Annotated in this window: 53 protein-coding genes and 4 pseudogenes (1 of these 57 running past the window's edge); 42 read left to right on the top strand and 15 right to left on the bottom strand. The window is 34.1% G+C overall.

The genetic code is table 11. The annotated features are described in order from the left end of the window. The first annotated feature begins 113 nt into the window (after positions 1–113). From I4N53_RS02650 to I4N53_RS02660, 3 genes and pseudogenes are all read left to right on the top strand, one after another. A complete protein-coding gene (locus tag I4N53_RS02650) occupies positions 114–713 on the top strand; it encodes an HD-GYP domain-containing protein (RefSeq protein ID WP_003867539.1) in 600 nt (199 codons plus the stop codon). Positions 714–727: 14 nt separating this feature from the next. Beyond that, positions 728–925: pseudogene (locus I4N53_RS02655) on the top strand (chemotaxis protein); the annotation flags it as partial. A gap of 101 nt (positions 926–1,026) precedes the next feature. Next, positions 1,027–1,164 (top strand): annotated as a pseudogene (locus I4N53_RS02660) (ISLre2 family transposase); the annotation flags it as partial. Positions 1,165–1,608: 444 nt separating this feature from the next. Here the strand turns inward: I4N53_RS02660 and I4N53_RS12290 are convergent. After that, a complete protein-coding gene (locus tag I4N53_RS12290) occupies positions 1,609–1,755 on the bottom strand; it encodes an ISNCY family transposase (protein WP_012268597.1) in 147 nt (48 codons plus the stop codon). 344 nt (positions 1,756–2,099) lie between these two features. Between I4N53_RS12290 and I4N53_RS02670 the strand changes: the two genes are divergently transcribed. From I4N53_RS02670 to I4N53_RS02690, 5 genes are all read left to right on the top strand, one after another. After that, entirely contained in the window at positions 2,100–3,863 is a 1,764-nt protein-coding gene (locus I4N53_RS02670) for a methyl-accepting chemotaxis protein (protein WP_009051789.1), read from the top strand. A gap of 181 nt (positions 3,864–4,044) precedes the next feature. Next, positions 4,045–4,941 carry a glutamate formimidoyltransferase gene (gene ftcD / locus I4N53_RS02675; protein ID WP_003867534.1) on the top strand — a complete coding sequence of 299 codons (897 nt, stop codon included), beginning with the start codon at positions 4,045–4,047 and terminating at the stop codon, positions 4,939–4,941. Positions 4,942–4,950: 9 nt separating this feature from the next. Continuing rightward, on the top strand, positions 4,951–5,412 hold the full coding sequence (locus I4N53_RS02680) for a hypothetical protein (protein ID WP_003867533.1): 462 nt from the start codon (positions 4,951–4,953) through the stop codon (positions 5,410–5,412). A gap of 33 nt (positions 5,413–5,445) precedes the next feature. Further along, positions 5,446–5,877 (top strand): nucleotidyltransferase domain-containing protein, encoded by a 432-nt coding sequence (locus I4N53_RS02685; RefSeq protein WP_003867532.1) that lies wholly within the window; start codon positions 5,446–5,448, stop codon positions 5,875–5,877. A gap of 17 nt (positions 5,878–5,894) precedes the next feature. Next, a complete protein-coding gene (locus I4N53_RS02690; RefSeq protein ID WP_003867531.1) occupies positions 5,895–6,323 on the top strand; it encodes a DUF86 domain-containing protein in 429 nt (142 codons plus the stop codon). 67 nt (positions 6,324–6,390) lie between these two features. Here the strand turns inward: I4N53_RS02690 and aglA are convergent, their stop codons facing one another. From aglA to I4N53_RS02710, 4 genes are all read right to left on the bottom strand, one after another. Further along, positions 6,391–7,833: an alpha-glucosidase AglA gene (gene aglA / locus I4N53_RS02695; RefSeq protein WP_003867530.1), complete on the bottom strand. Its 1,443-nt coding sequence runs from the start codon at positions 7,831–7,833 to the stop codon at positions 6,391–6,393. Between the two features lie 25 nt (positions 7,834–7,858). Further along, positions 7,859–8,692: a carbohydrate ABC transporter permease gene (locus tag I4N53_RS02700; protein ID WP_003867529.1), complete on the bottom strand. Its 834-nt coding sequence runs from the start codon at positions 8,690–8,692 to the stop codon at positions 7,859–7,861. Between the two features lie 12 nt (positions 8,693–8,704). After that, a complete protein-coding gene (locus I4N53_RS02705) occupies positions 8,705–9,628 on the bottom strand; it encodes an ABC transporter permease subunit (protein ID WP_214495509.1) in 924 nt (307 codons plus the stop codon). Positions 9,629–9,703: 75 nt separating this feature from the next. Further along, on the bottom strand, positions 9,704–10,990 hold the full coding sequence (locus tag I4N53_RS02710) for an ABC transporter substrate-binding protein (protein ID WP_214495510.1): 1,287 nt from the start codon (positions 10,988–10,990) through the stop codon (positions 9,704–9,706). Positions 10,991–11,163: 173 nt separating this feature from the next. Between I4N53_RS02710 and I4N53_RS02715 the strand changes: the two genes are divergently transcribed. The 13 genes from I4N53_RS02715 to I4N53_RS02775 all read left to right on the top strand — a co-directional run bounded on the left by I4N53_RS02715 (position 11,164) and on the right by I4N53_RS02775 (position 26,125). Then, positions 11,164–12,867: a sensor histidine kinase gene (locus I4N53_RS02715; RefSeq protein ID WP_214495511.1), complete on the top strand. Its 1,704-nt coding sequence runs from the start codon at positions 11,164–11,166 to the stop codon at positions 12,865–12,867. Between the two features lie 10 nt (positions 12,868–12,877). Beyond that, on the top strand, positions 12,878–13,975 hold the full coding sequence (locus tag I4N53_RS02720; protein WP_013149856.1) for a response regulator: 1,098 nt from the start codon (positions 12,878–12,880) through the stop codon (positions 13,973–13,975). An 89-nt stretch (positions 13,976–14,064) separates the two neighbouring features. Then, positions 14,065–14,703: a cyclodeaminase/cyclohydrolase family protein gene (locus I4N53_RS02725; RefSeq protein ID WP_009051782.1), complete on the top strand. Its 639-nt coding sequence runs from the start codon at positions 14,065–14,067 to the stop codon at positions 14,701–14,703. Between the two features lie 287 nt (positions 14,704–14,990). Continuing rightward, on the top strand, positions 14,991–16,046 hold the full coding sequence (locus tag I4N53_RS02730; RefSeq protein ID WP_003867522.1) for a BMP family protein: 1,056 nt from the start codon (positions 14,991–14,993) through the stop codon (positions 16,044–16,046). Between the two features lie 59 nt (positions 16,047–16,105). Continuing rightward, entirely contained in the window at positions 16,106–17,635 is a 1,530-nt protein-coding gene (locus tag I4N53_RS02735) for an ABC transporter ATP-binding protein (RefSeq protein WP_214495512.1), read from the top strand. After that, positions 17,635–18,693, top strand: a complete 1,059-nt coding sequence (locus tag I4N53_RS02740; RefSeq protein WP_214495513.1) for an ABC transporter permease — start codon at positions 17,635–17,637, stop codon at positions 18,691–18,693. The genes I4N53_RS02735 and I4N53_RS02740 overlap by 1 nt, the downstream gene beginning before the upstream one ends. Beyond that, positions 18,693–19,613: an ABC transporter permease gene (locus I4N53_RS02745; RefSeq protein ID WP_214495514.1), complete on the top strand. Its 921-nt coding sequence runs from the start codon at positions 18,693–18,695 to the stop codon at positions 19,611–19,613. The genes I4N53_RS02740 and I4N53_RS02745 overlap by 1 nt, the downstream gene beginning before the upstream one ends. 15 nt (positions 19,614–19,628) lie before the next feature. Beyond that, the gene (locus I4N53_RS02750) at positions 19,629–20,354 is read left to right on the top strand and encodes a GntR family transcriptional regulator (RefSeq protein WP_028991846.1); all 726 of its coding nucleotides are present in this window, start codon (positions 19,629–19,631) and stop codon (positions 20,352–20,354) included. Positions 20,355–20,369: 15 nt separating this feature from the next. Further along, a complete protein-coding gene (locus I4N53_RS02755) occupies positions 20,370–20,777 on the top strand; it encodes a cytidine deaminase (RefSeq protein ID WP_012994565.1) in 408 nt (135 codons plus the stop codon). 32 nt (positions 20,778–20,809) lie between these two features. Then, a complete protein-coding gene (locus I4N53_RS02760) occupies positions 20,810–21,979 on the top strand; it encodes a phosphopentomutase (RefSeq protein ID WP_214495515.1) in 1,170 nt (389 codons plus the stop codon). Positions 21,980–21,994: 15 nt separating this feature from the next. Continuing rightward, positions 21,995–23,290, top strand: a complete 1,296-nt coding sequence (locus I4N53_RS02765) for a pyrimidine-nucleoside phosphorylase (RefSeq protein WP_214495516.1) — start codon at positions 21,995–21,997, stop codon at positions 23,288–23,290. A 118-nt stretch (positions 23,291–23,408) separates the two neighbouring features. Further along, positions 23,409–25,055: a methyl-accepting chemotaxis protein gene (locus tag I4N53_RS02770; RefSeq protein ID WP_214495517.1), complete on the top strand. Its 1,647-nt coding sequence runs from the start codon at positions 23,409–23,411 to the stop codon at positions 25,053–25,055. A gap of 122 nt (positions 25,056–25,177) precedes the next feature. After that, positions 25,178–26,125 carry a hypothetical protein gene (locus tag I4N53_RS02775; protein ID WP_214495518.1) on the top strand — a complete coding sequence of 316 codons (948 nt, stop codon included), beginning with the start codon at positions 25,178–25,180 and terminating at the stop codon, positions 26,123–26,125. A 33-nt stretch (positions 26,126–26,158) separates the two neighbouring features. Here the strand turns inward: I4N53_RS02775 and I4N53_RS02780 are convergent, their stop codons facing one another. Next, complete coding sequence (locus tag I4N53_RS02780; protein ID WP_004402528.1) at positions 26,159–26,746, bottom strand: Uma2 family endonuclease; 588 nt, start codon at positions 26,744–26,746, stop codon at positions 26,159–26,161. Between the two features lie 285 nt (positions 26,747–27,031). Between I4N53_RS02780 and nagE the strand changes: the two genes are divergently transcribed. The 15 genes and pseudogenes from nagE (at position 27,032) to I4N53_RS02850 (ending at position 43,099) form a co-directional block, all read left to right on the top strand. After that, positions 27,032–28,432 carry an N-acetylglucosamine-specific PTS transporter subunit IIBC gene (gene nagE, locus I4N53_RS02785; protein ID WP_214495519.1) on the top strand — a complete coding sequence of 467 codons (1,401 nt, stop codon included), beginning with the start codon at positions 27,032–27,034 and terminating at the stop codon, positions 28,430–28,432. A gap of 113 nt (positions 28,433–28,545) precedes the next feature. Then, positions 28,546–29,031, top strand: a complete 486-nt coding sequence (locus tag I4N53_RS02790) for a PTS glucose transporter subunit IIA (protein WP_003869252.1) — start codon at positions 28,546–28,548, stop codon at positions 29,029–29,031. A gap of 17 nt (positions 29,032–29,048) precedes the next feature. Then, positions 29,049–29,876 (top strand): glucose PTS transporter transcription antiterminator GlcT, encoded by an 828-nt coding sequence (gene glcT, locus I4N53_RS02795; RefSeq protein ID WP_004402524.1) that lies wholly within the window; start codon positions 29,049–29,051, stop codon positions 29,874–29,876. A 131-nt stretch (positions 29,877–30,007) separates the two neighbouring features. Further along, positions 30,008–31,159, top strand: a complete 1,152-nt coding sequence (gene nifV / locus I4N53_RS02800; protein WP_214495520.1) for a homocitrate synthase — start codon at positions 30,008–30,010, stop codon at positions 31,157–31,159. A gap of 24 nt (positions 31,160–31,183) precedes the next feature. Further along, positions 31,184–33,115, top strand: a complete 1,932-nt coding sequence (locus tag I4N53_RS02805) for an aconitate hydratase (RefSeq protein WP_214495521.1) — start codon at positions 31,184–31,186, stop codon at positions 33,113–33,115. 96 nt (positions 33,116–33,211) lie between these two features. Further along, positions 33,212–33,340 carry a hypothetical protein gene (locus I4N53_RS12295; protein ID WP_255549664.1) on the top strand — a complete coding sequence of 43 codons (129 nt, stop codon included), beginning with the start codon at positions 33,212–33,214 and terminating at the stop codon, positions 33,338–33,340. Beyond that, positions 33,330–33,569: pseudogene (locus I4N53_RS02810) on the top strand (IS21 family transposase); the annotation flags it as partial. The gene I4N53_RS12295 and the pseudogene I4N53_RS02810, both read left to right, overlap by 11 nt. A gap of 12 nt (positions 33,570–33,581) precedes the next feature. Next, a pseudogene (locus I4N53_RS02815) lies at positions 33,582–33,891 on the top strand (ATP-binding protein); the annotation flags it as partial. A 227-nt stretch (positions 33,892–34,118) separates the two neighbouring features. After that, entirely contained in the window at positions 34,119–35,234 is a 1,116-nt protein-coding gene (locus I4N53_RS02820; protein ID WP_214495522.1) for a winged helix-turn-helix domain-containing protein, read from the top strand. A gap of 224 nt (positions 35,235–35,458) precedes the next feature. Further along, positions 35,459–36,754, top strand: coding sequence for a transporter (locus I4N53_RS02825; protein ID WP_009051770.1), 1,296 nt, complete (start codon positions 35,459–35,461; stop codon positions 36,752–36,754). Positions 36,755–36,833: 79 nt separating this feature from the next. Then, a complete protein-coding gene (locus tag I4N53_RS02830) occupies positions 36,834–38,339 on the top strand; it encodes a DUF4127 family protein (RefSeq protein ID WP_214495523.1) in 1,506 nt (501 codons plus the stop codon). Between the two features lie 25 nt (positions 38,340–38,364). Next, entirely contained in the window at positions 38,365–39,045 is a 681-nt protein-coding gene (locus tag I4N53_RS02835; RefSeq protein WP_214495524.1) for a hypothetical protein, read from the top strand. Between the two features lie 27 nt (positions 39,046–39,072). Then, the gene (locus tag I4N53_RS02840; protein ID WP_214495525.1) at positions 39,073–41,217 is read left to right on the top strand and encodes a hydantoinase/oxoprolinase family protein; all 2,145 of its coding nucleotides are present in this window, start codon (positions 39,073–39,075) and stop codon (positions 41,215–41,217) included. 4 nt (positions 41,218–41,221) lie between these two features. Continuing rightward, the gene (locus tag I4N53_RS02845) at positions 41,222–41,752 is read left to right on the top strand and encodes a hypothetical protein (RefSeq protein ID WP_214495526.1); all 531 of its coding nucleotides are present in this window, start codon (positions 41,222–41,224) and stop codon (positions 41,750–41,752) included. A gap of 9 nt (positions 41,753–41,761) precedes the next feature. Then, complete coding sequence (locus I4N53_RS02850) at positions 41,762–43,099, top strand: FAD-dependent oxidoreductase (protein ID WP_214495527.1); 1,338 nt, start codon at positions 41,762–41,764, stop codon at positions 43,097–43,099. A gap of 43 nt (positions 43,100–43,142) precedes the next feature. Here the strand turns inward: I4N53_RS02850 and panD are convergent, their stop codons facing one another. The 7 genes from panD to I4N53_RS02885 form a co-directional block, all read right to left on the bottom strand. Beyond that, positions 43,143–43,496 (bottom strand): aspartate 1-decarboxylase, encoded by a 354-nt coding sequence (panD, locus tag I4N53_RS02855; RefSeq protein ID WP_214495528.1) that lies wholly within the window; start codon positions 43,494–43,496, stop codon positions 43,143–43,145. After that, positions 43,496–44,347, bottom strand: a complete 852-nt coding sequence (panC, locus tag I4N53_RS02860) for a pantoate--beta-alanine ligase (protein WP_012269599.1) — start codon at positions 44,345–44,347, stop codon at positions 43,496–43,498. The genes panD and panC overlap by 1 nt, the downstream gene beginning before the upstream one ends. Then, positions 44,344–45,168: a 3-methyl-2-oxobutanoate hydroxymethyltransferase gene (gene panB / locus I4N53_RS02865; RefSeq protein ID WP_214495529.1), complete on the bottom strand. Its 825-nt coding sequence runs from the start codon at positions 45,166–45,168 to the stop codon at positions 44,344–44,346. The genes panC and panB overlap by 4 nt, the downstream gene beginning before the upstream one ends. Continuing rightward, positions 45,128–46,018 carry a Rossmann-like and DUF2520 domain-containing protein gene (locus I4N53_RS02870; protein WP_214495530.1) on the bottom strand — a complete coding sequence of 297 codons (891 nt, stop codon included), beginning with the start codon at positions 46,016–46,018 and terminating at the stop codon, positions 45,128–45,130. The genes panB and I4N53_RS02870 overlap by 41 nt, the downstream gene beginning before the upstream one ends. A 202-nt stretch (positions 46,019–46,220) precedes the next feature. Next, entirely contained in the window at positions 46,221–46,985 is a 765-nt protein-coding gene (locus I4N53_RS02875; RefSeq protein WP_013149883.1) for a tRNA (adenine-N1)-methyltransferase, read from the bottom strand. A 75-nt stretch (positions 46,986–47,060) separates the two neighbouring features. Continuing rightward, entirely contained in the window at positions 47,061–47,444 is a 384-nt protein-coding gene (locus I4N53_RS02880; protein ID WP_214495531.1) for a DUF4363 family protein, read from the bottom strand. Between the two features lie 2 nt (positions 47,445–47,446). Beyond that, entirely contained in the window at positions 47,447–48,121 is a 675-nt protein-coding gene (locus I4N53_RS02885; RefSeq protein WP_214495532.1) for a DUF421 domain-containing protein, read from the bottom strand. Positions 48,122–48,342: 221 nt separating this feature from the next. Between I4N53_RS02885 and I4N53_RS02890 the strand changes: the two genes are divergently transcribed. The 5 genes from I4N53_RS02890 to I4N53_RS02910 all read left to right on the top strand — a co-directional run bounded on the left by I4N53_RS02890 (position 48,343) and on the right by I4N53_RS02910 (position 54,163). Continuing rightward, a complete protein-coding gene (locus tag I4N53_RS02890; protein WP_003866902.1) occupies positions 48,343–49,164 on the top strand; it encodes a Cof-type HAD-IIB family hydrolase in 822 nt (273 codons plus the stop codon). 317 nt (positions 49,165–49,481) lie between these two features. Next, positions 49,482–50,498 (top strand): LacI family DNA-binding transcriptional regulator, encoded by a 1,017-nt coding sequence (locus tag I4N53_RS02895; RefSeq protein ID WP_003866900.1) that lies wholly within the window; start codon positions 49,482–49,484, stop codon positions 50,496–50,498. Between the two features lie 54 nt (positions 50,499–50,552). Continuing rightward, complete coding sequence (locus tag I4N53_RS02900; RefSeq protein WP_214495533.1) at positions 50,553–51,206, top strand: response regulator transcription factor; 654 nt, start codon at positions 50,553–50,555, stop codon at positions 51,204–51,206. Between the two features lie 34 nt (positions 51,207–51,240). Continuing rightward, positions 51,241–52,641, top strand: a complete 1,401-nt coding sequence (locus I4N53_RS02905) for a cell wall metabolism sensor histidine kinase WalK (RefSeq protein WP_003866898.1) — start codon at positions 51,241–51,243, stop codon at positions 52,639–52,641. A gap of 82 nt (positions 52,642–52,723) precedes the next feature. Beyond that, a complete protein-coding gene (locus tag I4N53_RS02910; protein WP_028991831.1) occupies positions 52,724–54,163 on the top strand; it encodes a Gmad2 immunoglobulin-like domain-containing protein in 1,440 nt (479 codons plus the stop codon). 2 nt (positions 54,164–54,165) lie between these two features. On the opposite strand, the gene yyaC is transcribed toward I4N53_RS02910, so the two are convergent. Next, positions 54,166–54,675 carry a spore protease YyaC gene (gene yyaC, locus I4N53_RS02915; RefSeq protein WP_214495534.1) on the bottom strand — a complete coding sequence of 170 codons (510 nt, stop codon included), beginning with the start codon at positions 54,673–54,675 and terminating at the stop codon, positions 54,166–54,168. A 92-nt stretch (positions 54,676–54,767) separates the two neighbouring features. On the opposite strand from yyaC, the gene I4N53_RS02920 reads away from it, so the two are divergent. Then, positions 54,768–55,319, top strand: coding sequence for a hypothetical protein (locus I4N53_RS02920; RefSeq protein ID WP_214495535.1), 552 nt, complete (start codon positions 54,768–54,770; stop codon positions 55,317–55,319). A gap of 43 nt (positions 55,320–55,362) precedes the next feature. Here I4N53_RS02920 and I4N53_RS02925 read toward each other — a convergent pair whose 3' ends face one another. Beyond that, on the bottom strand, positions 55,363–57,671 hold the 3' portion of the coding sequence (locus I4N53_RS02925) for a phosphodiester glycosidase family protein (RefSeq protein ID WP_214495536.1). 55 nt of this gene lie beyond the right edge of the window; the window shows 2,309 of its 2,364 coding nt (coding positions 56–2,364); its start codon lies off the right edge, out of view; it ends in the stop codon at positions 55,363–55,365.

The raw sequence follows: 57,671 nt of genomic DNA on the forward strand, positions 1-57,671 counted from the left end.
TTTTTTTTTTTTTTTTTTTTTTTTTTTTTTTTTGAAACTTTTTTAAAATTGACATTTCAAGAAACAAATGGTATAATTTCTTTGTCAAATTATGTCGAAAAGAAGGGAAAACGGTGGAAGTATACAATTACAGCGAGTATTATCTTATAAAGCATTTAATGACGAGTTTGAAACATTATCACTATACGACTTACTTACACAGTATAAGAGTTGCAAAACTTACTTATTTAGTTTCTAAAAAATTAGGATTACCTAAAGAGGAGCAAATTTATAACTGTAAGGGGGGATTATTACACGATATTGGCAAGGTATTGGTACCTGTCTCCATTCTTGACAAGCCAGGTCCGCTTACAGAGTTAGAATACGAGTTTGTGAAGATACATCCGAGTTATGGCTCGGAAATGTTAAAAATTTTTCCTTCATTGAAGGATTTGGTTCCAGGGGTACTTTACCATCATGAAAGGCTAGATGGTTCTGGCTATCCTTTTGGTGTCAGTATTATCCCTTTAAGTGCTCAAATAATAGGAATTTGTGATTCTTTTGATGCAATGACTACAAAAAGGCCTTATAATGAAAAGAGGTTAAAAAGTATACACGAGGCAATATTTGAATTAAAAACCCAACTACAAAAATATAATTACAAAATCGTAGAAGCACTGGAAGAAGTCTTGCGGGAGAAAAAGGGGAATCAACAACACTTTATTTCTATATAATAGGAGGGTAACAAATGAAAAGTATTAAAACAAAACTTTTGGTGTTTATGCTCTTGCTTATTTTAATTCCCCTTGTCATAGCAGGATATTTTTCTACAAATATTGCAGAGAGTGTTCTTAAAACCAAGATAAACGATTCCAATCAAGCAGCTTTATCGGTTTTAAATAAGTACATAAATTCTTTTAAACAAAACACAGAAGATAGTGTAAAATTTCAGTAGGTGATTAAGCAGGAAAAAGAGGTGCAAATGTAGAAAAAAGACCTCACCGCGAAAAAAATCAAAACAACATCAAAAGGGAGGTGAGGTCTGATATGTTATTAGATGTTCGACACATAGTGGGTGCAATCCTGCTTTTTGTAGAAGGTTTAATAAAAATAATAAAAGAGAGTAAAGATTTTTATGAACTAGAAAAAGGGATACATGAACTTACTCAAAAAGTATCAAAACAGTTCAATAGCGATTAACAATCTTTACCATATAAAAGATGGTAAAGAAAGAGGAATTTTTTAGTTTTTGAAATCAATAATTTAACATAAATAGAAATATATATCATAAACACTAGAAGGAATAGTAATTAGCGGTGAGGTAATTTAGAGAATCAGCTAAAATATTTAGTTAAAAAATTTTACCTACAAAATCTTGACACGGACTTAAAATAGAAGCATGTTATGCCGACAAATAAAATGTAATATAAATAAGCAAAAAAAGATAAAGAAAAAATATTAGAATCTATTAGAAAAGGGAATATTGATACAGCCAATATAAGTTTTCCGAATTTAATAGATACCATAATACTAAAAATGAAACAGGAGGGAATACTGAAATTCCTGGAGAAGGTGTTTTTGGACAAGCATGCGGACAACATGAATATACCCTTATACCTGATATTAACACTAACTATTGCAACAGAATTGAGAAGCATTAGGAACTCTTGAGAAGCCACAAAGCTCTCTCAGTTCTTTAGATAGACCAAGGATATAAACGAGCAGTTGAATAGTAGGGATAGAGAGAATTTTTTGGATAATGAGAGCAGTAAGCATAGATTCAAGACTAATTCCCTATAGGTAGTGGAAATAATAATGGACGTAAAAAGAAGGCGGAATAAGTTCAGATAAATCAACAAAAGACTCAAAGAGTTTAATAATCTTAGGTTTATCTTCTTCAAAAAAAGATTGGACATTAGCGTAATTATCTGAGAGAGATAATTTTTAGCTTTGATTTTCATGGGATTTCCCCCCCATTTTGTTTTTGGATTTGGTCGTCTATATAAAATTTGACAAAAGTGGAGGAATTCCTTTAAAAATATATAGCAGAACCCCTTAATTTGTGAGGATTTTGGGGTTCTGCAAAGACCTATGGATACTAAACAAAGGAGGAACATTAAATGAAAAAACTGCAAAAAGTAGGTACAAAAAGTATTAAATCAACATTAGTTTTAATGTTCATTGCAGTAACTTTAATAAGTATGTCTGTTTTAGGTTTTGCTGCTTATAATGTATCTAAAAAGGCACTTTTAAATCTTGGAGAAACCGCACTAAAAAATAAAGTAAATATGGGAATTGCTTTCATGGAAGCATTAGAAGAACAAGTTCAAGCGGGTAAACTAACAAGAGAAGAAGCACAAGAAATTTTTAAATCTAAGATGTTAAATCCTAAAAAGGAAGATGGAAAAACCAGAGGTCAAAATGATAAACTAGAACTAAATATAGGAGCTTATATGTATGCTATAAATAGTCAAGGAATAGAAATGATGCATCCATATAAAGAAGGAGAAGATATATCCGAAGTAGTAGACCCTAAAGGTAATAATATAGTAAAGCTTATTATTGAAGAAGGTAGGAATCCTAAAAATAATGGTATTATACATTTTTATTGGCAGAATCCTGGCGAGAAAAAAATGCGTCCTAAAACTAATGCAGTTGGGTATTTTGCGCCCTGGGATTGGTTTGTAAATGTTGGTGCTTATGATGAAGACTTTTATAGACCAGTAAAAACAGTTCTTAATGTAATAATTATAATATCAATAATAAATTTAATTGTTGGTTCTATGCTTATTATTTGGTTCCTTAATAGAAAACTTAATCCTCTTAATGAACTATCAAAAACAATGGAAGAGGGAGCAAATGGTAATTTGAATGTAAATATTGATATTAAATCAAAAGATGAAGTTGGAATACTGGCAAACAGCTTCAACACAATGATAGAAGGAATAAAGAAACTTGTTTTTGACATAAAGAGCATATCAGAATCTGTAAATCATTCTGCAGAGAATTTAGCAGTAGCATCAGAGCAGGCAGCTCAAGCCACGCAGGATGTTGCAAAAGCCATTGAAGAAATCGCACAAGGAGCTTCTAGCCAAGCAAAAGAGGCAGAGGAGAGCGCTAATGCCACTGTATTACTTGGGCAATTGATAGACCAATCCCTTAAAAACGCTGATGAGATAAACCAAGAAGTAGCAAATGTCAGCATGGTATCCAACGAAGGGCTTGTGATTATAGATGACTTAATTAAAAAGACAGAACTGACAGTAGAAGCGAATAACAATGTAAAAGAATCCACAAATTATCTTTTAGAAAAATCTACGGAAATAAGCAAGATTGTAGAGACGATAACAGGTATAGCTGACCAGACAAATCTTTTATCACTAAACGCAGCGATAGAGGCAGCGAGAGCAGGAGAAGCAGGAAGGGGCTTTGCAGTTGTAGCGGATGAAGTGAGGAAATTGGCAGAGCAGTCTTCACAGGCAGCGAGAAACATAGCAAACTTAATATCTGAAATACAAAACACTATTAACGATACCTACAAAACAGTAGAAGATTCAACAAAATCGATAGAAGAGCAAAGCAATGTAGTCAATACTACAAAAGATGTATTTGAAGGAATACTTCATGCAGTGAATTTCATAGTAGAAAAAATTGACAATCTTAATAAATCTTTAAAGGAGATAGAATCTCACAAGAACAAGATAGTTGATTCAATACAAAACATAGCGGCTGTATCAGAGGAGGCTGCAGCATCAGCCGAGGAAGTATCGGCAACTTCAGAGGAGCAGTCAGCGATTGTGGAGGAAATGGCTACAACAGCAAATGAGCTTAAAAATTATGCCAATACGCTTATGGAAGCAATTAAGCAGTTTAAAGTAGAGTAAGCGGGAGAACTCCCGCTTTTTTAAATTTTAAAAATGCATAAATATTAGCAGGATTTTTGACATATTAAATAGAAATATACTATATTGACAAATTCAAAATTTAGAAATGGTTTTGAAAGCGAAAGAAAAAGGAATAAAAATGCCTATGCTAAAATAAACGTTGGAAAGGATGAGGAAATAAATGGATCAGATAATTGAATGTGTACCTAATTTTAGTGAAGGAAGAGACCAAGAAAAAATAGCACAGCTTGTCAAAGAAGTTGTGTCGACGGAAGGAGTGAAGCTTTTGGATTACTCTTCCGATAAAGACCACAACAGGACAGTTATAACCTTTTGTGGAGATGCAAAGGGAGTAAAAGAGGCGGCTTTTAAGCTCATTAAAAAAGCTTCAGAGATAATTGATATGAGGTACCATAAAGGAGAGCATCCGAGGATTGGGGCAACAGATGTAGTACCCTTTATACCTGTAAAAAATGCTACAATGGAAGAATGTATCCAAATTGCAAGAGAAGTAGGAGAAAGGGTTGGAAGAGAGCTTAATATACCTGTGTATTTATATGAAGAAGCTGCTACAACTCCTGAAAGAAAAAATTTAGAGAATATAAGGCGGGGAGAATATGAAGGCTTTTTTGAAAAGATAAAACAGCCGGAATGGAAGCCAGACTTTGGTCCGCAGGAGATGAACCCAAAAAGCGGTGCGACAGTGATTGGCGCAAGAAATTTTCTCATTGCCTACAATGTCAATCTTGCTACAGACAATATTGATATAGCTAACAAAATTGCTAAAGCTATCCGATTTTCAAACGGCGGTTACCGGTATGTAAAGGCGATGGGGGTGGAATTAAAAGAAAGAGGAATTGTGCAGGTGTCGATGAACCTTACTGATTTTAATAAAACACCTATTTACAGAGTTTTTGAAACAATTAAAGCAGAAGCTAGTAGGTATGGGGTAAATGTTATAGGCAGTGAAATAATAGGGCTTGTGCCAGCAAAGGCTTTGTTTGATGTGGCAGATTATTATTTAAGAATAGAGAACTTTTCTGAAAATATGGTTTTAGAAAATAGAATATACGAATGAGGTGTTAAAATGGAGGCAGATTTGTTAATATACAACATTAAGAAAATTTATACACCTCTTGGCAATTGCCCGCTATGTGGAAGTGACATGGAAAATATAGAAGAAATTGAAGATGCTTATATTGCAATAAAAGATGGAAAAATTTTAGCGGCAGGGAAATCACCTGCCGCAATTTCTGCAAAAGAAAAAATTGACGCAAAAGGCATGATTGCAATTCCTGGATTTGTAGATCCTCATACTCATATTATGCACTATGGTTCTAGAGAAAATGAAATGGCTCTAAAGCTTAAAGGTTATTCCTATATTGACATTTTAAAACAGGGTGGAGGTATACATTCTACAGTAAGAGCGACAAGAGAGGCATCTGATGAGGCACTGCTTCAAAAGGCTCTAAAAAGCCTTGAAATCATGCTTTCAAATACAGTGATAAAGTCAAAGGGGAATGATGTGGTTGTTATTGGAATAAAATAGTTTTTATGTTACAATGAAAATGGGTGAAGAAGAATGTTTGCTGTATCCCAGAAGTTATCAGAAATATGTGAAAAATACAAAATAGGTTTAGTGTACCTGTTTGGTTCACAAAAAGAAAATGCATTGAAATTACTGCAGGGGGAGAAAGTAGTCATAGATGACCCTTTGGCAGACATTGATGTAGGCGTGGTTTTTTTGGAGGATATAGAAAAAATAGAAAAGCGTTATTTGCTTTATGCGGATATTTACAATGAGCTAGAAGATCTTTTTAAACCTTATAAATTGGACTTGGTATTTCTTCAAGAAAATCATTCCATATTCCAGCTAGAAGCCTTAAAGGGGATATGCGTATATTCCTACTCTGAAGAGTTTAAAGATAGTTATGAAATGCAGATTTTAAGAAGAGCAGCAGACTTTAAATATATGTACGATAAGTACATTGAAGAAGTGCTAGAAAAATATTAAAAGTTGTGGTGGGGAATATGATAAATAGCCAGTTAATTTTGGAAAGACTTATTCTTATTAGCGAGTATTTGGAGGAACTAAAAGTTTTGTCTTCAATGGATAAAGCAACTTTTTTAAGTGATAAAAGAAATTCTGCGGCTGCAGAAAGTTTTTTAAGGAGAACTTTGGAGGCAATTTTCGATATAGGAAGGCATATATTAGCAAAGGCAGGTAATATCGAATTATCAAAAGAATATAAATCAATTGCGAGAGGGTTAGGAGAATACGGATATATAGATGAGGAGTTGAGTAAAAAATTAGTGAAAATGGCGGGATATAGAAATAGAATGGTGCATCTTTACAATTTAGTGACAGATGAAGAATTATATGAGATTATTACATCTAACCTTAAAGATATAGAAGAATTTGTATCGGAAATAAAAAAGAAGGTGCTAAAAAGAGAGTAAAATAAAAAAGGTGCCATTTGTACAAAGGATTTTACAAATGGCACCTCATTAGTTAAATTTAGCCTCACTATTTTTTTAAATAATGTTTTCTCATCTCTTCATTTTCTGGTAGGGATAGAATTTCTTCTAAAACTTTTTCTACCTGCCCATCATTTTGAGTTCTAGGGTCTCTGTACAGAAGTTCTTTTATTATGTCTATGTCCCCTGTTAAAAATGTTTCTACTGCCATTTCCATTCTCATAATTCTCGGTTTTAGGTAATACTTTATTACTCTCTCTGGGAGCATGGGTTCTATTTTTTCTGGATGTATTCCTTCGCTATCTACTATTGCAGGTACTTCTACAACAACATCATTTTCTACTGCAGGAATTATTCTTCTATTTGGTATATTTACTACAAATCTTTCTTTTTTGCCGGTTACAATCGATTCTACGAAAGGAATGTGCTGTTCTTCACTTTTTTGCTCTGGGTCTAGTATTTTTTCCATTTCCTGTAGTAATTCATTGTCTTTTGCCTCTTGACCGAAAATTTCTTTTATATCGCTAAACTTTGCTTTTGGATTTTCTATCAAGAACTTTGCAATCTTTTTAGTGATGTCTGTAATTTTTCCTAATGTTTCTTGGTACCATTTCCAACCTATTTCAGAGTCTGCACCACCCCAAGGTTCTCCATACCACTTTTTCTTTGTTTCCAGGTTTTTATGATACCGCCAAGAAGCATTTCTTACGGTATCGCCAACAGGCAAAACTCCGTGAAACTTGTACATATCAATGGCAGCTGAGGATAGCTGGTCATTAAATGGATGAAGAGGTTTCCAGTTGTGAGAATTTTCCTCTATCCAGGTGTTGAGCTTTTCGTAAGCACTTTTTCCTTCATATATAAATCTATTAAGCCATATTCCGTGATTTACTCCTGCTACTTGCCAATCTACTTTATTATGCTTAAGTCCCAGTGTGTCAAATACTTCTTTTAATGCAAGATGTCCATGGCAGAATCCAACTGCTTTTATCGAAGAGGTCCTTGTTACAAGAGTTGTGCCTTCAAATACGGGATTAGCAGCTTGTAAATACCAGGCGTTTGGAGACAGTTTTTCAATTTTCTTGGCAATTTCTACGAAATATTTCAACTGATTGTAATTTGAGAAAGTGTAATAATCTGAAACCATATTAAATTCCTGTGCATCTATTCCTCTATAATAGCCATATTTTTCGCTAATCTGTCTGACTTTTTCTAGATAAGTATGTCCTCCTACCATTGCTGTATTTATTACGAAATCTGCATCTATTATGGCATCTTCTAAATTTTTAGTTTTTTCAAACTTTAACTCTGCTCCTACTTCTTCCACATACCTTTTTGCAAGTATGTACACGGCCTCTAATCTTTCTTCATCGATATCCATGAGAGTTACTAAGCTTCCATATAACGCTGGAGTTTTGCATAAATCGCTCACCAACCTCAGAGAAAATACAGCACTTCCTGCACCTATAATACCAATTTTTACTGATGGCATTTAAAACACTCCTTTCATAAAATTTTTATCCTTTTACTGCTCCAGCAGTCAAACCGGAGATTATCCTTTTTTGGAAGATAAGTACCATTATAATTAGAGGAACAGTTACTACAACAGATGCTGCTGCAATATCTCCCCAAGGAAGGTCATGTTCTCCAGGAAACATAGCTATACCGACGGGTACTGTTCTCATTGAGTCTTGTGTGTTAAATACAAGGGCGAAGAGGAATTCATTCCATGCAGCTATAAACGTGAGAATGGCAGTTGTAAACATACCTGGGGTAGCAAGAGGCATTATTATCTTTAAAAATGCTTGCATAGGAGTAGCACCATCTACTTTTGCAGATTCTTCAAGTTCAAAAGGAATTTCTTTAAAAAATGAGGTTAAAATCCACAAAGAAAGAGGAATTGCAAAAGTAGTGTATGTTAATATAAGCCCTAGATAGCTATTTAATAGGTTTACATTTTTTAGAAAAATAAACAGAGGGCTTACAATAGCTATTCCAGGAAACATTGATACAGACAAAACTAAAGATAGTATTATCGCCTTTCCTTTAAATTTAAGCCTTGCTAAAGCATATGCTGCAAAAGAAGATACAAAAAGACTAAAAAGAGTGGTAGATGAAGCAACAATAAAACTATTTTTCAAATAGGTTAAAAAAGGGCGTTTAGTAAATACATTTATATAATATCCCGTATAAATTTTACTTGGAATCCATGTTGGAGGAATACTAAATAGTTCTTGTGGAGTTTTAAAGGAGGTAAGTGTTTGCCATAGAAAAGGGAAAATTATATACACAAGGAATATTGTTAAAAAAATATAGAAAATAATTTGGTTTATGGTATTTTTAAGTTTCATTTTTATATCACCTCATTTCAAAATGCTTTTATCTAAAAGCTTTATATAGAACATTGCAAAAATGAAAACAAAGATGAATATTATAACAGCTATTGCTGAACCAATTCCAAAGTCAAGGTTTCTAAAAAGGGTTTTATATGCATATATTGAAAGGGTTTCTGTTGAGTTACCAGGTCCTCCTCCTGTCATTACGAAAATGAGGTCAAACACTCTAAAAGCGTCTAATGTTCTAAATATGAGGGCAACTAAAATTGTAGGTTTTAACAATGGTAAAGTGATACTAAAAAATTGTCTTATGCTTCCTGCTCCATCTACTTTTGCCGCCTCATAAAGGTCATGAGATATGTTTTGAAGTCCGGCAAGCAATAATAATGCCATGAAAGGTGCAGTTTTCCATACATCTGCAAATATAGCTGATCCCATTGCTAAAGAAGGGCTACCCAACCAAGCTCTGTAACTATCAATCAAGCCCGTTTTCATTAAAATATCATTCAGTACACCAAATTGGTCATTATAAATGAATTTCCACATGAGGGCGGATACTATAGTGGGTATTGCCCATGGAATCAACACGGCAGCTCTTACCAATCCTGTACCTTTAAATTTTTTATTCATCAAAAGTGCCATTATCATTCCGAGCACTAACTCCAGTGCTACAGATACAACTGTAAAAACAATTGTATTTGAAGTTGCTGACCAAAATCTGGAATCAGAGGATAGTGTGATGTAATTTTGAAGTCCTACAAAATGAGTGAGTCCAGGAAGCTGCAATTTCATGTAATAAAGACTTAATTTAAAAGTATTGAGTACAGGATATAAAGCTATTGCAATAATACAGAGTAAGGCTGGAGCAACTAATATATATCCCAATGTGGCTTCACTTAGTTGGAACTTAGATTGTTTAGTTGGGGATGTTAAATTTTTTTGTTCTACCACGTTATCACCTCTTTTTTATATTAAGTGGCAGCAAAAAGCTGCCACTTTGGATTTGTATGAAGAAGTACATTAAGTTTACTTTTTACCTTCATTTTTAATTATGTCGTTCAAATCTTTCGCTATGTTTTGTATAGCTTGCTGTGCTGTTATTTCTCCTGTCAAAGCTTTATGAAAGTTAATTTGCATTGAATCAGACATTTGAGGATAAAAAGGAGATACAGGTCTTGGCTTAGCTGTTATGAATGCATCATAAAAATCTGCCCAATAAGGATTTTTTGCCAAAACTTCTTCATCTTGATATAAAGATTTTATTGTTGGGAGATTGCCGCCTTCTAAAGCGGTTATCTTTTGACCTTCTTCACTTGTAACAAATTCTATAAATTTCCATGCTTCTTCAGGATGTTTTGAGTATTTGTTTATACCGAGATTCCATCCCCCTAAAACTGGGGTTCCAGCTTGGCCGTTTTTTCCTTTTGGAATTGGAGCTATACCTACTTTACCTTTTATTGGGGAATCATCTCCATTTACTAAAGACCATGCATAAGGCCAGTTTCTCATAAAAATTGCTTCACCTTGTTGGAATACATTCCTTGCCTCTTCTTCTTGATACGTTGTTACACCTGGAGGAGCGATCTTTACTAAATCTATCAGGTATTGAAGTCCTGCTACTGCTTGTGGTGTGTTTATTGTCACTTTGTCTCCTTCAAGAACACTTCCACCATTGCTTCCTATAAGTTCTAAAGCATCGCAAACTAAACCTTCATATTGATTGCCCTGAAATACTATTCCATATTTAGTACCACCTTTACCAACATTTTCTTTTGACATTTGAATTAATTCATCCCAAGTTTTCGGAGGAGTATCTATGATATCTTTTCTATAATAGAGAACTCCTGCGTCTGTAAATCTTGGTACTGCCCACACATGGCCATTATATGTTACCGCTTCAACGGGTCCCGGTAAAAACTTTTCTCTCATTTCTTCTGTAAATTTATCATCTAATGGAAGTAACCAATCAGCAGCAGCAAATTCAGGTGTCCAAATAATGTCCATTGCTAAAACATCGATACTTGAATCTCCTGCTGACAATGCAGTGACATATGAATTATGTTGATCATCTGTAGAGTTGGGTAGTTCTTGAAATTTGACTTTAATATTTGGATATTTTTTTTCAAAAGCTTCAATTAATTTTTGAGTAGCTGGTGTAGAATCTTTACCTGCAGAATAAGTAATTGTAACTGGTTCGTCTTTAGAAGTATTACTTGAAGTGGACGAGCTCGTGTTAGAACCACAACCAGCAATTAAAGTTACTATTAGTGCCAGCGAAACTATTAAGGTCAGGATTTTATTTTTTTTACCCATCAAAAACTCCTCCTTAACTAAATATAGTTTTGATGTTGTATAATAATTATATAAGAAATCGGTTGCAAAAATAATGTGATATTTTTAATATTTTGTGTAGTTTTTTATAAACTTTTATGTGTAAGGGAGGTAATTGATTTATTTCGTTGAAATATTTTATAAAGGTGGTTTTTATGTTATATAAAAAAATTTTGCTTTCATATATTTTAATAATAGTTATACCGCTTATAATGGTGGCAGCGATAACAGGTAATATTACATCAAGATATATAAATGAAGAGGTAAGAAAGAGTACTTTTCAGACTTTAAATCAAGCTAATAAAAACATATCAAAGATGCTAGAAAATATGAAGAATACTATACTTTATGTTTCGATGAATAAGGAACTTCAATATAATTTGTCACGCAATGACAAAGAAACTCCTTTTCAAATAAACAGAGAAGTTACAGCTATTAGGAACAGTATATTATATCCTGGAATATTTAATAAAAATTATTCTTCTATAGAGATTTTTGCTTTGCGTAAAAATCAATACCCAATGAGATTGGAACAAAATGATGTGATGTCTTCAAAAGTAGTAGAAGATAAAGAATGGTATAAAAAAACTATACAGCTAAATGGCAGGTTGTACTGGTATATAAACAATGATTTTGGGAAACAAATGATTTCTGTTTCGAGGTTGGTTTTCGATGTAAAAAATTTTACTAAACCTATAGCAGTTATTTCTGTAGATATGGATATGTCAAAAATTGCTTCAATAATATCTGATATACACCTTGGAAAAACTGGAAAGGTGTATCTCGTTGATGACAAAGGAGAGCTGATATATTCTGAAGACAAAAGCTTTTTATATCCTTATACCACTAAATTATACAATAGCAGTTCTAGAAGTAATTTTATTACTATGAATGGTAATAAAATAATGGTTATATACAATACTCTACCTCAAAATGGGTGGAAACTTGTCGGTATGATACCTCTGAATGAACTTAATGAAAAAGCTAAGATGATAAGAAATTTTATCTATCTTACTGCGCTTTTGAGTGTTGTAATTGCAGCCTTAATTTCTCTCTATTTTTCATACAGTATTTCACAGCCAATAATAAAACTTGCTACTGAAATGAAAAGAGTTGAGAAAGGAAATTTCAACATAAGTGTTGAAGAAAACTGGGATGGAGAAATAGGAGTATTATATTCAAGTTTTAACTACATGATAAAAAGGATAAATGAACTTATACATGAAGTGTATTTATCAAAAATAAAGGAAAAAGACGCGGAATTAAAGGCTTTGCAAGCACAGATAAATCCGCATTTTTTATACAATACACTTGATACTGTAAATTGGTTGGCAGTAAAGCACAATGCACCTGAAATAAGTAAGATTGTGAATTCTTTAGCATCAATTTTGAGATACAGCATTAATAAAGGGAATGATGTAACTACTGTTGATAAAGAACTTAAGCATGTCGAAAGCTATATTACAATTCAAAAAATCAGATTTAAAGATAAATTTGAGGTGAGTTTTAATATAGATAAAACAATTTTACACTACAAGACGATAAAGTTAATTTTGCAGCCTCTTGTTGAAAATGCAATAATTCATGGGATAGAGACTTATGAAGGAAAAGGAAAAATTTTGATTAACGGTTATTTAGGTGATGGAAAAATTGTATTTGAGGTCATAAATAATGGTAATCCTATAGATTTGGATGTGGTAAATAAACTATTGGATTCGCCGTCAGAGGATAAAGACAGTTATGGAATACAGAATGTTAATGAAAGGATTAAGTTATATTATGGGGAAGAGTATGGACTTTATTACCAAGTAATAGATAACAATACTGTTGCCCGGATTGTAATTCCTGCTGTTTTGTGAGGTGGATTTTATGAAAATTTTAATTGTAGATGATGAGCCAATTGTAAGGGAAGGGCTTAAAAATAATGTTAATTGGCAGGAACTGGATTTACGCGTGGTAGGTTGCGAAGCTAATGGAAAAAGTGCTCTTCATGTGTTTAACAGAGAACAACCTGATATAATTTTAACGGATATACGTATGCCCTTTATGGATGGCCTCCAACTTACAAGGGAAGTTAAAAAGATTGATCCTCTAGTTGTGGTAATTTTGTTAAGTGCATATGATGATTTTAAATATGCTCAACAAGCTATAAGGTTAGGAGCCTTTGATTATATTTTAAAGCCTATCGACATTGACACGCTAAAAGAAACTGTAAGACGAGCGGTTTTAAAAAGAAAAGAATTATTGGACAAAAAAAAGGAACCATTACCATCCTTGAACAAAGAAGACTTGAAATTTTTTAAAGCAGAATATTATAAATATCCTTTAAAATTGGAAGAGAAATTATCAAAAGCGATAAAACGGGGAGATAAAGATTTGGCTCTTAATATTTTTAACGAGATTTGGAATGAATTTCGCGACAAAAATTATACAGAAGATTTTATAAAGAGATGGGGGTTAGAGCTTGTTGCAGTTATTACGCGGTCGCTTATAGAAATTGGAGAAAATGCAGATATTTTATTTAAAGAAACGGACCCTTGGAGGCAAATTTCCGAATTATCTACCAAAGAAAACCTTCGAGAATGGATGGGAAATATAATAGAAGTAGTATGTGAATATGTTTCTCTTACTAAAAATTCTAAAAATAGGAAATTAATTGATGAGGCTATCAAACTAATACAAGAAAATTATAGTGATGTAAATATTTCTTTGAATAGCATCGCTGAAAAATTGTATATAACCCCAAATTATTTAAGTACTTTATTTAAAAGTGAAATGGGTGTCACATTTTCAGATTATTTAACTGCTTGCAGGATTGAAAAAGCAAAGGAACTTTTAAAAGATGTAAAGGTTAAAATCTACGAAGTAGCCGAAGCAGTTGGATATACTGATCAACACTATTTTAGCAAAGTTTTTAAAAACATAACAGGTTTTACTCCAAAAGAGTATAGAGAAAAAATATTGTAACAATTTTTTATGTTGTATTACGAAAATTATATCTCATTGGTATAATAGGTAGTGGGGGAAAATATATACACAGAGAAGGAGATGGTTTTATGCTGATTGATGATTCATTAAAGGAGTATATTGAAAAAGTGGCCTCAAAATCACCAACGCCGGGAGGGGGAAGTGTATCGGCGGCAGCGGCAAGCCTTGGGATTGCCCTTTCTTCTATGGTTTACAATCTTACAATAGGGCGAAAATTTTATGAGGAATATACTGATGATATTAAAGAAGAGATTCAACAAGGGCTTAGTATATGTAATCGACTTCTTGCAGAATATGTAAAGCTTGTTGATGAAGACACTGTAGCTTATGACGAAGTGATGAAAGCCCTTAAAATGCCAAAAGATACTGAAGAAAATAAAAAAATAAGAAACGAAGCACTTCAAAAAGCTTATATTAACGCTATGAATGTTCCTCTAAAACTTGCGAGGTTGTGTGGAGAGGCTTTTACTCCTACGATGTTGATTGCGGAATACGGGAATCCTAATGCCATATCTGATGCGGCAGTTGGAGCGATTCTACTATATGCAGCAATAGAGGGAGCTGTTTTGAATGTTAAAGTGAATATTCCTTATATTAAAGATAGAGAAATTGCCGAAAAGGCAAACAAAGAATGTGATGAAATTTTGGCAAAATACAAAAATATAAGGGATGAAATTGTAAATAAAGTTTTAAATAAAATTTCTTGATAGAGTGCGATGAGCACTCTTTATTTTGCGCTACCTTTAAGCTAATAGTGCCGAAAGTTCTTAAAATAAGCTTTAAATTTTGCATAAAAAAATAGTTATTGCAGAAATATAAAGAAAAGAGAAGATTTAAAAAGATATCTATAAAAGAGCTCAATAAAATAACTTATTTTAGAATTTGTAACAAGAGATTAATAAAGTTATAATAAAGTTAGATGTCAGACAAGTTTATATGTTTACTACTTATACAAGTAGTAAACGGTAACAAAATTTTTGTAGGAGGTTATATGATGAAAAGGTGGCGTGTTGTTTTAGCATCCTTGTTAATTGTAGTGTTATCAGTTTCAGTGCTTTTGTCGGGTTGCTCTTCAAAAACAAAGCAAGAAAGTACACAACCCGAGACTGCGCAAGAATCTAAAAACAAAGATTTTAAAGTAGGTCTTGTAACAGATGTGGGTGGCATCAATGACCGCAGCTTTAACCAAATGGCTTATGAAGGCTTGCAAAGAGCTGCTAAAGAATTAGGTGTTACAGTGAACGTAATACAATCAAAGAAAATGGAAGACTATGTACCGAACTTAACAAATTTTGCACAACAAGGGTACAACTTGGTAATTGCAGTAGGTTTTATGATGCATGATGCTGTTGAAGAGGTATCACAAAAATTCCCTGACACAAAATTTCTGATAATTGATTCAGAAGTGACAGACAGGCCTAACGTTTCATCAGCTATGTTCAAGGAAGAGCAAGTCGGCTATCTTGTAGGCGCTATGGCTGGATTAATGGAAAAAGAAAAAGTTGGTAAGGTAAAAGGTACAAACACCATAGGTGTTGTTGGCGGAATGCAGATACCACCAGTTGATCGCTTTATTGCAGGTTATCAACAAGGTGCAAAAGCTGTTAATCCGGACATAAAAATTCTAATCAATTATACAAATAATTTCGATGACCCAGCAACAGGTAAACAAATGGCTTTGACACAGATAAGCCAGGGTGCAGAAATCATCTTCCAAGTTGCTGGTGGTACTGGCGAGGGTGTAATAAAAGCAGCCCAAGAGAAAAACGTATATGCTATTGGTGTTGACGCAGACCAAAGCTATTTAGCTCCTGATCATGTTTTGACATCAGCAGTTAAGAGGGTTGATGTTGCAACATACAATGTTATAAAAGATACTTTAAATGGCAACTTTAAGAGTGGAATTGTATACTTTGACTTAAAGAATGACGGTGTTGGAATAGGTAAAGTGAATAAAGATGTTCCACAATCTATCATAGATAAAGTTAATCAATTAGCACAAGATATAAAAGACGGTAAGATAACAGTATCTGACAAAGTTTCAAAATAAACTAAAACCATAAAAAACCGGGGCTGAATACTGTTCAGCCCCTTTTTGGAGGTAGGAGTATGAGCGCTATATTGGAAGTAAAGAATATTACGAAAGTATTTCCTAAGGTTGTAGCAAATGACAATGTCAACCTTACAGTTGAAAAGGGAGAAATTCACGCTATACTTGGAGAAAATGGTGCTGGCAAATCTACTTTAATGAATATTATATACGGCTTATATAAACCGGATTCAGGTCAGCTCATTTTTGATGGTGAAGAACTCAATCTAAGTGGTCCTCATGAAGCTATTGAAAAAGGTATAGGAATGGTACATCAACACTTTATGCTTATTCCTGTTTTGACAGTTGCAGAAAACATTGTATTAGGTGCAGAGCCTAAAGGCATAACTTACGATAGGGAAAAAGCAAATGAACTCATAAGAGAGATTTCAAAAAAATATCACTTAGAAATAGATCCTGAAGCAAAAGTAAAAGATTTATCTGTTGGTCTTCAGCAAAGAGTTGAGATTTTAAAGGCTTTTTATAGAAAAGCAAAACTTTTGATTTTGGATGAGCCAACAGCTATGCTTACTCCTCAGGAAACAGAAAAATTATTTGAAATAATGAGGGGACTTGTAAAACAAGGTATGTCAATAATATTTATAAGTCACAAATTAGAAGAAGTATTAGAAATTTCTGATAGAGTTACAGTTATGAGAAGAGGTAAAACTGTTGGTACTTTGAACACAAAAGAAACGAATGAGCAAGAACTTGCTAATTTAATGGTAGGTAGAGAAGTAGTATTGAGAATAGAAAAGAGTGAGTACAAGCCAGGGGATGTCGTTTTAAGTGTTAAAAATTTAAATGTAGTTGACCAGCAGAACGTTCCTAAGGTTAAAAATGTAAGTTTTGAAATACACGAAGGAGAAATTTTTGGACTTGCAGGTATTGATGGAAATGGGCAATTAGAATTAGTGGAAGCTATAATGGGATTAAGGCCTAAGAAATCAGGCAATATTTTATTTTACGGAAAAGATGTTACAAATTTTACTACAAGACAGCTTTATAGAGAGGGTATATCGTATATTCCACAAGACAGGCAAGCAGATGGACTTGTTTTGGATTTTACAATTGCAGAAAATTTAATTTTGAGGGAATATAAAGATTCTGCCTATTCTCGTCATGGTGTAATTCAATATAAAAAAGTTTATGAAAATGCTGAGAGAAAAGTTAAGGAGTTTGACATAAGACCTCCTGAGTACATGCTTAAAGCTCGTGGGTTATCAGGAGGAAATCAGCAAAAAGTTATTTTGGCAAGAGAGGTAGGATACAATCCTAAGCTTTTAATTGCAGTTCAGCCAACACGTGGAATGGATGTCGGTGCCATAGAATATATCCACAAGAGAATACTTGAATTAAGAGACAGAGGTGCTGCTGTATTTCTCATTTCATTAGAGCTAGAAGAAATAATGTCATTATCAGATAGGATTGGAGTTATATACAATGGACAGCTTATGGATATTTTGGACGGCAAAACTGCCACAAGAGAACAAATAGGAATGCTTATGGCTGGTTCACGATTTGATAAGACGACATTGGAGGCGAGATAATGAAAAATCTTTTAAAAGAACTGTATATTCCTGCTGCAGCTGTGCTTATAGCAATAATAGTTGGTTCTATTATAATGCTTATTACAGGATTTAATCCTATAACTGCTTATATATCTTTGTTTATAGGTGCTTTTGGCACAATCAATAATATTGCAAATACTCTTGCAGCTGCTGTGCCTCTTATATTGACAGGATTAGGTGTAGCTATATCTTTTAAAGCTGGACTATTTAATATAGGTGCAGAAGGACAGTATTGGATAGGTGCAATAGTAGGTGTTTGGGTAGGCTATAGTTTTACTGGATTACCTTGGTATATCCACATACCTTTTGCAGTTATAGCTGCAATGATAGCAGGAGGGCTTTGGGCAGGACTTATCCCGGGACTTGCAAAAGCCCATACCGGTGCTAACGAAGTTATAACTACTATGATGATGAGCTATATTGCTATATATTTTAGCCACTTTTTGCTTCAATTTGGGCCTATGATGGAGAAGGGAGGAACAATTCCTCAATCTCCCCGTATTAATGAAAGTGCAGTTATACCTGTTTTAATTAAGAATACTCAGCTTTCTTATGGAATTTTTATCGCACTTATTGCTGCTGTTTTCGTATATTGGCTTATGTTTAAAACGACATGGGGCTTTGAAATGAGAGCAGTAGGATATAATCAAAGAGCAGCAAGATACGCGGGTATGAATGTGCCTCTGAATATGGTGCTTTCATTGGGTTTAAGTGGCGCATTTGCAGGACTTGCTGGAGCAGTTCAGATGTTAGGAGTACAGCATAGACTCTATGATAGTTTTACATCGGGATATGGTTATACAGCAATAGTTGTAGCGCTTCTCGCAAATAACAATCCGCTAGGAGTTATATTTTCCGCAATTTTGTTTGCGGCTTTAGATACTGGTTCGCAGTATATGCAGCTCAATGCGCAGGTACCAGGTCAAATGGCAGACGTTATTACAGGGCTTATAGTGTTCTTTGTAGCAGCTCATAGAGTAGCAGAGGTTATAAAAAACAAATTTGCGAAAAACCGCAAAAAGGAGGCGCAAGCATAATGGAAATATTTTTAAATCCCCAACTTTGGGCAGCTACTTTGGCGATGGCAACACCATTGGCGTTGCCTGCGCTAGGTGGTACCTTTTCTGAAAGGTCTGGTGTTGTAAATATAGCAATGGAAGGTATTATGCTTATTGCAGCATTTTTTGCTGTGGTGTTTGCTCATGCCACTGGTAGTGCTTGGTTAGGACTTTTGGGTGCTATGATTGTTGGGCTTATAGTAGCTTTGATTTTTGCGTGGGCGGCTGTAAGCTTAACGGCTAATCAAATAATTTTAGGTATGGCTATTAATATTTTTGCATCGGGTATTACGGCATACCTCTTAAATACAGTATATGGTTTTACAGGAACTCCTGTTGACACTCCTATGCTACCTACTTTAGATATACCAGCAATTAAGAGTATACCATTTTTAGGCCAAGTTTTAAGTGGTCACAGTGTAATAGTATATTTGATGATAATAATTTTATTCATATCAAATTATTTTTTGTTTCACACAAATTTAGGTTTAAGACTTCGAGCAGTTGGTGAAAATCCCGAGGCGGCTGAAACAGCGGGTATAAATGTCATAAAATTAAGATATCTTGGCGTTGCTTTAAGTGGTATTCTTTCTGCCATGGGTGGTGCTTATCTGTCAATAGGTGCGTTAAATAGTTTTATCCCTGATATGACAAGTGGTAGAGGTTATATTGCACTGGCAGCAATGATATTTGGGAAATGGACGCCTTTTGGCTCTTTTGGAGCTGCACTTCTCTTTGGATTTGCAACAGCTCTTAGCATGCAGCTTCAAAATACGGCATTTTCTAAGAATATAATTATGATGTTGCCCTATATAGTAACAATACTTGCACTTGTTGGTGTCGGTGGAAAGAGCGTACCACCTGCTGCAGATGGAGTACCATATACACCGAAGAAATAGGGGGATTTTATGTCGATGCTGCTTCCTGAGAAAAAACCGCTGTATGAGCTCGCCTTAAGGAAAATGGAAGAATTGATAAAGACAGGGCAGTGGAAGGAAGGGAGTAAGCTTCCTTCTGAGTCACAGCTTGCCAAGCAATTTGGTATTAGTCGAGCTACTTTAAGAGAAGCAATGAGAATTTTAGAGGAGGAAGGACTTATAATAAAACAGCAAGGAGTAGGAACTTTTGTAAAGAGAAAACCCCTTATCAAAAGTGGATTAGAAGAGTTATTTAGTGTTACCACTTTAATTGAAAGGCAAGGGATGGTACCTGGTACAAAAGATTTTACTGTATATAAACTTCCTGCCACCGAAAATGAGGCAAATCATTTAAAATTAAAACCTGGGGATATTATATATAAAGTAGAAAGGGTAAGAACAGCAGATGAGGTCCCTGTTGTATATTGCATAGACAGGTTACCTCAAAGCATTGTAGGAGAATCTTTTACTGGATTTGAACAATCTGTATTTTCTTACCTTGAAAATGAGCACTCTATTACAATAACTTATGCAATTTCTAATATAAGGGTTATAAAGCATGACCCTGTTGTTGAGAAAAAACTGATGATGGACAAAAATGATTCAATACTTCTTTTAGAGCAAGTGCATTACGATGAAAACAATACGCCAATCCTTTATTCTTCTAACTATTTTAATGCTTCTAAATTTGACTTCTATATTATACGCAAAAGAATATTATGAAAGTAGGTGTATAGGGTGGAACATAAAGATTATGAGAAGCTTATCGAGTTAGCAAAAGAAGCAAGGGAGAAGGCCTATGTACCTTACTCCCACTTTAAAGTAGGTGCATGTGTGCTTACTGAAGATGGGAAAACTTATCAAGGTTGCAACATTGAGAATGCTTCTTATGGCCTTACCAATTGTGCAGAAAGAACGGCTCTTTTTAGCGCTTATGCAAATGGAGAGAGAAAATTAAAAGCAATTGCTGTAGTTGCAGATACTGAAGGTCCTGTCTCTCCTTGTGGTGCATGTAGACAAGTAATGATGGAATTGGGTGGAGAGGACATGGTGGTAGTATTGAGCAACATGAAAGGCGATTACGCTGTTGTCACTGTTAAAGATTTATTGCCAGGTGCTTTTACCTCAAAAGATTTAGAGAAATAATATGGACATAAGCTCCTAGAAGAGGTGATAAAATGTTCAAAAGAGTCATACTGATAGTTTTGGATAGCGTAGGAGTAGGAGAATTGCCGGATGCGTATAGGTTTGGAGATGAAGGTTCAAACACTTTAGGTCATGTGACAGAAAAGACAGGTGTTGACCTTCCTAATATGGGGCAATTAGGGTTAGGGAATATAATTCCTCTAAAAAGCGTTCCTGAAAACCCTAACGCTATTGGTGGATATGGCAAAATGGCTGAGAAATCAGCAGGGAAAGATACTACTACAGGCCATTGGGAGATAGCAGGACTCTTTATTAACAAACCATTTCCTACCTATCCCAATGGTTTTCCTGACGAAATTATCAAAGAATTTGAAAAAAGAATTGGAAGAAAAGTTTTGGGGAATAAACCTGCTTCAGGAACAGAAATAATAAAAGAGTTGGGAGAAGAACATGTAAAAACAGGCTTCCCAATAGTTTATACTTCTGCTGATAGTGTATTTCAGGTAGCAGCCCATGAGGATGTCATACCTCCTGTAGAACTTTATAGAATTTGTGAGATTGCCAGGGAAATATTAAAAGGTGACCATGCGGTGGGAAGAGTAATTGCAAGACCTTTTACTGGTTCTTCCGGAAATTTCGTGAGGACAGAAAATAGAAGAGATTTTTCTCTCAAACCTTTTGAACCTACCATACTGGATATGTTAAAAGAAGCTGGATATGAAGTTTTTGCTATAGGAAAAATTGAAGATATTTTTGCTGGGCAAGGAATTACTGGGAAAAATCATACGACAAACAATGACGAAGGTATTACAGCTACTATAAAAGCAATGGATGAAGTTAAAGATGGCTTAATTTTTACAAATTTAGTTGATTTTGATATGCTATATGGTCATAGAAATGATGTTGAAGGGTACGCAAAGGCTCTAAAGAATTTTGATGACAGGCTTCCAGAAATTATGGAAAAACTTACAAAAGAAGATTTGCTCATTATAACTGCTGACCATGGGTGTGACCCTGCTACTGAAAGCACAGACCATTCAAGAGAATATGTTCCATTATTAGTTTATAGTCCTTTAATGAAACATGGAGTTAATTTAGGAGTAAGAAGCACATATGCGGACATTGCTGCTACAATAGCTGAAATATTCGAGGTTGGTTCTACAAAACATGGCACATCCTTCTTGAGGGAATTACCTTTATGACAGGAGGTATAATTTATGCGGATGTATGACCTTATAATGAAAAAGAGAGACGGTGGAGTTCTTACAAAAGAAGAGATTAATTTTATAATCTCTTCTTATACAAAAGATTATATTCCTGATTATCAAATGAGTGCTTTAGCAATGGCTATATATTTTAGAGGAATGACGCCAGAAGAGACTGCACATCTTACTATGGCTATGGCTTACTCTGGCGATGTGATGGATTTGTCAGCTATTAAAGGAATCAAAGTTGATAAACACTCAACGGGTGGGGTGGCTGACACTACTACGCTGGTGCTTGCTCCGATGGTAGCAGCCTGTGGAGCACCTGTTGCAAAAATGTCAGGAAGAGGTTTAGGACATACTGGCGGGACGATAGATAAACTTGAGTCAATACCAGGAATGAGAGTAGAACTCAGTGAAGAGGAGTTTATCGACAATGTAAATAAATATGGGATTGCTATTATTGGGCAGACAAAAAATCTCACTCCTGCTGATAAAAAATTATATGCTTTAAGGGATGTTACTGCAACAGTAGATTCTATTCCTCTTATTGCAAGCTCTATTATGAGTAAAAAGATTGCCGCAGGTGCAGATGGAATAGTATTAGATGTAAAAGTTGGAAGAGGAGCTTTTATGAAAGATTTAGAAAGAGCCAAAGCACTTGCTAAATTGATGGTAGATATAGGTAATTCTGTTGGCAGAAAAACTGTTGCACATGTTACAAATATGGATTACCCACTTGGGCTTGCGATAGGAAATGCTCTTGAGATAGTAGAAGCTATTCACGTTTTGAAAGGTTACGGCTCTAAAGATTTATTGGAAGTATGTATGCTTTTAGGCTCTGATATGCTTCAGATTGCAGGTATTGCAAAAGACGACAAAGAGGCGAGGGTAAAACTAAAAGAAGCACTTGACAGTGGCAAAGCCCTACAAAAATTTAAAGAGTTTATAAAGGCACAAGGTGGAGATGAAAGAGTAGTTGATGATGTATCACTTTTACCACAGGCTAAGTATGTAAGACCTTGGATTGCTGACAGGAATGTATATATAAAAGACTTAATGGCTTTAGAGTTAGGTCTTATAGCGATGAAGTTAGGAGCCGGAAGGGAGAAAAAAGAAGACAAAATAGATTTAGCAGTTGGAATAATGTTAGGGGGAAAAGTTGGAGATATAATTAGGAAGGGAGAACCTATTGCGACGATATATGCCAATGATGAAAGCAAATTAGAGTGGGCTTTTGATGAAATCAAAAAATACATTCTCCTTTCAGATGAGCCTGTAGAAAGGCCGACATTAATATTTGAATAGTATAGTGTGCGATTCTTCCTTGAGAGGAATCGCTTTTTTGTATTAAAGTTTCATCAATTAAAGCCGATAAATATATATTGAGGTTTTCTAAATCCACTTTAGAAGGGGAGAAATGCAAATGGGAAAGACTATTCGTGCTCAACTTATACGTTCATTTGTAATAATAGGAATCCTTATTGCCATTTTAACTTTTACAATTAATGTAGGCCTTATTAATACTATTCAGAATATCGAAAATCTAAGAAAATATGTAGTTAATCAGGTAATCAATGTGTCGAATGCTCAAGTTCAAATTGCAGTGTTAAGCGGTAACATACAGCAAACTTTAAACGATTACATGCATGGAAATGCGACAAATTTTTCTGTAGGAGTACCAATTAGTTCGATAGAGACGTATGTAAGTAATATTCAAAATAGTTTAGATGATTATAAAAACACAAAAAACTATGAACTCCTTAAAAAAAATTTATCAGCTATTAATGAGGGTATTCAAAACTTAAAGAAAGCAGTAAATGAATTACCTGAAAGGTATGACTCTGTTAATGATAGTGATAAAGTAGTAACTATTGGTTATTATTTGAATCACATTCAAAGCAGTTTAAATGATTTTAGTTCTACATATTCTCAAGGTTTTTTGCCATATTTCAATCAAATGATAGAAGACAATAAAAAGAATTTTTACGTATCACTTAGTATAAGTATTGCAATCATAGTAATAATTTTAATTTACACAGCTGTAATTGTGAGGAAGTTAAGGAAGTTTGCAAAACTTATAAATTCCGAAATTGATAAGGCAGTAAAACAATCAGAGGAAGTCATGAATTATGCCGTTGATATAAAAAACAAATCAGAAGAAAATACAACAAATATAACCTCATCAAAACAGGGCTTAGAAGATTTAGTAAATGGGATTAACGTAATTTCCGAAAATGTAAATGAAGTGGCTGATTCTATTACTAAGGTTTCGGAGACTAATGAGAATTTGTCACAAGTTTCTGATAAACTTATGAGAGACATGAATGAAGCAATGATGAAAATCAAAGAAATGGAAGAAAATGCACACAGGCAAGGAGAAGAAGTTAAATCATTGATTGAATCCTTACAAGAAAGTTTGGAAACTTCTAAAAATACTTCAAAACAATTGAATGAGCTAGAAAAAAGAATGGGTGGTATAAAAGATATTCTTTATTCAATATCAGATATAGCTGAGCAGACGAATCTTTTGGCACTTAATGCGGCAATCGAAGCGGCAAGAGCTGGAGAAAACGGAAGAGGTTTTGCAGTTGTGGCAGAAGAAATAAGGAAACTTGCAGCACAATCTACAGAAAGTGTAGAAAGAATAGGAGAAATAATAGAATCTCTTACCCAATTTACGAGGGAAACTGTTGATAATGTTATCAAAAACATCGATACTTCAACAAAAGCATCCATCGAGGTAAATAAAGTATTAGATATTTTTGAACAGACGAAAGAAGGGTTTGATAAAGTTTCTGATATTATTAGTGAAATTTCTGTTGCGGCAGAAGAAACAGCAGTAAGTTCTAACCAAACGCTGCAGGCTATGAAAAATGTGATGACAGCATCACAAAATATATCTGCACAAGTAGAAGAATTGTTGGCTTCTTCTCAGCAACTTTTGGCTGAGATAAATGTAGTAGATGAAAATAATTTGAAAAACCTTGACCACATAAAAGAACAGGTTGAATATACTGAAGAGCAAAAGGCTAATATGCAAAAAATTACGAATATAGTAAAACAGCTGTAGTTATTGACACCAACGGCTATATGGCTTATAATTTACTTAGACAGCGTGCGACTGGTTAAGGCATGAGCTGGTAAGGTAACTAATACCTTGCCAGCTTTTAATTTTTAGAGAGGAGGATTTTTATGAAAAGGATATTTGAGCTTACAATGAAAGACATTGAGAGAATGGACAAAAATACACTCATTGAAACAATCAAAACTTCCGAAGGAAGGACGGTAATGGCAGAGACTATTGTTACAGTTCCACCGCTTATCTATGGGGTATCAAACATGGAGCTTGCAGCGACTTTTGGCAGTGATATGATTACGTTGAATTTTTTTGACTTTCAAAAACCATTTATTTTTGGTATAGACGACATAGAAATAAACTTTTCAGCTGGACCTTCCGAAGTACAAAAAATAGTCGAAATAGCTTCCAAAAACGCAGAGGATTTTGACTATATTAAGAGACTCAAAAAGATAGTTGGAAGGTTTATAGGTGTAAATATAGAACCAGTTCCTGAAGGAGTAAAGCATGTAGAGGGACGAAAATTAAATAGAGAAAATCTTTTAAAAGCTAAAGAGTACGGATTTGATTATATCGTTATAACTGGGAATCCCAATACAGGGGTAAGTGTCAGTACGATAATAAAAGGAATAGAATTAGCAAAAGAGATTTTGGGTGAAAATATGATGATCATTGCTGGGAAAATGCACGGTGCTGGTTCAGGGAACATATATGAAGACAAAATTTTAAAGGATTTTGTAAAAGCAGGTGCTGACTGTGTTTTGATACCAGCGCCTGGTACTGTTCCAGGAATTGATTTAAATCTTGCGAAAAGGCAGATAGATGCAATACATGAAGAAGGGGCATTAGCAATGACTACAATTGGCACCTCACAAGAAGGCTCACAAAAAAGCACAATAGAATTTATCGGGGTTCAATCAAAAATGGCGGGAGCAGACATACAGCATATAGGAGATGCAGGATATGCAGGAGTGGCACTTCCTGAAAACATAATGGCACTTTCTATTGCTATAAGAGGAGTAAGGCATACTTATAGGAGAATGGCATATTCTTTGAATAAGTAATTATGGTTATAAAAAAGGCCTATGATGAAATCATCATAGGCCTTTTTGCACTCTTTTGAATATGTCTTTTAAATTTATAGTGAGGTCATCGAAGATACTCACTTTTATGCTATCATCTTCTGAGTAGGTTTTAACTATTCTGTAACGTCCATCTTCAAGGATAAACACCATAACGACTTTTTGCTCAGGTTCGACTATCCAATATTCCTTTACTCCCGCTTTTTCGTATAGATTAAATTTTTCTACCTTATCTTTTCTTGCAGTAGATGGTGATACAATTTCTACAATTAAGTCAGGAGCTCCTTTACATCCTTCATCATCTAACTTTGATTCGTCACATACGACCACTATATCCGGTTCAACGATAGTCTTTATTTCTTTATCACTTTTTTCATTGCCAGAAGGAAACCTTACACCAAAAGGTGCACTGTATACTCTACAACTTTTATCTTTCAGATATACAGAAAAAGCAGTTAATAGTTCTCTTGAAATTTCTTGGTGAATTCTCGATGGAGGTGTCATCATAAAAGGCTGTCCATTAATTAATTCAATTCTTTCTTCCTCTGGCCACATCAAAAGGTCACCATAAGTATATACCTTATCTTCTTTTGGCAATGGCATTATCAGAAACCTCCAATTTAAATATATTTTTATTATTCCTTAACTTTAATTATAAATTATTTTTCAAATAATTCAATGAAAAACGAGGGTGCGATTTAAAGATATATGTGAAATTATCAATAATTAGTTATTGACAAACTGCAAAATAGATTATATAATATTCGTAAACGAATACTAAATTACGGCGTGTTACTGGAAAAGCAGGCATGAGCCGGTGAAGGTGTTATTACCTTGCCGGCTCTTTTTGTTTAAATGCCTGAAAAATAAAAATAAGGAGGTTTTTATATGAAGTGGTTAGCAAGTGTTCAAAAACTTGGTAAAGCCTTAATGCTTCCAGTTGCTGTGTTACCTGCAGCTGCGTTGCTTTTGAGGCTTGGCGCACCTGATGTTTTCAACATTCCTTTTATTATGCAAGCAGGTGCAGCGGTATTTGACAATTTACCTCTCATCTTTGCTATAGGTATTGCAATAGGTTTTGCTGATGGAGATGGTGTAGCAGCTCTTGCCGCAGCAGTTGGCTATTTTGTACTGACAAAAGGTGCGACAACTATAAACAAAGATATCAACATGGGAGTTTTAGGCGGTATTTTAATGGGTATCATAGCCGGTTATCTGTATAACAAGTATCATGATATTAAACTTCCTGATTTCTTAGGCTTCTTTGGTGGAAAAAGATTTGTGCCTATTGTAACAGCTTTCGCGGCAATTGTGTTAGCTTTTGCAATGGGATATGTATGGCCTCCAATACAGAATGGCATATATGCTGTAGGTGAATGGATAATTGGAGCGGGAGCACTTGGAGTATTTGTATATGGTGTACTCAATAGGCTTTTGATTCCTTTTGGACTTCATCACGTTATAAACAGTCTTGTCTGGTTTGTATCTGGTACTTTTAAAACAGCAGCTGGCAAAGTTGTAACTGGGGATTTAAACAGATTCTTTGCAGGTGACCCAACAGCAGGAACATTTATGGCAGGGTTTTATCCTATTATGATGTTTGGGCTTCCAGCAGCAGCACTGGCTATGTTGGCGGCAGCAAAGCCAAACCAAAGAAAAGCTGTGTCTGGTGTGTTAATAAGTGCAGCTCTTACAGCATTTCTAACAGGTATTACAGAGCCTATTGAATTTTCATTTATGTTCTTGGCGCCAGTACTTTATGTAATACACGCTCTTTTGACAGGTTTATCTCTTGCTATAACTTATGTTCTTGGTATAAAGGATGGCTTTGGCTTTTCAGCTGGTCTCATTGACTATATCTTAAGCTATGGTATAGCTACAAAACCTCTTTTGCTCCTTCTAATAGGTATAATTTATGGTGCAATATACTATGTAATTTTCTACTATATAATAGTGAAATTCAACCTGCCAACTCCTGGCAGATTAGAAGAAGAAGCTGTTGACCAATATGCAGACATGTCAAAATCAGAACTTGGTGATATTGCTGCACAATACGTAGAAGTATTGGGTGGAGCAGAAAACATCCAGTCTTTGGAGGCTTGCATAACAAGGTTGCGCTTGACTGTGAAAGACGATACAATAATAGACGATGATAAACTTAAAAAATTAGGAGCAACAGGTGTTATGAGAATGGGCAAAAATGCATTGCAAGTAATTGTTGGTACAAAAGCTGATTTGATTGCACAAGAAATGAAAAAACACATGAAAAAAGCAGGAGGTAAAATTTAAGGTGAAAATGTTTTAGGCGGCCGTAAACTGGCCGCCATCAAAATTATTTTAAGAAGTTTGAAATATATGGGTATAATAAGATATTATAAAAAATACAGAAAGGGATGGTATACATGTTTAACATATTTAAAAAGAAAAAATACGTAGATATATATTCTCCTATTAATGGCAGATTATTAAAAATTGAAGATGTCCCAGACCCTGTGTTTTCTCAAAAAATGGTAGGAGATGGAGTGGCATTAGAACCTAAAGAAGGTATAGTATATTCACCGGTTAATGGCACTATTATACAATTATTCCCTACAAAACATGCTTTGGGAATAAAAACAGAAGAAGGTTTGGAGGTACTAATTCATATTGGGATGGATACAGTAGAAATGAAAGGAAATGGATTTGAAAGTTTTGTTTCCGAAGGTGAAAAAGTCAAAGTAGGAGATAAGTTGATAAAATTTGATATGGAATTGGTTAAAAAAGAACACCCATTGACATCTCCAATTATTATTACTAATATGGATATAGTGGATAAAATTGTAAAAGAACCTGATGGTGAGGAAGTAAAAGCTGGAAACACAAAGGTTATGAGAGTATACCTCAAGTAAAAAGTGAGGTATTGATTATGTATCGAGTAATAAAAGTTCTTAACAATAACGTGTGTATGGCAAAGGATGATAAAAATGTGGAATGCATAGTTGTGGGAAAAGGTATAGGATTTGGCAAAAGACCGGGTGATATTATTGAAGAAGATAAATTAGAGAAAATATTTTATGTACAAGAGGATGTTAATAAGATTAAATTTTCTGAGTTAATGGAAAAGATAAGAGGAGATGTAATAGGGATTGCAGAAGAAATAATAGCGATGGCAGAAAGAATAAAAAGCAAAAAACTTAATGAGCATATACACATTGCACTTGCTGATCACATTGCCTTTGCGATTGAAAGAATAAATATGGGAATAGAAATAAAAAACCCTTTTAATATAGAAATAAAAGCTTTGTATAAAGATGATTATAATATTGCATTAAAAGCGCTGGAATTGATAAATCAAAGACTTAACATTTCACTTCCTGAGGATGAAGCAGGCTTTATAGCTCTTCACTTGCATGCTGCTTTAGAAAATGCTGGTTTGTCAAACACTTTAAAAAATACTAGATTGGTATCTCAATTAGTGTCAACAATTGAAAACCACCTAGGGAAACATATTGACAGGGATTCGATTGATTATCTAAGGCTTGTAACTCACTTGCGTTTTGCTATTGATAGATTAGAAAAAAATTCACCTGTGGTAAATGAACTTTTAGCCTCTATAAAGAAAAAATTCAAAAAAGCTTATAATATAGCAACACAAGTAGCAAAAGTAATAGAAGATACGTTAGGAAAGAAAGTGCCTGAGGAAGAAATAGGATATATTGCAATACACATTCAGCGATTAATCAATACTATTTAACAAACCCGAACTAAAATTAATTTTAGTTCGGGTTTTGCAATTTTGCATTGTAAAAATTGCAAAATACTATTGACTTTATAAATGGTTACATATAAAATATCTTATATAGAATTTTTGAAGGGGGAAGCTAAATGGCTCTTAAAAAGGGGAAGAAAGTCTATATTGTAGACACTACTTTGAGGGACGGAGAGCAAACTGCTGGTGTTGTATTTGCAAATAACGAAAAAGTCAGAATTGCGCAAATGTTAGATGAAATTGGAATAGATCAATTAGAAGTAGGCATTCCCACAATGGGGGGGGATGAAAAGGAAACAGTTGCAAAAATTGCAAAGCTTGGGTTAAAAGCCAGTATAATGGCATGGAATAGAGCAGTTGTAAAAGACGTTCAGGAATCTTTGGAATGCGGCGTTGATGCTGTTGCAATTTCTGTGTCTACTTCTGATATTCACATTGAGCACAAACTTAAGAAGTCAAGGCAATGGGTTTTGGACAATATGACAGAAGCAGTTAGGTTTGCCAAAAAAGAAGGTGTATATGTTTCTGTCAACGCAGAAGATGCTTCTCGTACGGATATGGATTTTCTTATTGAATTTGCAAAATGCGCAAAACAAGCAGGAGCTGATCGTTTGAGATTTTGCGACACTGTAGGATTTTTAGATCCTTTTAAAACATATGATATGGTCAAGGCAATAAAAGAAGCTGTTGACATTGATATTGAAATGCATACTCATAACGACTTTGGGATGGCTACTGCCAATGCTCTTGCAGGTATGAAAGCAGGGGCAAAGTTTATAGGAGTTACAGTAAACGGCCTTGGCGAAAGAGCCGGAAATGCTGCTTTAGAAGAGGTTGTAATGGCATTAAAGCACGTCTACAAAATAGATTTAGGAATAGATACAACTAGATTTAGGGAAATTTCTGAATACGTTGCTTTGGCCTCAGGAAGACAGTTACCAGCATGGAAAGCTATAGTTGGAACAAATGTCTTTGCCCATGAGTCAGGTATTCATGTAGATGGTGCCCTTAAAAATCCTCACACATATGAAATATTTAATCCTGATGAAGTAGGCCTTGAAAGACAGATTGTGATAGGCAAGCATTCTGGCACTGCGGCTCTTATAAATAAATTTAAAGAATACGGCAGAGTTTTAACAGAAGAAGAAGCAAATCAACTTTTGCCTCATGTCAGAAAATTAGCTATACAGCTTAAGAGGCCGCTTTTTGATAAAGAGCTCATGTACCTTTATGAGGATGTTATCAAAAACAGAGAAAAGGCTATATAAAATTATGTTACAGGAGTGAAGGCAATGAATCTTACACAGAAAATACTATCTTCTCACCTTGTCGAAGGAGAAATGAGAAAAGGTCAAGAAATAGCCATTAAAATTGACCAAACTTTGACTCAAGACTCCACTGGTACCATGGCGTACCTACAATTAGAAGCTCTTGGGATAGACAGAGTAAAAACTGAGCTTTCAGTTGCTTACATTGACCACAATACATTGCAGCAAGGTCCTGAAAACGCAGATGACCACAGATACATCCAGACTGTTGCAGCAAAATACGGCATATATTTTTCAAGGCCGGGAAATGGCATTTGCCATCAAGTGCATCTTGAAAGATTCGGAAGGCCAGGGAAAACTCTTTTAGGTTCTGATAGCCATACGCCAACAGCAGGTGGGTTAGGAATGTTAGCTATAGGTGCAGGAGGCTTAGATGTTGCTTTGGCTATGGCGGGAGAGCCTTACAGGATTATTATGCCTTCCATTGTCAATGTAAGGCTTACTGGGAAACTTAGACCTTGGGTATCGGCAAAGGATGTGATATTGGAGCTTTTAAGAAGACTTACTGTAAAAGGTGGAGTTGGAAAGATTTTTGAATATTCAGGGGATGGGGTAAAAACTCTATCAGTACCCGAAAGAGCTACAATTGCCAACATGGGGGCGGAATTAGGAGCTACTACTTCAATTTTTCCCTCAGATGAAAGGACTTATGAATTTTTAAAAGCCCAAGGAAGAGAAGATGCATTTGTGCCTTTGGCTGCCGATGAAGATGCAGAATACGATGAGGTCATTGAAATAAATCTTGATGAACTAGAACCTTTAGTAGCACTCCCTCACAGCCCTGATAATGTTGTAAAAGTTAAAAACGCAGGAAGGCCAAAAGTTGACCAAGTTGCTATAGGGTCATGCACAAATTCCTCTTATGCTGATTTAATGAAAGTTGCTTCCATATTGAGAGGCAAGGTTATTCCAGAACATGTAAGCCTTGTAATTGCTCCTGGTTCAAGACAAGTTCTTAACATGCTTGCAAAAAATGGTGCACTTTCAGACCTGATATCGGCAGGTGCAAGAATACTCGAAAGTGCTTGTGGACCTTGTATTGGCATGGGTCAAGCTCCCGCAACAGGTGCAATTTCGATTAGAACCTTTAATAGAAACTTTTACGGCAGAAGTGGTACAAAATCGGCATCAGTTTATCTCGTAAGCCCTGAAGTTGCTGCTGCTGCAGCTTTGACAGGGTATTTAATAGATCCGAGAGAGTTAGGGGAAGCACCTGAAGTACCTTATGTGGAGAAATTTGAAATTAATGACAATATGATTATAAAACCGTCAGAGGATAGGGAAAAGGTGGAGATAATAAAAGGACCTAATATAAAGCCATTTCCTCTCAATACACCTCTTTCTGATATAGAAAAGAGGGTGCTAATTAAAGTAGGAGACGATATAACTACAGACCATATAATGCCTTCAAATGCTAAATTGTTACCCTTAAGGTCTAATATCCCTGAGCTTGCTAAACACTGTTTCGAAATAATAGATGAAAACTTTTCCAAAAGAGCGATTGAATGGGGCGGTGGCATAATTGTCGGTGGAAGCAACTATGGACAAGGCTCTAGCCGAGAACATGCGGCATTGGCTCCACTTCAACTGGGAGTAAAGGCTGTCATAGCAAAGTCATTTGCGAGAATACACAAAGCAAACCTTATAAATAGTGGAATTCTTCCTCTTACTTTTGTAGATGAAAAAGATTATGAAGACATTGAGGTTGGGGATGTTTTAAAGATAGAAAATGCGGTAGAACAAGTAAAAAGAGGCGGCAGGATAACAGTGAAAAACCAAACAAAAGGTACAACCTTTGAAGTAGATCTTGAGGTTTCAGATAGAAACAGAGAAGTACTCATAGCAGGCGGTATGATAAATTATGTAAAAAATAAAAATACTAAAAAAACCGGATGATATTCCCGGCAGCCTGTTGACAAAATATCGGGAACCCGTTATTATGAGAAGGGTTCCTTGTTTTTTTAGTGGCATGAACAAAAGAGGAGAATAAAGATGTTATCAAAGGAAGAGGATGCAAGGTATCAAATAGAATTTGTAAGTATAGACCAATTAGTACCAAAAGATCACCTTTTAAGAAAGTGGTTCTTTGTCAATAGTTGGGGTGGGTATCATGATACATGAACTCAGAGCAAAAGGCAAAAGTATTCTTGCAATTTCACGAGAAACAGATCATTCTCGAAACACAATAAGAAAGTATCTCAAAGCGGGGGACATCTCCGAAAGAAAACCTCCTCCCAAGAGAGGTTCAAAACTTGACCCTTACAAAAATACTATTCATGAGTACATTAACATGGGAATATTTAACTGTGAAGTTATCTACGAAAGAATAAAAGAACAAGGTTACACTGGATGAAAAACCATTTTGAGGAACTATATAAGGCCAAAACTTCTTGTTATAGATGAAGTAGGATATTTGCCTTTAGACAGCCTTGGAGCAAATCTCTTTATTTCAGCTTATAAACGCGCGGTATGAGAGAGGGAGCATAATGCTTACAACCAACAAAGGATTTGGGGGATGGGGTGAATTAATGGGAGATCCAGTTCTTGCAACTGCAGTATTGGATAGATTGCTGCACCATGTTCATATAATCAACATAAGAGGTAATAGCTATCGTTTAAAAGATAAGCTAAAGACTGGTCTTTATTACAGTAGCTCAAGCGGTAAGGCTTAAATTAAAAAACGCAGGGTGGGTCAATTGTAATCCGCTATTAATATAAACATGTAGTAATTCTAAAATTTTTTTATTTTTTAAGTAAATCAAGAAGGATTTTTAAAAGTGTTGTAGAATATATATTATAAAGAAACTTATTTATTTTAAATTAGTAAGTTAAACGATTTATAGGATGCTTATAAGTAGATAAAGCCAAACAAAAGAAAATTCGAAGGAAAGGGATCGCTATGGCTTTTAATAGTAAAGTGTCTAAAGAATTAAATAAAGAATTAATTCTATCCTTTATAAAAAAAGAAGGGTTGATTTCTAAAGTTGAAATTTCAAAAATAACGGGGATTAGTTTGCCTTCAGTATCTAAAATAGTGGACGAATTGGTAGATGAAGGTAGGATAATAGAATTTGGAGTTGGGGATTCATCAGGTGGGAGAAGACCTATTTTGTATAAGTTTAATGGTAATTTTAAATATTTTATTGTAGTAATTATCAATAAGACTTATATGAGTATTTATTTAGTGAATTTAGATGGAGATGTTATTGGTGAAGATAAAGTCGTTATAGAAGGTGCAGATGATAACGATGTAATATTTTCTATGACGAGTGGGATAAGCCGAATATTGAACGATTATAATATTTTTATTGGTAAGCTGTCAAATATTTGTATTGCAGCACCGGGCTATTTTGATTATGGGAAAAATAAGTTTTTGATAAGCGGTATACCATCTATAAAGGCTATTGATTTACACGAAAAATTGTGCAAAAAATTTCCAAATATTGAAATTAAATTTGTAAATGAGATCCATATGAAAGTTCTTGGTGAGTGGACAAGAATAAAAAATAAATCTGAGATGAAAAGGATTGTTGTAATAGATATTGATAGAGATTTGAGAGAGGATGCTTGTTTTGCGATTATAGATAATGGGAATATTTTGAAGCCAGGCAGAGGATATCTAGGTAAAATTGAGAAGGATATGATAAATATGGCTGATGTTACCGTATTAAAAAAGAGCGGATATGAAGAGGTAGGTAAATTAATTCATGATGCTAGAGTAGGAAAAACTAGGGCTATAACTCTATTTACAAATTTACTAAATTTTTTAGTACAAACAATAAGACATATACTACATTACGTAGATCCGGATTCTATAATTTTTCATGGTTATATAGCTCATCAAGGCTTAATAGAAGCTGTTAAAGCTAAACTCAAAGAAGATGGTTTATTATGTGAGATTGAGAAATCTTTACTTAATGAAAGAGCTACCTTGTACGGATGCATAGAAGAAGTTTTGTCAAATTTATTTAACCAGTATGAAAAGTTTATAGAAATTTATAGTACAGGTTTTTAAAAATAAAAATAGCCGTCAGTAATGAGTTTTAATGCAAAAATTTTAAAAATTGTCGTTTACGTTAGATTTTCAAAGGGATTCCTTATAAATTGCAATTTTCTTGTAGTAAATACTAAAAATAAACAAAACAAAGGAATCCCTTTGGAAATAAATATGGAATCCCTCAATCAGTATGAGTTTTGAGGGTTCCGCAAAAACTCAATAAAAATTTAAGGAGGGTTTTTATGAGTGTCCAAGGTATTTTAATCATTTTAGTGTTTGTCTTCTTTGCGTACTTAATGGTTACACAAAAAATGCCTGCGCTTTTAGCACTACCATCAATGGCTATTGTTATTGCTATAATAGCTGGGATGCCTTTAAATTACATTTTATCGAACATAATAGGTGCTGGAGCTGTGAGGCTTCAAAGCGCAATGGCTGCTGCAATATTTGGTGCAATTTTAGCGCAGATAATAAACAAAACAGGAATTTCTGAAAGCATTGTAAGAACTGCTGCAGAATTAGGGGGAGACAGGCCGATTATCGTTGCATTAGCAATAACCTTTGCAGTTGCTCTTATATTTACTTCTCTCGGAGGCTTAGGATCTGTAATAATGGTAGGAACGATTGTTTTACCCATTTTAATATCAGTAGGAATTGAACCAGTTATTGCTGCTTCATTGTTGCTCATGGGGTTAAATTTAGGAGGTTTATTTAATGTTATGAACTATGCTTTTTACCAAAGTGCTTTAAACCTTGATATGGCAACAATAAAAAGCTTTGCCTTAGCTTTTGGAATAATTGCAGCAGTTGTTCTTTTATTGTTTATATTTATCAATGTACCGAAAAAGAAGACTGTTACTGCTTGGGCAATGCCCACAGAAACTCAGGAAGAAAAGCCTCGCGCTTCTTGGTATGCTCTTTTGACGCCAATCATACCCGTTTTACTCCTTTTCATATGGCCATTAATCTTTAAAGATGCAGAAGGCAAACCAATTCAGATAGATATAATATCAGCAATGTTAATAGGTATTCTTTATGGTATTTTGACAACAAGACCCCGCGAAATAAAAAATCTACTTACAAGTTCAATAATTGAGGGGATAAAGGATGTCGCACCTGCACTAGGTTTGATGATAGGGATTGGTATGCTTTTACTCGCTGTTATGGATAAAACAACTGCAGCACTAATTTCTCCAATTATTTCCAAAATTTTACCAACTTCGAAAATTGGATATGTATTATTTTTTGTGATACTATCACCATTGGCACTTTACAGAGGACCTTTAAACTTATGGGGACTAGGGAGTGGTGTTGCTGCCCTCATGATTTCAGCAGGTATATTACCTCCTCAAGCTATTATGGGTGCATTGATTGCTACAGGCAATATTCAAGGTGTGTGTGACCCTACTAATACTCATAACGTTTGGACTGCATACTTTACAAATACAGATACAACAACCATTCTGAAAAAGACATTACCATATATGTTAATTGTTGTATTGTTAGATATTATATATGTAGCGCTTTTTAAATGGTAAAAAGAAGGAAAAGGGGGAGGTTATTCCCCCCCCTTTATAGGATAATATAACTATAAATTTTTTGAGGAGGGCAGATACAGTGCTAAAGATAGCGTATATTCCGCTTGACAACAGACCCTGCAATTATGATTTTATATTAAAAGCAGCTAAAATCAAGGGAATAGATATTATTACACCGACTGAAGAAAAGCTGGGTAAATTTACTACTCATGGGGATGTAGAATATATAAGAAAGTGGTTGATGAATCTCCGTAATGTAGATTATCTTATTTTATCTATAGATATGTTAGCCTATGGTGGTTTAATTGCAAGTAGAGAAATGAATTTAAATGTTGTTCCGTATGGGTTTGCAGAATCTATTAGAGAGTTTAAAAAGAATAATAGTAATTGCAAGGTATATGCCTTTAATATAATTATGAGAACATCTATAAGTGTGAAAGACGAAAAAACATATGAATATTGGAAACTGATTAATGAATATTCTTCCCTAGCTTATAATGAACACGAAAATTTTAGTAGAATAAAAGAGCTTGAAAAGATAATTCCTAAGTCTATTCTTGATGGTTATTTAAAAGCCAGAAGACGCAATCATGAAGTTAATAATATCTCAATCGATTTGGTAAATGAGGGAATAATAGATTTTTTGGTTTTAGGTCAAGAAGATTGTGATAAAATAGGAATTCATCTTTTAGAGCAGGAAAGACTGCTTACAAAAATAAGAGAATTAGGTCTTGAAGAAAAGATAATGATGATGCCAGGTGCTGATGAGTTTGGTCAGATTTTATTTGTAAGGGTATTGAATGATATTTCAAGAATGAAAATTGGGAGGTTAGTGTATGATAATGATCGTCTAAAATATGTAGTAGCACAATACGAAAACATACCAATTTACGAAACTTTAGATTTGCATATCAAAGCCGCTGGTTTTGATATAAATGAAGTAAATGATCAGATAATTTTATATATAATAACGCCTAAAATATTTGATGACATTATTTGGATTGATGATGACCATTATAAATATCTTGAGGGTGTTAAAGCTGAAGATGTTTATATAAATGATGAAGAACTAGATGCCTATATAAAAAATCACAAAATTATAATATTTGATTTATGTCATGCCAATGGAGGCTGGAAAGAACTTATTTATTTTCTTTCGGGAAACGACATATTACATGAGATATATGGATATACAGCCTGGAATACGGCTTCAAATAGTATTGGGACAGGACTCTTATTTTATGCTTTGTTATATGAAGAGAATAAGGACAGTAAATTATTTCTTGAATTTCTTATAGAAAGGTTTTATGATGACTTTTTATACCAAAGCATAGTTCGCCCAAAAATAAATAAAATTTTACAAAAGGAAGGAGAAAATATCCATTTATTTAAAGAGTTTAGATACAATTATAATATGATATTATGTGAACTTATGAAAAAACATGATGAGATTATTAAAAAATCAATATTAAATAAACCTATTAAGATTTTAGAAAATTTGCAAATAAAAGATTATCACATTGAATGCTCTTTTCCATGGAATAGGACATTTGAAATAAAAGTGGATGTTAAAGTTCAAATATAAATTTTTCTAGAGGGGTGATATTATTATGAGATTGATTGAAAGGTTAAAAAGCAATAAAATGACACTTGTTGTAAGCCTTCCTCAAAATACTTTAGAACTTGCTTTGGCGGCAGTCAATGGTGGTGCCGATGCAATTAAGGTCCATACAAATGTTTTTCATAGAGCAAGTGGCAATAGGTTTCCAAGACTAATAGAACAAGTAGATATTCTAGAGGAAATTGTAAGAAAAGTCAACATACCTGTAGGCATTGTGCCAGGGGGAGATGAATCTTGTATTGAAAAAGAAGAAATTAAAATATTAAAAGATATTGGTTTTGATTTTATATCGATGTTCGTTCACCACATGCCTTTATATATATATAAATCGGGATTTACAATAATGTCTACAATAACTCGAGATTATACAATCGACGAAATAGAGACGTTAAATTATTTGAATGTTGATGTAATCGAAGCAGATATGTTGCCAGATGATAAAAAAGATATTATTTATTTAGCTGATTTAATAAGGTATAGAAAAATAATTGAATATGTTAATAAACCTGTAGTTGTACCTACTCAAAGGGTTATCTTGCCGGAAGAAGTGGAAGACCTTTATAATATTGGTGTTAGAGGTTTTATGATTGGTGCTATAGTTACAGGTAATAGTCCAAATCAATTAGAAAGAGTTACAAGTGAATATAGGAAAGCTATCGACAGGCTTTAATGTGATTTTTAGAAGGAGGAGATAGTATTGAAAGTAAGAATCGGGATAGATGTTGGAGGAACATTTACAGATGCAGTTGCTATAGATAATGACACTTATGAATTGATAGGGACAATAAAGGTACCGACGACACATACTGCGAAAGAAGGTGTTGCAAAAGGCATTATAGAAGCCCTTGTAAAACTCATGGAAGAACACAAGATAAATCCGGAAGATGTTTTATTTATAGCTCATGGGACAACACAGGCGACAAATGCATTATTAGAAGGTGACGTTGTTCCTGTTGGCATTATAGCTGCAGGGAAAGGGCTTGAGGGTATTAAAGTAAAAAGCGATACAAATATACAAGATATAGAACTTGCACCAGGTAAGATATTAAAAATTGTAAGTCAATATATTGAATTAGATGAGGAATTTGAAAAAAAGGTAGAAATGAAAATTGAAGAATTCAAAAATCAAGAGATAGGGGCAATCGTTGCAGCACAGGCCTTTTCAGTTGATGATCCTACCATTGAAAATAAAATAGTTGAAATAGCAGAGCAAAAAGGGCTTCCAGCGACGGCAACGCATGAAATAACAAAGCTATATGGATTAAAGATAAGGACAAGGACTGCAGCAATAAACGCATGTATACTTCCCAAAATGATAGAGACAGCAAACATGACAGAAGATAGCGTAAAAAAATCTGGCATAAAAGCACCTCTCATGATAATGAGAGGCGATGGTGGAGTAATGAATATAGCGGAAGTGAGGAAAAGACCGATATTAACACTTCTTTCAGGGCCTGCTGCAGGTGTAGCAGGAGCTTTGATGTATGAAAAAATATCTGATGGCATATTCCTTGAAGTTGGTGGAACAAGTACAGACATTTCTGCAATAAAGGCAGGTAAAGTGATGGTAAATTATGCAGAAATTGGTGGGCATAAAACATATCTTAACTCCCTTGACGTAAGAACGGTGGGAATAGCAGGAGGAAGTATGATAAGGCTGGGTGACAAAGACATAGAAGACGTTGGACCGAGAAGCGCCCACATTGCAGGTTTACCATATGCAGTTTACAGCGATCCTGAAGAAATAATAGAACCTGAAATAGTATATATAAAACCAAAAAAGAATGATCCCGGTAATTATGTTGCAATCAAAAGTAAAAATGGCAAAATATTTGCGGTAACTGTATCCTGCGCGGCAAACGTATTAGGATATGTAAAACCAGAAGATTACGCCTATGGTAATCGAGAAGCTGCAAGAAAGGCATTAGAACCAATTGCTAAAAAACTCAATAAAACAATTGAAGAGGTAGCTGAGAGGATAATGAATATTGCCAGCATGAAAGTAGCAAAAGTTGTTGAACAACTTCTTAATGATTACAAACTTGACAAAGATACGACAATACTTGTAGGTGGAGGAGGAGGAAGTGCTTCAATAGTTCCCTATGTTGCAAAAATTATGGGTATGCACCATAGAATAGCCAAAAACGCTCAGGTAATCTCTACAATAGGAGTAGCCCTTGCGATGGTAAGAGAAATAGTAGAGCGCACAATACAAAATCCCACTGAAAAAGATATATTGTCAATAAGAAATGAAGCAAAAGAAGCAGTAATAAGATCAGGGGCATTAGAAGAAACGGTAGAAATATACGTAGAAATAGACTCACAAAAAAATATAGTAAGAGCAATTGCTACAGGAGCTACAGAATTACGTTCCAAAGACATATTAAACAAAAACTTGGGAGAAGAAGAAATAAAGAAAATAGCAGCTCAGGTAATGAAATTAGAATCGACAAAAAACCTTCAAATAATCGATAAAACAGGTTCAATGTATATCATAAAAGGAATAGAAGACAGGAAAAGATTATTTGGGCTATTATCACAAAAGCAGGAAAGAGTAGTAGTAATAAACAAAGAAGGGGTTATAAGACTTCACAAAAATAACGGCAAAGTATGTAGAACAACCATTAAAACCTTTGAAAATGATTTAAACAAAGCATTAGAGCAAAACATATTTTATGGCGATGGCGGAGCTGAAATCCCTGATTGCTTTATCATACTGCCAAATAGAATAGTAGACCTATCAGGACTTATCGACAAAGAACAAATAATTTCACTGGCAAAAGTAGAAATAAGTGGCTTATCTGATAATGACCGAATACTCATATTATTAAGCAAAAGGTGATGAAATGGTACCCTCTGTATTTCTTAATAAACAACAATTAATTGCCCAGGAATTAAAATTTGATATATATTACAATAGAATATCCGACCTTAATCTTGATGATATATTAGAAATAGCATGGAATAGAGGGATAAAAGAGGCAGAAAAAATAAAAGGCAAAGACATAAAACAACTAATATTTCAAGAAAACATACTTATAGAAACAGATGAAAAAAGTTATAACCCTGCCTATACTATTTTTAGCGATTATAACAGTAAAGAAAGAAAGATTACCATTTACAAAAAAAATATACAAAACGTATTTATCCCTTCTATACCAGACAAATATTTCTTTTGGAAAGATAATGAAAAAATTGTAGATTTATTTCTAACTCACGAATATTTTCACCATTTAGAGGCCGAATATATTGGATTAACAAGTGAAATAAAAAAGATACAAATAAAAATTGGTCCATTTATACTAAAAAGAAGATTAAGAGCATTAAGTGAAATAGCGGCTCATGCTTTTGTAAAAGAATTTTATGATATATGGTAGGTGGTGATAGTGAAATTATATGACGTAGTGGTTGTAGGGGGTGGAGTATCAGGAACGGTAGCAGCAATAGCATCTGCAAGAAATGGAGCTCAAACTCTATTAATTGAACGATATGGATTTCCCGGCGGTTCACTTACAAATATGGGTGTTGGGCCCATGATGACTTTTCATGCGGGAGACAGGCAGGTGGTAAGGGGGATACCACAAGAAATAGTAGATAATCTTGTAAAAATAGGAGGAAGTCCTGGCCACGTAATAGATACAACTGGATTTGTAAGTACTGTAACACCCTTTGATGTAGAACTTATGAAATATGTTTTAGAAAAGATGCTAATAGATAGTGGTGTAGAAATACTATATCACAGTTTTTTATCGAGCGTTGAGATGGATGGAAGTAAAATAAAATCAATTAAAATTGTGAATAAATCAAGGGAAATGACTATAAAAAGCAAAATTTATATAGATTCAACAGGAGATGCAGACCTTGCAGTAAGATGTGGTGTCGATTATTTATTAGGACGACCCAAGGATAACTTGGCACAACCAATGACAATGAATGTAAGAATTGGTAATGTAGATATACAAAAGATAAAAGAATACATGATAAATAATCCAACAGAATTTAGAATGGTAGATAAAGAAAAAATCATAAAAGCAAAAAGACTATCAGTAAACGGCTTTTATTCTATACTAAAAGAAGCAAGAAAAAAAGGAGAAATAAATTTTGAAAGAGACATGGTGTTATTTTTTGAAACAAATACACCAGGTGAAGTTATAGTAAACATGACAAGGGTACAAAGGCTAAATGGTACAGATATAAAAGATTTAACCAAAGGTGAAATAATCGGAAGGAATCAAGCCATTGAGTTGTTTAACTTTATGAAAAAAAGAATACCTGGTTTTGAAAATAGTATATTGATTTCAACAGGTCCGCAAATAGGAGTGAGAGAAACCAGGAAAATAATTGGTGAATACATATTAACAGCTGAAGACCTTGTTTCAAACAAGCGCTTTGATGACTGCATTGCAAAAGGGGGTTATCCTGTTGATATACATTCACCGGAGGGTGAGGGCGTTGTTTACATGAAACTTAAAAAGGGTAGTGATTACGATATACCTTATAGAAGTTTGTATAGTAAAAAAGTAGATAATTTACTTGTGTCAGGTAGATGCATATCATCAACGCATGAAGCAAATGCAGCAATAAGAGTTTCACCAATTGCTATGGCAACGGGTCAAGCTGCAGGTACGGCAGCAGCTATAGCAGCAAAAGAAGATACAAAAGTTTGGAATGTGGATGTAAAAATGCTGAGAAACATTTTATTAAAGCAAGGGGCTTATATTTAAAGGTACAAGGTACATTAAATGGGTACCTTGTACCATTAAATTTTTACATATTTACTGGTTTATTGTTTTCATCTACAAATATTACTTTAGGCTTATAATTTTTGGCTTCCTCATCATCCATTATTGCATAAGATATTATGATGATTATATCGCCTACCTGACATAGTCTTGCTGCTGCGCCGTTTATGCATATTGTACCTGAGCCTCTTTCGCCTTCTATTGCGTAAGTGTCAAATCGTGCACCGTTGTTGATGTTTAAAACCTGTACTTTTTCATTTGGCATTATATCAGCAAGTTCCATTAAATTTTTATCAATTGTTATAGAACCCTGGTAATTTAAGTTGGCATCTGTTACAATTGCTCTGTGTATTTTAGATTTCATCATAAACCTTTGCATTATATATTTTCCCCCCACAATAGATTATCTATAAGCCTTGTTGTCCCAATAAAGCAAGCTATTGCAATAAGTGCTTTATCTTTTATATAAGTTAAGTCTTCTAATGTATCAGGATGAACGCAGGAGACATATTGCACTTTGCACAAAGGCTCTGAGTTTAAGACTTCATTTACTTTTTTTATTATAGTATTAGCATTTCTTTCGCCATTTAGAAGTAATTTTTCAGCTTCTTTTAGAGATTTTGAAAGTATTAGGGCTGCTTTTCTTTCTTCAGGATTTAGATATACATTTCTTGAACTCATTGCTAAACCGTCACTTTCCCTTACAATAGGGGCTTTAATTATTTCTACAGGAAAATTTAAGTCTTCCACCATTTTCTTTATCACTGCAACTTGTTGTGCATCTTTTTGCCCGAAAACTGCTATGTCTGGTGTGAAAATGTTAAATAATTTTGCCACAACTGTTGTGACGCCTTTAAAATGACCGGGCCTGAAAGCTCCACAAAGTTTTTCAGTGATTTTATCTACATTTACCGTTGTGAGAAGTTCAGAAGGATACATTTCCTCTACAGAAGGAGCAAAAACAAGGTCACAGCCTTCTTTTTCAAGAAGTTTTAAATCCCTTTCCAAGTCTCGAGGATATCTATCAAAGTCTTCATTAGGTCCGAATTGAATTGGATTTACAAATATGCTTACAGCTACAAAATCTGAATGCTTTTTTGCAATTCTTACGAGGGACAAATGGCCTTCGTGCAAATATCCCATTGTAGGTACAAGTCCAATTTTTTTACCTGACAATTTTTGTTCTTTAATTATATTTCTTACATTACTAATTTTATCTGTTACTATCATTTATTCTCCCTCTTTTCTAAAGTAAAAGAATGTTCTTCATCTGGGAATAAGACTTGTTGTACTTCTTTAATGTAAGCATTTATGCCATCAATCATTATTTTTTCAATATCTGCGTATTGTTTTACAAATTTAGGCCTATGACCTTGAGTTATTCCCAGCATGTCGTGGGTGACAAGGATTTGACCATCGCAGTAAGGACCGGCACCTATTCCAATAGTTGGAACTGAAATATTTTCTGTAATGTTTTTTGCAAGCTCCATTGGAATGCTTTCAAGCACAAGGGCACATATACCTGCTTGTTCTAATACTTTGGCATCGTTAAAAATCTTTTTTGCTTGTTCCTTTTCTTTGCCTTGGACTTTATACCCTCCCAATTGATGGACTGATTGAGGAGTGAGACCGAGATGACCTACCACTGGTATTCCTGCATCTACTATGGCTTTGACTATTGAAGCTATTTCTTCTCCACCCTCCAACTTTACAGCGTGAGCTCCGCCTTCTGCAATAAGCTTTGCAGCATTAGTCATAGCCTGTTCTTTAGATATGTGATATGACATGAAAGGCATGTCAGCAACTATAAATGCACGATTGACTGCCCTTGAAACGGCTTTTGTGTGATGTATCATGTCTTCCATTGTGACAGGTATTGTGCTTTCGTATCCTAAAACCACCATCCCGAGAGAATCTCCTACTAAAATCATGTCAATTCCGCAATTGTCAAGGATTTTAGCTGTGGGGAAGTCATAAGCAGTTAAAGCTGTTATCTTTCTTCCTTCTTTCTTAAATTTCCTTAGTGTGAGAGTTGATACTTTTTCCTCCATTTAATATACCCTCCAATTCAAAATATTTTTCATCGTTAAAACTTCCTTTTTCATAAGCAATCTCAAGAGTTAATTTACCCAAACTTTTATAAAGTTCTTCAAGACTAGGATCTTTTATATTTTCAAGATGAAGTTTTACAGTGTTTACATCCCCTCTTGCTATAGGACCTGTCAAAGCATCAGTTGTGCTTTTTTCTTTTATATTTTTTAAAGTTCCCTCCATTAAAGGGATTAAGGCCTCAGGATAATCTTCAAAAGGAAAGCCTGATTCTTTTAAAAGAAGCAAACTAAATTTTGAAAGAGCTACAAGGTAATTTGAGGCTACAACACAAGCGGCATGATAAAGGGGTCTTACTATATTGTTTAAAACTATGTATTTACCTGATATTTTATTTACAATTTCTTTTCCAATTTCAACTGCTTTTTCATCTCCTTCTAAAGTGAAATAGGATTCTGGAAGAAGTTCTAAAGCTGCTGATACAGAGGGGCACGTTTGTATAGGATGCATTACCATGATAAAATTATTTTCATCTTTAAGAGGATTTAAAACTTCTAAATTTAAAGCTCCACTTAAGTGAGCAAAAATTTTTTCTTTAAGTATTTCTTTGTGTTGACTTAAATTGTTTACTACTTCTGGTATGCTACTGTCATTTGTACTTATTATGATTACATCAGCATTTGTAATAATCTCTTCATAATTATAAAAGGCTTTAGATTGTGTAAATTCAGCCGATTTTTTGGCTGATTCTAAATTTCTACTTAAAAAACCTGAGATATTAATACCCTTTTGGGATAACAAAAAAGCGAGGCTTGTTCCTACAACACCAGCCCCGATAAATCCAATTTTCAATAGTTTTCCCTCCTTTTAATTAAGACAAAAAACCTTCCACGGATGGGAAGGTAAATCTTCTTTATTTCCCGTCCCGGTCTTGTGATCCTGGCGGGGCCGAAATGAGCCCTATTGAATTTTTATTAAGTGTGTGGTTCTATAAAGATACCACCACTTTTGGAATAATAGCACAATGGGATTTTGTAGTCAATAAAGACAATTACTATTCTAGCTTCCTTGCAAAAATGAGATACCCTGTGTGTCCTACCATTAAATCTTCTGGCCTTAACCTTTGAGGGTTTAATTTATATTTTCTAAGTATAATTTCACTGACTTCTGAAATATAAAAGCCAGCTTTTTCAAGTGCAGCCAAACTTTCAGATACTTGATTTGTAGTGGGAACTAATATTCCTAGGTGTCCTGCAGGTTTTAGCGCTTTCCTTACTTCTTCTAAAACTTCCCACGGTTTTCTAACATCTAAGAAAAATGCGTCCAAGTCTCTTTCTTTGATTCCCTCATTTATAGATTTATTGTACATTATGACATTATCAAATTCCGAAAACTCCCTGAGATTTTTTTGCGCCAGTTTATAAAATTCTTCTCTTTGCTCATATGTATATACTCTTCCATAAGGCCCTAAAATACGAGAGAGGTATACAGTAAAAGCACCAGAACCAGTTCCAGCTTCACCTACTCTTTTGCCTGGAAAAATGTCAAGGCGCATCGCAATGTAATTTGCTTCTTTTGGATAGATAATTTGTGTTTGACGCTTTAAATAGTGCATTATATAATCAAATGTATCGCAGTTAAGTACATAATATTTTACTCCTTGTACTTCAAAGCTATTTCCAGGTTTTATTTGAGACAAGAATTCTGTGTCAATTTGACCTTTTGGAAGCCCAATTTTAGAGGGAGAAGATAGATCCACTACTTTTTTAAAATTGTCTGGTCCTATTATTACGCGTTTTGTAGTTATTGGTGATGTCATGGTTGTTCCCCCTTTCTTTTAAAAAGGGTTTTTATGCCTATATATTATAACACATTGTTTTATAAAGTTACAGATTTAAAGGATATTTTCAAGAATAGGTTTTTCGTTTTGAGGTATATGCCTAATTAACATTTTAATAGCTTTAAGCTGTGCACTGCTTAGGTCTTTATTTTTCGTATCCACATAACTTTTTAGTTTTTCCATGTTTATTTCTATTTCATCAATTTCTCTATGCTCTATTATCATTGCCCATTTTTTATTTATATTTTTCCATTCTTTTTCTACTGTTTTTATGTTTTTTTGTGCTTCTTCCCAATGCTCTTTTTCTATGTTTTGCTGCACTTTTGTTAACATTTTATTTAAATTTTCAGAGGTTTTATCAAGGTATTTAAAAGATATAATATCTAAAAGCACTATAAAAATAACGACAGATATCATCAAAGGAACTACATATCGCACATTTAATCTTCCTTTCTGTAAACAGTTAAAACTTTATTGGTGTCTAAAGAGGCAAAGAGTACTTCTTTGACATTTTGTATTTTCCACATTTTCAGCTGTTCATTTAGCCATTCCATATCAATACCTGCTTTCTGCATATTCTGATGCATAATTCTTCCGTCTATTATTATAGGAAGTGGTAATCCCTCGTATTGGGGAGTTAAATTTAGGTCTTGAGGAGTTACAGGCCTTTTGTCGCTCTTTGGTATAACGCTTAAACTGCCATTTGTTTCAAGTATTGCATATTCCACATCGGCTATATTAGGGTAACCTTTTACTCTTAATTCTTCCAAAAGGTCATTTATATTGTAACGTTCTTTTTGAAGTTGAGACGTTAGGATTTTACCTTTTTCAATTAAAATAGTAGGTGTACCGCAAATTATAGCTCTTGCTCTTAAGCTCTTCATTGATAAGTAGGATAAAAAAAGTTGTGAGACTAAAAGGGTTAAGATAGGTATAATACCTGATAAAAGAGGGATTCCTTTGTTTTGCATAGGGATTGCTACTAAGTCTGCTATCATGATTGCGATAACTAGTTCGTAGGGTTGAAGCTGACCTATTTGTTGTTTTCCTGAAATTCTCATAAATATTACCACAAGAGCGTATAAAATTAAGGTGCGGAAAAACAGTATTAACATAATGTCACCCTTTCTAAGTCTTCATATATAGTATTGTTGATGGGTTTTGAAAATATTCATTTACATTTATTCCAATCTTTTACCATAAAGTTTGTTAAAAAACTTTTTATAATGTAAAATTTTCAGTGGTAACGTTTTATAACAATTTATGATATAGTATGTAAATTTACAAACTGTTATAATATAGATGAGGGATAAATAAAAAATAGGGGTTGAAGAATATGTATAAACTTTTTGTCACAGATGCTGATGGGAGCTTATTAAATAGTAATTCTGAAATCTCTGATAAAAATAAAGAAGCAATAAAAGAGGTGATTTCAAGGGGAGTCATTTTTACTATTGCTACTGGACGTATGTTTTCTTCTATACTACCTTATGCTCTTGAGCTTAATATTAATGCTCCAGTGATTTCTTATAATGGTGCTTTAATAAAAGATATTTATACTAAAAAGGTGTACTATTACAATCCTATACAGACAGAAGATGCGATATTTGCGATAAGATTGTTAAAAGAAATTGGATATCATATAAACCTCTATATCGATGATGAGCTATACGTGGAAGAAATAACTGATAGAGTAGAGTGGTACCTTTCTTTTAACAATGTTACTGTAAATGCGGTGGGGAATTTAGAGGAATTTCTTAAAAGGACGGGAGGCGTGACGGCTAAAATCTATGCGATAAATGATATGAAAAATCCTATTTCTATTGATGCAGAAATTTACGACGAAATTTCAAAAAGATTAACCATTTCTACTTCTGGAGGAGGACATTTAGAGATTAATGCAAAAGGAGTAAGCAAGGGCAATGCTTTAAAAACTCTTGCCAATATGTACAGTATAAAAAGAGAGCAGGTAGTGGCGATTGGAGACAATCTAAATGACCTGTCAATGATAGAATATGCAGGATTGGGAGTAGCTATGGGGAACGCTCCTGACATTGTAAAGATAAAAGCGGATTATACAACTTTATCAAATGATGAAGATGGAGTTGCTCATGCAATAGATAAATTTTTCTTAAATAAAAAGACAGTAGCAGTATAGTAACTAGTTTAAACAAAAGGGAATAAAATATATTACCGCCAGGCGGTAATATATTTTTTTATTTTAGGTGATGACCATGGAAGGTATGATTATAAAATTTATCAGTTTGGTTATTATATTTGTTGGGATTTTATATATGTTATTCTCTTTTTTGCCTCTATTTTACGAAAAAGAACAAAAAATAGAGTTAAAAGATGAGTCAGTCAAAAAAATTCATGAAAATGAATGAAAAAAATTGAAAAAATCTATTGACAAAATTCTTTTTAAAAAGTAAAATAACATAAAGCGAAAACGATTAATCCTGGGAGTGATGTACAATGAGTGCAACGATAAAAGATGTGGCGAGAGAAGCAAAGGTTTCAATTGCTACGGTTTCTAGAGTATTAAATAACAGTGCTGTTGTTACAGACGAGACGAGGCAGAGAGTGTTAGAGGCTATAAAAAAGACAGGATATAAGCCTAATGCGTTAGCACGTAGTTTAAAGATCCAAAAGACTCATACTATAGGGCTTATAGTCCCTGATATTTCTAGTACTTTCTATCCTGAGGTAGTTAGAGGAATAGAGGATATTGCTGCGATGTATAATTATAACATATTTTTGTGCAATACTGACCAAAAAGAGGAAAAGGAAGTCAAATATATAGAAATATTAGGAGAAAAGCAAGTAGACGGAATTATCTTTATGGGGGATATAGTAAGGGATAGTGTTATACAAACGTTTAACGAATTTGGTGTACCAGTGGTGCTGGCAGGTACTCAGGACAAAGATAAGAGATTTCCTAGTGTTATGATTGATAATGAAAAAGCTGCATACGACGCAGTAAAATACTTGATTTCTTTAGGACGCAAAAAAATAGGTATGATTTCAGGACCTATGCATGACCCTATAGGAGGGCTTCAAAGGATTGAAGGTTACAAGAGAGCTCTCGAAGAACACGGCATAAAATATGATCCTGAATTAGTAGTAGAAGGAGAGTTTAAAACTCGCAAAGCGTATTTAGCTATGCTAAAGCTTTTAGAATACAAGGTAGATGCAGTATTTGCAGCATCAGATGATATGGCAGCTGCTGCCATAAACGCCATATTTGACTCAAATCTTAAAGTGCCAGAAAACATCCATGTAGTAGGTTTTGACAATACTTACATTTCTACTATTTTTAGACCGACGATTACTACAATACAACAGCCTGCTTATGACATAGGGGCTGTAAGCATGAGACTTTTAACAAAACTTTTAGCAAAAGAACCTATTGAAGAAATGCATGTTATTTTGCCTCATCAGTTGATTGTAAGAGAATCTACTGGCTTTGGAGAAGAAAAAAATAGCCGATAAGGCTATTTTTTTTATAAATTGTTGTGGTATACTGGTGTCAGGAGGGAGGTATATATGGAAAAATTGTTAATTATAGATGATGAAGAGATGTTTGTAAAAGGTTTAAAACTTTCTTTAGAAGAAGAAGGATTTGAAGTTGACGCCGCTTACGATGGAGAAGAAGGGCTTGACAAAGTTCGTTTAGGGAATTATGACCTTGTAATTTTAGATATTATGCTTCCTAAGTTAGACGGTTTTTCGGTATGTAGAGAGATAAGGACTTTTTCAAATATTCCCATAATTATGCTTACTGCAAGAGGAGACGATATTGACAAGATTGTAGGGATAGAAATAGGAGCTGATGATTATTTAGCGAAGCCCTTTAATACTAGAGAGCTTACTGCGCGAATAAGAGCACTTTTAAGAAGAGCTACAAATCCTTATACTAAGCGTAAAGATGAAATAAGAAGGGGAGAACTTTATATAAATATTCCCGAAAGAGCAGTTTACAAGAGAGGGAAGAGAATTGAGCTTACAAATAAAGAATTTGAAATTTTAGTGTTGTTAGCTTCTAATCCAGGAAAAGTCTATACGAAAGATAAATTGTTAGACTTGATATGGGGATTTGATTTTTACGGTGATACAAATACTGTTACAGTGCATGTGAGAAAACTTAGGGAGAAAATTGAAGATGACCCTGCAAATCCTCAATATATTTTCACCAAATAGGGTGCAGGATACTATATGAAGTAAAGGTGATAAAATGAGTTTAAGGTGGAAAATCTTTTCTTTATATTTAATAATATTAATAATTTCATTGGCATTAACTGGGCTTTATCTTTACCGTTATATTGAAAGAAGCTATTTAGACAATGTCAGAGTCAATAATTTAATGCAAGCCAATATGGTATCTAATTTTGTATCAAGATTTGTAGGTACTACTTCTTCTTATTTGATTGAGCCCACTATAATGGAGTATGCAAAACAAATAAATTCAAGAATACTTTTCACTAATATAAATGGAAGAGTATTGGTAGATTCTGCTTCCTCAAAGGAATTTGAAGGAAAAGTAATAAAGGATTACAGCGATATAAAAGAGGCTTTAAATGGCAAGGGTTCTACAAGTATTCATGATATAAATGGTGTAGGTTGGGCGATGTATACTGCAGTTCCCGTTATAGCAAAAAACAATGTAGTAGGAGCAATACTTATATCTTCTTCTATAGATAATATAATAGATCTTTTAAACTCTATAAAATATCGCATGATATATACTTTTACAGGTATTGGATTTTTGGTAAGCCTTTTAAGCCTTTTAGTGGCTTCTTACATTACTAATCCTTTAAAACGATTAACAGAAGCAACAAATATTTTATCTCAAGGGAAATTGGACTACAAAGTTGAGGTAAAAAGCAATGATGAAATTGGAAAATTGGCTAATGCTTTTAATAAGATGAGTTTCAGTTTAATGAAAATAGATGAAGAGCGGAAAAGATTTGTTTCAGATGCTTCTCATGAACTAAAAACTCCTCTGGCATCAGTAAAAGCGTTGATAGAATCTCTCATAAATAGCAAAAATCAAGATATAAAATTTTATAAAGAAATATTAAAGGATGTGGACGGAGAGCTGAATAGGATGACAAGGTTGGTAAATGACTTGTTAGAATTAGCGAGAATGGATAAGATTAAAGCAGTAAAAGTTAGGAAAAGTGAGATTAGCGAGATTATATTAGATGTAATAGAAAGTCTTCTCCCTCTTGCAAAAACGAAAGAGATAAACCTTGAATTTAAAGGGGAAAATAATGTTTTTGCAGAAGTTGATCCCGACAGGTTTTATAGGATGGTCTATAACATAGTAGAAAATGGAATAAAATACACTCATGATGGAGGGAATGTGATAGTAGGTTTAGAAGAAGATGAAAACAATATTTACCTTACGATAGCGGATAATGGTATGGGTATAAGTGAAGAAACTCTTCCCAAGATATTTGACCGATTTACAAGGGGAGATACTGCAAGGTCTAAAAAAAGTGGTGGTTTTGGCTTAGGACTCGCTATTGCTAAGGAGATAATAGATATTCATGAAGGTAAAGTCACAGTGGAAAGTAAAGTGGGAGAAGGAACTGTATTTAGAATTACTTTGCCTAAAAAGAAAAAGGATTAAACTTTTTAATTATTTTTTTATGTTTATTTAATGTTTGTGTAACAAAAGTATAATAAGATTAAACCAAAGGGAGGGAATAAAAGTGAAAAGAATTGCCTTAGTATTGATAGTCATGTTTGTTTTGACGCTGGCGGGGTGCTTTGCGAAAGTTAATAACAGCGAAAAAAATAGTCCTATAAATCCCAAGCCTATAGTGCAAGACGTGTCGAAAGAGATTTCTCTTTATTTTTTAAATGATAAAATGAATGGCCTTATTTTAGAAAGGAGACTTATTTCTAAAGATGCTGATGTTTTAAAACAAGTTGTAGCTGAAATGATTAAAGGGCCAACGGATGAATACGCAAAACCGGTATTCCCTAATGGGACAAAGCTAATTTCTATAGAATTGCAGGAGGGAATTGCTTTTGTAAACTTTTCTAAGGAATTTTTACAGGACAGTGAAGATGAAGGGATAGACAAATTAAGAGTTGCTGCATTGGTAAATGCTTTGACTGATATACCCGGAGTCGAAAGCGTTCAAATACTAGTGGAAGGAAATAAAATTGATGCAGTAGGAAAATACAAAATAGGTTTAGATCCTTTAAAAAGAATGATATTGGTAGGGGATGTATACAATAACCCAGATAGGATAAAGAAACTACAAGAAAGAGCAGATTTAGGGAAAGAAACGTGGCGTTTTGACCCTATCCAACTTCTTAGGCAAGAAGGCGGAATAATAGGAATTGGAAGTGAAGATGAATTGACATTAAAAAATGAAAACAATGGTGTAGCTTATGTAGAGGCGATACACAACAATAAAATGTACAGTATAACATTAATTCAGCCTCTTGGTAAAGGGGACAACTATATTTGGGTTATTGACAATGTGAAGGCCAAGTTTACTGAAATACCTGAAACGAATCCTGCTGAAGGAGAGACCTTTATATACGGTATAGTGAAGGCTATCGATTATGAAAACAGGATTATAACAATTGAAAGGGAATACCAGGATTCTCAGGATATGAAAAATCAAGTAGGGCCGGATATAAAAGTATTGCCTGATGCTATTATACATTTTCAGGCAAAAGTCGGCTATGACAGCCAAGGTGGATTTAAGTATGCAGAAAAAGATATTAACTTTGCAGAAATAAAAATAGGAGATGAGCTAGGTATAATATTAACCAAGGATAAAGAGGCGAGAGCTATAATAGTTTCAGATAGAAGCAATATATCTTATGAACCAAATATCAAAGTAGTTTCTCCAGTTAAAAATGATGTAGTGACAAGTCCTTTCAAAGTAATAGGTAAAGCGAGAGTATTTGAGGGAAATGTAAATATAAGGCTTGTTGACAGCAATGGCAATATTTTAAGTGAGACTGTTGTACAAGCTACGGCTGGCGCTCCTTCTTGGGGAGATTTTGAAGCTATAATCTCTTACAAAGCTTTAAAAGAGCCTCAAAACGGCATTCTTCAGGTTTTCTCTCTAAGCCCTAAAGATGGTTCTGTACAAAACCTCGTTTCTGTTCCATTAAAACTTAAGTAAATTCAGCATCTCAAGGCAAGTTGGATGCTTTTAGCGATTACTTCGGCTATCTCAAATACAAACCCTAATCTTACTGAGCTTAAAAGAAATGAGTCGTAGACATCGACAATGCCTACTATTGATACATCTCCTACAGAAGGAAGTATTTTCCCCACGCCTTTTCCAGGGTATAGTGGGGCTTTTTTTATTGAAATTTTTCCTATACTTTCTTTTCCTCCCAAGGAAGCATCTATAGCTATAATTTTACTGTTAGGATGCTTCTTTTTTATGTATTTTATGTTTTCTTCTAAGTTCATAGCGTGGATTGGAGACTTTAAAGTGCCATAAACATGATAAGTTGGTGGAAGTGATTTTATCAGTAGATTTCCTACGATAGGTCCTAAAGAATCACTTATAAATCTGTCTGTGCCAATACACAAAAAAATCGAATTAGGACTTAAACATGTACTTAAAAAATTTGATATGAAATAAATTGCATTTGAGTCGTCATATTTAAGCCTTAATTCTTCCATCTATAAGTAGCCTCCTTTACAAATAAATTGAATTAAAATTTTTATAACAAGAAATAATAAAAATGCGTAATATTATGTGAAAGGAATGACTAATGTTGAAGAGGCTAAAATTTTATTTAGTTGTGGTTATTGTAATCGCTCTTTTCACTACTATGTTTATGTTTAAGACAAATTTTGAAGAACCTATTTATTTTTCTCAACAAAGTTTGTGGGAAAAAAATAAAGAACAACTTACAAAAGAAGAGAATAATAGTTGCAAAGAAGAACAACCTATTGATTCAAAAAAAGACAAAGAAAAAAAAGAAATGGCAAGGCTCGAAAACCAACAAAAAGAGGAAGAAGCCTATGATTTAGAAAATAACAAAAAAACGCAAAAGGAAAATAGTAATGATGATAGAGTGATAGTTACTTTAGAAAAGATTTTACAAGTACGAAATGAGATGGATCCTTCACAAAAAGCTAGAGTAATAAATATTCTCCTTAAATTAGGAAAAGATGATATGAGCGAAATTATGAAAATGGCTCAAAAAGGCTTAACGCAAGAGGATAGTGATAAAATAATGGAAATATTAAAAAATAAGCTTTCCTCGGAAGAGATCAGCTACCTTGTAGAAATAGCAAATGAATATTTTGCAAAAAAATAAACCCTTTCTTGAATTTAGAAAGGGTTTATAAATTTGACAAAATTTATTTATTTATAAGATTTTTAAACTGATAATTTACTTCTTTGCCATTTACCATTATAGAAATAAAACCAAAGTCATTGTATATATCATTTGTGTTTCCTTCTACGTCTGTTCCATAAGTGGTGATGTATCTTATTTCATCATTTAAAGTAGTGTAAAATTTGCTTTTGCCGTTGTATATAATCCACACATTTTTACCTGTATTTTTTTTGAACTCTTTTAGAGTTTCTTCAAATAAAGTAGCTTCTTTAACGTCTTTGAAGCCATCGCTTCCCCATACTGGTTTGGGAAGTATGATAAAAAGGTTATCTCCTTTTACGTTGTTAAGCTGTTCTTTAAACCAACTCCATTGATTTTTATCCGGATTTAAAAGGCTTCCACTGCGATTGTTAAGCACAATAAATGTAGAATTGTTATAATTATACATTGTGTATTTATCACCGGTTGTGATATATTTGACTTTTAGGTTTTTTAACACTTTTTCATTTACATCTCCTAAGAATATAGCCAATGGGTATTCCGCGTTTGCAATATCTGCTGCTTTTAAAGATATATGCAACTTCAAAAGGGTGTTATATTTAGTATCACCAAACACCATGAATTTAAAGGAATCATAAGTGTTTTTTACAATTACTTCTTTGTTATATGGGTCTATTTGCGTAAATTCTGTAACATGAGGAAGTACTGATGTGTCAAATTCTGAACCTTGCCCTACTTTAACAGGCAAAATAGCTTTTTCTCCTAGCACATTTGCGACAAGTGCACCGGTTACATCTAAATTAGATGAGACAAACATTCCATTTTTATCTATATTTCCAACGTTATTATAAACCTCCCAAGTAATATCTTGCGGCTCTATTAAGGCCCTATAGCCTTTTATATTCTTTGCAGTGACTGTTACAGGTATGCTTTTGTTTTTATCAATGACTATATTAGCTGGATTAAAACGTATGTCTACAGGTTTGTCAAGTGAAGTTATCTTGATAGTCCCAATAGCATTTCCTACTCTTGCAGTTATAACACCTTCTCCTACGCTTGTTGGCATAAAAGTATTACCACTAAATACTCCTGTTATTCCATTTACTGAAAACAAAACTTCTTCTGGATTAATTGTGACAGGGTTGTAATTTTCATCGTATCCTTTTACGGTAATTGTCCTATGAAGTCCTTTAAAAACGTTAGTATCTGATGCTTCTAATTTTAAGGCATATAGATTACCTTGAGGTGCTGTATTAAATATTCCTATTCCGTTTGCTACTTTTCGTTCATAGCCTTCAGGAGGATGGTTCGCAAGCTTAGCTTCAGTATCTCCCAATGGCCTTACAGCCATCTGCGTGGACCCGCCGCCATCTAAATTCAAAGCATCATATGCACCTAAAGATATCATTAAATTTGCCATTTCTTGCTGTGTCATTCCACGGGTTGAAGAGCCGTCAACAGTTGCAATAATCAAATATTTTTTGTCTTGAGTATAGCCTATTGCCGATCTTGCCGTATAGCCTTTTATTTCATGGGTAAAAGGTGCGATTTTTCCATCTTTTACAAGAATTGTACCGCCACTTACAGCCATTTTAAGATTTTCAAAAGGCGGATTTGTCCTTATATCTTTTTGTATTACATCTCCTGGCTTTAAAGTGAGCAAATTTTGTCCTACATAGCCTGCACCAGCTAACACATATCCGTCCTGCGGTATTTCGACAGGAGGCTGTCCTTGCCTTACTTCTAATACCCTGTCGTTACCATCCACGACGACTTCTACTAACTGAGGTACATTTTCATTTGCTCCTGGAGATGTTGAAAACCAGTCCCTTGTGTACATCACTAAATACTCAAAGGTACTGCTTATTTTATTTATTGCGGCAAGAGGAAGTTTTGTGCCGTTTGGAAGAGTAACGGACATGCTTTTTGACCAATATTCTATTGAAGGTATGCCATTTGCGTCAATAGAAAAAGTAGCTAACTTTCCTATATTTGAAGGGTCTGTTATTAACCTTCCATCTTTTACTGTTGCCCCTATTACAAATCCTGTTGTTGTATCGAAGAAATCACCATTTACAGAAGCTACAGCACCATAAGTATTTGCCATGTCTCGCACAGACATTCTGTTTTTTATGCCCGAAGGATTGAAAATCACCGATACATCAGTATATTTATCAGTTAAATCCACTTTTAGTACATTTACATTTATCCATCCTTCAGTTGTAAAATAGACTATATTTTTATGTACAACTCCTTTGCTTAAATTTTGCGTAAATTCTTTTCTGTCAAGGATTGTATATGTATTGGCCTTTACATTTTGAGTTGGAAAGG

The sequence above is a fragment of the Thermoanaerobacter sp. CM-CNRG TB177 genome (assembly GCF_018588165.1).
Lineage (GTDB): Bacteria > Bacillota > Thermoanaerobacteria > Thermoanaerobacterales > Thermoanaerobacteraceae > Thermoanaerobacter > Thermoanaerobacter thermocopriae.

What these genes read in the sequence shown, in the direction of transcription:
- I4N53_RS12290 (WP_012268597.1), bottom strand. Translation starts at nt 1,755, where the DNA reads ATGCTTACTGCTCTCATTATCCAAAAAATTCTCTCTATCCCTACTATT.
- I4N53_RS02670 (WP_009051789.1), top strand. Translation starts at nt 2,100, where the DNA reads ATGAAAAAACTGCAAAAAGTAGGTACAAAAAGTATTAAATCAACATTA.
- ftcD (WP_003867534.1), top strand. Translation starts at nt 4,045, where the DNA reads ATGGATCAGATAATTGAATGTGTACCTAATTTTAGTGAAGGAAGAGAC.
- I4N53_RS02680 (WP_003867533.1), top strand. Translation starts at nt 4,951, where the DNA reads ATGGAGGCAGATTTGTTAATATACAACATTAAGAAAATTTATACACCT.
- I4N53_RS02685 (WP_003867532.1), top strand. Translation starts at nt 5,446, where the DNA reads ATGTTTGCTGTATCCCAGAAGTTATCAGAAATATGTGAAAAATACAAA.
- I4N53_RS02690 (WP_003867531.1), top strand. Translation starts at nt 5,895, where the DNA reads ATGATAAATAGCCAGTTAATTTTGGAAAGACTTATTCTTATTAGCGAG.
- aglA (WP_003867530.1), bottom strand. Translation starts at nt 7,833, where the DNA reads ATGCCATCAGTAAAAATTGGTATTATAGGTGCAGGAAGTGCTGTATTT.
- I4N53_RS02700 (WP_003867529.1), bottom strand. Translation starts at nt 8,692, where the DNA reads ATGAAACTTAAAAATACCATAAACCAAATTATTTTCTATATTTTTTTA.
- I4N53_RS02710 (WP_214495510.1), bottom strand. Translation starts at nt 10,990, where the DNA reads ATGGGTAAAAAAAATAAAATCCTGACCTTAATAGTTTCGCTGGCACTA.
- I4N53_RS02715 (WP_214495511.1), top strand. Translation starts at nt 11,164, where the DNA reads ATGTTATATAAAAAAATTTTGCTTTCATATATTTTAATAATAGTTATA.
- I4N53_RS02720 (WP_013149856.1), top strand. Translation starts at nt 12,878, where the DNA reads ATGAAAATTTTAATTGTAGATGATGAGCCAATTGTAAGGGAAGGGCTT.
- I4N53_RS02725 (WP_009051782.1), top strand. Translation starts at nt 14,065, where the DNA reads ATGCTGATTGATGATTCATTAAAGGAGTATATTGAAAAAGTGGCCTCA.
- I4N53_RS02730 (WP_003867522.1), top strand. Translation starts at nt 14,991, where the DNA reads ATGAAAAGGTGGCGTGTTGTTTTAGCATCCTTGTTAATTGTAGTGTTA.
- I4N53_RS02735 (WP_214495512.1), top strand. Translation starts at nt 16,106, where the DNA reads ATGAGCGCTATATTGGAAGTAAAGAATATTACGAAAGTATTTCCTAAG.
- I4N53_RS02740 (WP_214495513.1), top strand. Translation starts at nt 17,635, where the DNA reads ATGAAAAATCTTTTAAAAGAACTGTATATTCCTGCTGCAGCTGTGCTT.
- I4N53_RS02745 (WP_214495514.1), top strand. Translation starts at nt 18,693, where the DNA reads ATGGAAATATTTTTAAATCCCCAACTTTGGGCAGCTACTTTGGCGATG.
- I4N53_RS02750 (WP_028991846.1), top strand. Translation starts at nt 19,629, where the DNA reads ATGCTGCTTCCTGAGAAAAAACCGCTGTATGAGCTCGCCTTAAGGAAA.
- I4N53_RS02760 (WP_214495515.1), top strand. Translation starts at nt 20,810, where the DNA reads ATGTTCAAAAGAGTCATACTGATAGTTTTGGATAGCGTAGGAGTAGGA.
- I4N53_RS02765 (WP_214495516.1), top strand. Translation starts at nt 21,995, where the DNA reads ATGCGGATGTATGACCTTATAATGAAAAAGAGAGACGGTGGAGTTCTT.
- I4N53_RS02770 (WP_214495517.1), top strand. Translation starts at nt 23,409, where the DNA reads ATGGGAAAGACTATTCGTGCTCAACTTATACGTTCATTTGTAATAATA.
- I4N53_RS02775 (WP_214495518.1), top strand. Translation starts at nt 25,178, where the DNA reads ATGAAAAGGATATTTGAGCTTACAATGAAAGACATTGAGAGAATGGAC.
- I4N53_RS02780 (WP_004402528.1), bottom strand. Translation starts at nt 26,746, where the DNA reads ATGCCATTGCCAAAAGAAGATAAGGTATATACTTATGGTGACCTTTTG.
- nagE (WP_214495519.1), top strand. Translation starts at nt 27,032, where the DNA reads ATGAAGTGGTTAGCAAGTGTTCAAAAACTTGGTAAAGCCTTAATGCTT.
- I4N53_RS02790 (WP_003869252.1), top strand. Translation starts at nt 28,546, where the DNA reads ATGTTTAACATATTTAAAAAGAAAAAATACGTAGATATATATTCTCCT.
- glcT (WP_004402524.1), top strand. Translation starts at nt 29,049, where the DNA reads ATGTATCGAGTAATAAAAGTTCTTAACAATAACGTGTGTATGGCAAAG.
- nifV (WP_214495520.1), top strand. Translation starts at nt 30,008, where the DNA reads ATGGCTCTTAAAAAGGGGAAGAAAGTCTATATTGTAGACACTACTTTG.
- I4N53_RS02805 (WP_214495521.1), top strand. Translation starts at nt 31,184, where the DNA reads ATGAATCTTACACAGAAAATACTATCTTCTCACCTTGTCGAAGGAGAA.
- I4N53_RS12295 (WP_255549664.1), top strand. Translation starts at nt 33,212, where the DNA reads ATGTTATCAAAGGAAGAGGATGCAAGGTATCAAATAGAATTTGTAAGT.
- I4N53_RS02820 (WP_214495522.1), top strand. Translation starts at nt 34,119, where the DNA reads ATGGCTTTTAATAGTAAAGTGTCTAAAGAATTAAATAAAGAATTAATT.
- I4N53_RS02825 (WP_009051770.1), top strand. Translation starts at nt 35,459, where the DNA reads ATGAGTGTCCAAGGTATTTTAATCATTTTAGTGTTTGTCTTCTTTGCG.
- I4N53_RS02835 (WP_214495524.1), top strand. Translation starts at nt 38,365, where the DNA reads ATGAGATTGATTGAAAGGTTAAAAAGCAATAAAATGACACTTGTTGTA.
- I4N53_RS02845 (WP_214495526.1), top strand. Translation starts at nt 41,222, where the DNA reads ATGGTACCCTCTGTATTTCTTAATAAACAACAATTAATTGCCCAGGAA.
- panD (WP_214495528.1), bottom strand. Translation starts at nt 43,496, where the DNA reads ATGCAAAGGTTTATGATGAAATCTAAAATACACAGAGCAATTGTAACA.
- panC (WP_012269599.1), bottom strand. Translation starts at nt 44,347, where the DNA reads ATGATAGTAACAGATAAAATTAGTAATGTAAGAAATATAATTAAAGAA.
- panB (WP_214495529.1), bottom strand. Translation starts at nt 45,168, where the DNA reads ATGGAGGAAAAAGTATCAACTCTCACACTAAGGAAATTTAAGAAAGAA.
- I4N53_RS02875 (WP_013149883.1), bottom strand. Translation starts at nt 46,985, where the DNA reads ATGACATCACCAATAACTACAAAACGCGTAATAATAGGACCAGACAAT.
- I4N53_RS02885 (WP_214495532.1), bottom strand. Translation starts at nt 48,121, where the DNA reads ATGTTAATACTGTTTTTCCGCACCTTAATTTTATACGCTCTTGTGGTA.
- I4N53_RS02890 (WP_003866902.1), top strand. Translation starts at nt 48,343, where the DNA reads ATGTATAAACTTTTTGTCACAGATGCTGATGGGAGCTTATTAAATAGT.
- I4N53_RS02895 (WP_003866900.1), top strand. Translation starts at nt 49,482, where the DNA reads ATGAGTGCAACGATAAAAGATGTGGCGAGAGAAGCAAAGGTTTCAATT.
- I4N53_RS02900 (WP_214495533.1), top strand. Translation starts at nt 50,553, where the DNA reads ATGGAAAAATTGTTAATTATAGATGATGAAGAGATGTTTGTAAAAGGT.
- I4N53_RS02905 (WP_003866898.1), top strand. Translation starts at nt 51,241, where the DNA reads ATGAGTTTAAGGTGGAAAATCTTTTCTTTATATTTAATAATATTAATA.
- yyaC (WP_214495534.1), bottom strand. Translation starts at nt 54,675, where the DNA reads ATGGAAGAATTAAGGCTTAAATATGACGACTCAAATGCAATTTATTTC.
- I4N53_RS02920 (WP_214495535.1), top strand. Translation starts at nt 54,768, where the DNA reads ATGTTGAAGAGGCTAAAATTTTATTTAGTTGTGGTTATTGTAATCGCT.